Origin of the sequence: Bradyrhizobium paxllaeri, assembly GCF_001693515.2 — a bacterium.
Lineage (GTDB): Bacteria > Pseudomonadota > Alphaproteobacteria > Rhizobiales > Xanthobacteraceae > Bradyrhizobium > Bradyrhizobium paxllaeri.
The window spans coordinates 3,860,007-3,914,885 of record NZ_CP042968.1 but is presented as its reverse complement, the minus strand read 5'-3'; the positions used below and the strand labels follow the sequence as shown (position 1 = coordinate 3,914,885).

Annotated in this window: 59 protein-coding genes and 2 pseudogenes (2 of these 61 running past the window's edge); 28 read left to right on the top strand and 33 right to left on the bottom strand. The window is 63.4% G+C overall.

The genetic code is table 11. From position 1 onward, the window contains the following. From LMTR21_RS18665 to LMTR21_RS18655, 3 genes are all read right to left on the bottom strand, one after another. Nucleotides 1-460 carry the 5' portion of an efflux RND transporter periplasmic adaptor subunit gene (locus tag LMTR21_RS18665; RefSeq protein ID WP_065755034.1) on the bottom strand. Its footprint begins 938 nt before the window's first position, so 460 of the gene's 1,398 nt are visible here — the first part of the coding sequence; it begins with the start codon at nt 458-460; its stop codon lies beyond the left edge, outside the window. Beyond that, the gene (locus LMTR21_RS18660) at nt 457-864 is read right to left on the bottom strand and encodes a FixH family protein (RefSeq protein WP_065755296.1); all 408 of its coding nucleotides are present in this window, start codon (nt 862-864) and stop codon (nt 457-459) included. The genes LMTR21_RS18665 and LMTR21_RS18660 overlap by 4 nt, the downstream gene beginning before the upstream one ends. 79 nt (nt 865-943) lie before the next feature. After that, a complete protein-coding gene (locus LMTR21_RS18655; protein ID WP_084030837.1) occupies nt 944-1,315 on the bottom strand; it encodes a hypothetical protein in 372 nt (123 codons plus the stop codon). A gap of 219 nt (nt 1,316-1,534) precedes the next feature. Here LMTR21_RS18655 and LMTR21_RS18650 point away from each other — a divergent pair, with 219 nt between their 5' ends. Beyond that, nucleotides 1,535-1,939, top strand: a complete 405-nt coding sequence (locus LMTR21_RS18650; RefSeq protein WP_065755035.1) for a four-helix bundle copper-binding protein — start codon at nt 1,535-1,537, stop codon at nt 1,937-1,939. Between the two features lie 8 nt (nt 1,940-1,947). On the opposite strand, the gene LMTR21_RS18645 is transcribed toward LMTR21_RS18650, so the two are convergent. After that, nucleotides 1,948-2,583 (bottom strand): class I SAM-dependent methyltransferase, encoded by a 636-nt coding sequence (locus LMTR21_RS18645; RefSeq protein WP_065755036.1) that lies wholly within the window; start codon nt 2,581-2,583, stop codon nt 1,948-1,950. Between the two features lie 243 nt (nt 2,584-2,826). Here LMTR21_RS18645 and LMTR21_RS18640 point away from each other — a divergent pair, with 243 nt between their 5' ends. The 5 genes from LMTR21_RS18640 to LMTR21_RS18620 are packed head-to-tail and all read left to right on the top strand — an operon-like array spanning nt 2,827 to nt 4,794. Next, nucleotides 2,827-3,150: an ArsR/SmtB family transcription factor gene (locus LMTR21_RS18640; RefSeq protein ID WP_065755037.1), complete on the top strand. Its 324-nt coding sequence runs from the start codon at nt 2,827-2,829 to the stop codon at nt 3,148-3,150. Beyond that, nucleotides 3,147-3,581, top strand: a complete 435-nt coding sequence (locus LMTR21_RS18635; RefSeq protein ID WP_065755038.1) for an SRPBCC family protein — start codon at nt 3,147-3,149, stop codon at nt 3,579-3,581. Before LMTR21_RS18640 ends, LMTR21_RS18635 begins: the two co-directional genes overlap by 4 nt. 42 nt (nt 3,582-3,623) lie before the next feature. Next, nucleotides 3,624-3,830 (top strand): hypothetical protein, encoded by a 207-nt coding sequence (locus LMTR21_RS18630; RefSeq protein WP_065755039.1) that lies wholly within the window; start codon nt 3,624-3,626, stop codon nt 3,828-3,830. A gap of 26 nt (nt 3,831-3,856) precedes the next feature. Continuing rightward, nucleotides 3,857-4,330 (top strand): DUF1801 domain-containing protein, encoded by a 474-nt coding sequence (locus tag LMTR21_RS18625; protein ID WP_065755298.1) that lies wholly within the window; start codon nt 3,857-3,859, stop codon nt 4,328-4,330. Between the two features lie 17 nt (nt 4,331-4,347). After that, on the top strand, nt 4,348-4,794 hold the full coding sequence (locus tag LMTR21_RS18620) for a DUF1801 domain-containing protein (protein WP_065755040.1): 447 nt from the start codon (nt 4,348-4,350) through the stop codon (nt 4,792-4,794). A gap of 20 nt (nt 4,795-4,814) precedes the next feature. Here LMTR21_RS18620 and LMTR21_RS18615 read toward each other — a convergent pair whose 3' ends face one another. The 4 genes from LMTR21_RS18615 to LMTR21_RS18600 form a co-directional block, all read right to left on the bottom strand. Continuing rightward, complete coding sequence (locus LMTR21_RS18615) at nt 4,815-6,773, bottom strand: aconitase family protein (RefSeq protein WP_065755041.1); 1,959 nt, start codon at nt 6,771-6,773, stop codon at nt 4,815-4,817. A 12-nt stretch (nt 6,774-6,785) separates the two neighbouring features. After that, nucleotides 6,786-7,781 (bottom strand): Bug family tripartite tricarboxylate transporter substrate binding protein, encoded by a 996-nt coding sequence (locus LMTR21_RS18610; RefSeq protein ID WP_065755042.1) that lies wholly within the window; start codon nt 7,779-7,781, stop codon nt 6,786-6,788. Between the two features lie 67 nt (nt 7,782-7,848). Next, nucleotides 7,849-9,066 (bottom strand): CaiB/BaiF CoA transferase family protein, encoded by a 1,218-nt coding sequence (locus LMTR21_RS18605; protein WP_065755043.1) that lies wholly within the window; start codon nt 9,064-9,066, stop codon nt 7,849-7,851. Next, entirely contained in the window at nt 9,063-10,019 is a 957-nt protein-coding gene (locus LMTR21_RS18600; RefSeq protein WP_065755299.1) for a hydroxymethylglutaryl-CoA lyase, read from the bottom strand. Before LMTR21_RS18600 ends, LMTR21_RS18605 begins: the two co-directional genes overlap by 4 nt. 123 nt (nt 10,020-10,142) lie before the next feature. Between LMTR21_RS18600 and LMTR21_RS18595 the strand changes: the two genes are divergently transcribed. Beyond that, nucleotides 10,143-10,535, top strand: a complete 393-nt coding sequence (locus LMTR21_RS18595; RefSeq protein ID WP_065755044.1) for a LysR family transcriptional regulator — start codon at nt 10,143-10,145, stop codon at nt 10,533-10,535. Nucleotides 10,536-10,603: 68 nt separating this feature from the next. Next, nucleotides 10,604-10,966, top strand: coding sequence for a LysR substrate-binding domain-containing protein (locus tag LMTR21_RS18590; RefSeq protein ID WP_065755045.1), 363 nt, complete (start codon nt 10,604-10,606; stop codon nt 10,964-10,966). Nucleotides 10,967-11,002: 36 nt separating this feature from the next. On the opposite strand, the gene LMTR21_RS18585 is transcribed toward LMTR21_RS18590, so the two are convergent. The 7 genes from LMTR21_RS18585 to ndk form a co-directional block, all read right to left on the bottom strand. Continuing rightward, on the bottom strand, nt 11,003-11,422 hold the full coding sequence (locus LMTR21_RS18585; RefSeq protein ID WP_065755300.1) for a GFA family protein: 420 nt from the start codon (nt 11,420-11,422) through the stop codon (nt 11,003-11,005). A 36-nt stretch (nt 11,423-11,458) separates the two neighbouring features. After that, the gene (locus tag LMTR21_RS18580) at nt 11,459-11,923 is read right to left on the bottom strand and encodes an SRPBCC family protein (RefSeq protein WP_065755046.1); all 465 of its coding nucleotides are present in this window, start codon (nt 11,921-11,923) and stop codon (nt 11,459-11,461) included. A 2-nt stretch (nt 11,924-11,925) separates the two neighbouring features. Next, on the bottom strand, nt 11,926-12,240 hold the full coding sequence (locus LMTR21_RS18575) for an ArsR/SmtB family transcription factor (RefSeq protein WP_028346460.1): 315 nt from the start codon (nt 12,238-12,240) through the stop codon (nt 11,926-11,928). A gap of 237 nt (nt 12,241-12,477) precedes the next feature. Then, nucleotides 12,478-12,732: a hypothetical protein gene (locus tag LMTR21_RS18570; protein WP_347339178.1), complete on the bottom strand. Its 255-nt coding sequence runs from the start codon at nt 12,730-12,732 to the stop codon at nt 12,478-12,480. Nucleotides 12,733-12,917: 185 nt separating this feature from the next. Beyond that, nucleotides 12,918-15,260, bottom strand: coding sequence for a xanthine dehydrogenase family protein molybdopterin-binding subunit (locus tag LMTR21_RS18565; RefSeq protein WP_065755047.1), 2,343 nt, complete (start codon nt 15,258-15,260; stop codon nt 12,918-12,920). 176 nt (nt 15,261-15,436) lie between these two features. Further along, complete coding sequence (locus LMTR21_RS18560; protein ID WP_065755048.1) at nt 15,437-16,276, bottom strand: TerC family protein; 840 nt, start codon at nt 16,274-16,276, stop codon at nt 15,437-15,439. Nucleotides 16,277-16,337: 61 nt separating this feature from the next. Continuing rightward, nucleotides 16,338-16,760, bottom strand: coding sequence for a nucleoside-diphosphate kinase (gene ndk / locus LMTR21_RS18555; RefSeq protein WP_065755049.1), 423 nt, complete (start codon nt 16,758-16,760; stop codon nt 16,338-16,340). A gap of 322 nt (nt 16,761-17,082) precedes the next feature. Here ndk and LMTR21_RS18550 point away from each other — a divergent pair, with 322 nt between their 5' ends. The 4 genes from LMTR21_RS18550 (at nt 17,083) to LMTR21_RS18540 (ending at nt 20,133) form a co-directional block, all read left to right on the top strand. Then, entirely contained in the window at nt 17,083-17,331 is a 249-nt protein-coding gene (locus LMTR21_RS18550) for a sulfur globule protein precursor (protein WP_065755302.1), read from the top strand. 207 nt (nt 17,332-17,538) lie between these two features. Next, nucleotides 17,539-17,709, top strand: coding sequence for a hypothetical protein (locus LMTR21_RS40070; protein ID WP_187399371.1), 171 nt, complete (start codon nt 17,539-17,541; stop codon nt 17,707-17,709). Between the two features lie 123 nt (nt 17,710-17,832). Next, entirely contained in the window at nt 17,833-19,692 is a 1,860-nt protein-coding gene (locus LMTR21_RS18545) for an ABC-F family ATP-binding cassette domain-containing protein (protein WP_065755050.1), read from the top strand. Between the two features lie 123 nt (nt 19,693-19,815). Next, nucleotides 19,816-20,133, top strand: coding sequence for a helix-turn-helix domain-containing protein (locus LMTR21_RS18540; protein WP_246175662.1), 318 nt, complete (start codon nt 19,816-19,818; stop codon nt 20,131-20,133). Between the two features lie 77 nt (nt 20,134-20,210). Here LMTR21_RS18540 and LMTR21_RS18535 read toward each other — a convergent pair whose 3' ends face one another. The 3 genes from LMTR21_RS18535 to LMTR21_RS18525 all read right to left on the bottom strand — a co-directional run bounded on the left by LMTR21_RS18535 (nt 20,211) and on the right by LMTR21_RS18525 (nt 22,836). Next, nucleotides 20,211-20,705 carry a hypothetical protein gene (locus tag LMTR21_RS18535; protein WP_065755052.1) on the bottom strand — a complete coding sequence of 165 codons (495 nt, stop codon included), beginning with the start codon at nt 20,703-20,705 and terminating at the stop codon, nt 20,211-20,213. Nucleotides 20,706-20,865: 160 nt separating this feature from the next. After that, the gene (locus LMTR21_RS18530) at nt 20,866-21,318 is read right to left on the bottom strand and encodes a DNA polymerase III subunit chi (RefSeq protein ID WP_065755053.1); all 453 of its coding nucleotides are present in this window, start codon (nt 21,316-21,318) and stop codon (nt 20,866-20,868) included. 15 nt (nt 21,319-21,333) lie between these two features. Beyond that, nucleotides 21,334-22,836, bottom strand: coding sequence for a leucyl aminopeptidase (locus tag LMTR21_RS18525; protein ID WP_065755054.1), 1,503 nt, complete (start codon nt 22,834-22,836; stop codon nt 21,334-21,336). A 347-nt stretch (nt 22,837-23,183) separates the two neighbouring features. Between LMTR21_RS18525 and lptF the strand changes: the two genes are divergently transcribed. The 7 genes from lptF to LMTR21_RS18490 all read left to right on the top strand — a co-directional run bounded on the left by lptF (nt 23,184) and on the right by LMTR21_RS18490 (nt 31,900). Then, entirely contained in the window at nt 23,184-24,353 is a 1,170-nt protein-coding gene (gene lptF, locus LMTR21_RS18520) for an LPS export ABC transporter permease LptF (protein WP_065755055.1), read from the top strand. Continuing rightward, the gene (gene lptG / locus LMTR21_RS18515; protein WP_065755056.1) at nt 24,350-25,447 is read left to right on the top strand and encodes an LPS export ABC transporter permease LptG; all 1,098 of its coding nucleotides are present in this window, start codon (nt 24,350-24,352) and stop codon (nt 25,445-25,447) included. Before lptF ends, lptG begins: the two co-directional genes overlap by 4 nt. Nucleotides 25,448-25,545: 98 nt before the next feature. Then, nucleotides 25,546-27,942: an LPS-assembly protein LptD gene (locus LMTR21_RS18510; RefSeq protein ID WP_187399400.1), complete on the top strand. Its 2,397-nt coding sequence runs from the start codon at nt 25,546-25,548 to the stop codon at nt 27,940-27,942. 74 nt (nt 27,943-28,016) lie between these two features. Next, nucleotides 28,017-28,958, top strand: coding sequence for a peptidylprolyl isomerase (locus LMTR21_RS18505; protein WP_430642567.1), 942 nt, complete (start codon nt 28,017-28,019; stop codon nt 28,956-28,958). A 3-nt stretch (nt 28,959-28,961) separates the two neighbouring features. After that, nucleotides 28,962-29,966, top strand: a complete 1,005-nt coding sequence (gene pdxA, locus LMTR21_RS18500) for a 4-hydroxythreonine-4-phosphate dehydrogenase PdxA (RefSeq protein ID WP_065755058.1) — start codon at nt 28,962-28,964, stop codon at nt 29,964-29,966. Next, nucleotides 29,963-30,829 (top strand): 16S rRNA (adenine(1518)-N(6)/adenine(1519)-N(6))-dimethyltransferase RsmA, encoded by an 867-nt coding sequence (rsmA, locus tag LMTR21_RS18495; RefSeq protein ID WP_065755059.1) that lies wholly within the window; start codon nt 29,963-29,965, stop codon nt 30,827-30,829. Before pdxA ends, rsmA begins: the two co-directional genes overlap by 4 nt. Nucleotides 30,830-30,841: 12 nt before the next feature. Next, nucleotides 30,842-31,900 (top strand): alcohol dehydrogenase, encoded by a 1,059-nt coding sequence (locus tag LMTR21_RS18490; RefSeq protein ID WP_065755060.1) that lies wholly within the window; start codon nt 30,842-30,844, stop codon nt 31,898-31,900. 284 nt (nt 31,901-32,184) lie between these two features. Here LMTR21_RS18490 and LMTR21_RS41835 read toward each other — a convergent pair. The 3 genes and pseudogenes from LMTR21_RS41835 to LMTR21_RS18480 form a co-directional block, all read right to left on the bottom strand. After that, a pseudogene (locus tag LMTR21_RS41835) lies at nt 32,185-32,304 on the bottom strand (PEPxxWA-CTERM sorting domain-containing protein); the annotation flags it as partial. Nucleotides 32,305-32,358: 54 nt separating this feature from the next. Next, a pseudogene (locus LMTR21_RS18485) lies at nt 32,359-33,186 on the bottom strand (SGNH/GDSL hydrolase family protein); the annotation flags it as partial. A 110-nt stretch (nt 33,187-33,296) separates the two neighbouring features. Further along, entirely contained in the window at nt 33,297-33,770 is a 474-nt protein-coding gene (locus LMTR21_RS18480) for an Lrp/AsnC family transcriptional regulator (protein WP_065755304.1), read from the bottom strand. 108 nt (nt 33,771-33,878) lie between these two features. Here LMTR21_RS18480 and LMTR21_RS18475 point away from each other — a divergent pair, with 108 nt between their 5' ends. Together LMTR21_RS18475 and LMTR21_RS18470 are read left to right on the top strand one after the other, a co-directional pair. After that, complete coding sequence (locus tag LMTR21_RS18475) at nt 33,879-34,418, top strand: RBBP9/YdeN family alpha/beta hydrolase (protein WP_065755062.1); 540 nt, start codon at nt 33,879-33,881, stop codon at nt 34,416-34,418. 385 nt (nt 34,419-34,803) lie between these two features. Continuing rightward, nucleotides 34,804-36,558 carry an extracellular catalytic domain type 1 short-chain-length polyhydroxyalkanoate depolymerase gene (locus tag LMTR21_RS18470; protein ID WP_084030839.1) on the top strand — a complete coding sequence of 585 codons (1,755 nt, stop codon included), beginning with the start codon at nt 34,804-34,806 and terminating at the stop codon, nt 36,556-36,558. Nucleotides 36,559-36,829: 271 nt separating this feature from the next. On the opposite strand, the gene LMTR21_RS18465 is transcribed toward LMTR21_RS18470, so the two are convergent. Beyond that, the gene (locus tag LMTR21_RS18465) at nt 36,830-38,212 is read right to left on the bottom strand and encodes a hypothetical protein (protein ID WP_065755064.1); all 1,383 of its coding nucleotides are present in this window, start codon (nt 38,210-38,212) and stop codon (nt 36,830-36,832) included. Between the two features lie 1,128 nt (nt 38,213-39,340). Between LMTR21_RS18465 and LMTR21_RS18460 the strand changes: the two genes are divergently transcribed. After that, nucleotides 39,341-40,690 carry a caspase family protein gene (locus LMTR21_RS18460; RefSeq protein ID WP_065755065.1) on the top strand — a complete coding sequence of 450 codons (1,350 nt, stop codon included), beginning with the start codon at nt 39,341-39,343 and terminating at the stop codon, nt 40,688-40,690. A 33-nt stretch (nt 40,691-40,723) separates the two neighbouring features. Beyond that, nucleotides 40,724-41,227, top strand: coding sequence for a hypothetical protein (locus LMTR21_RS18455; RefSeq protein WP_065755066.1), 504 nt, complete (start codon nt 40,724-40,726; stop codon nt 41,225-41,227). A 57-nt stretch (nt 41,228-41,284) separates the two neighbouring features. On the opposite strand, the gene LMTR21_RS40065 is transcribed toward LMTR21_RS18455, so the two are convergent. After that, nucleotides 41,285-41,815, bottom strand: a complete 531-nt coding sequence (locus LMTR21_RS40065) for a hypothetical protein (RefSeq protein ID WP_187399370.1) — start codon at nt 41,813-41,815, stop codon at nt 41,285-41,287. 144 nt (nt 41,816-41,959) lie between these two features. Here LMTR21_RS40065 and LMTR21_RS18445 point away from each other — a divergent pair, with 144 nt between their 5' ends. After that, nucleotides 41,960-43,060 carry a hypothetical protein gene (locus LMTR21_RS18445; protein WP_065755068.1) on the top strand — a complete coding sequence of 367 codons (1,101 nt, stop codon included), beginning with the start codon at nt 41,960-41,962 and terminating at the stop codon, nt 43,058-43,060. A gap of 18 nt (nt 43,061-43,078) precedes the next feature. On the opposite strand, the gene gmk is transcribed toward LMTR21_RS18445, so the two are convergent. The 10 genes from gmk to LMTR21_RS18395 all read right to left on the bottom strand — a co-directional run bounded on the left by gmk (nt 43,079) and on the right by LMTR21_RS18395 (nt 52,334). Next, nucleotides 43,079-43,732: a guanylate kinase gene (gene gmk / locus LMTR21_RS18440; protein ID WP_065755069.1), complete on the bottom strand. Its 654-nt coding sequence runs from the start codon at nt 43,730-43,732 to the stop codon at nt 43,079-43,081. A 3-nt stretch (nt 43,733-43,735) separates the two neighbouring features. Further along, nucleotides 43,736-44,623, bottom strand: coding sequence for a YicC/YloC family endoribonuclease (locus LMTR21_RS18435; RefSeq protein WP_065755070.1), 888 nt, complete (start codon nt 44,621-44,623; stop codon nt 43,736-43,738). 120 nt (nt 44,624-44,743) lie between these two features. Beyond that, a complete protein-coding gene (mltG, locus tag LMTR21_RS18430) occupies nt 44,744-46,036 on the bottom strand; it encodes an endolytic transglycosylase MltG (RefSeq protein WP_065755071.1) in 1,293 nt (430 codons plus the stop codon). A 126-nt stretch (nt 46,037-46,162) separates the two neighbouring features. Further along, nucleotides 46,163-47,428: a beta-ketoacyl-ACP synthase II gene (fabF, locus tag LMTR21_RS18425; RefSeq protein WP_065755072.1), complete on the bottom strand. Its 1,266-nt coding sequence runs from the start codon at nt 47,426-47,428 to the stop codon at nt 46,163-46,165. 97 nt (nt 47,429-47,525) lie between these two features. Beyond that, on the bottom strand, nt 47,526-47,765 hold the full coding sequence (locus LMTR21_RS18420) for an acyl carrier protein (RefSeq protein WP_008969609.1): 240 nt from the start codon (nt 47,763-47,765) through the stop codon (nt 47,526-47,528). A gap of 302 nt (nt 47,766-48,067) precedes the next feature. Then, the gene (gene fabG, locus LMTR21_RS18415; RefSeq protein WP_057857780.1) at nt 48,068-48,805 is read right to left on the bottom strand and encodes a 3-oxoacyl-[acyl-carrier-protein] reductase; all 738 of its coding nucleotides are present in this window, start codon (nt 48,803-48,805) and stop codon (nt 48,068-48,070) included. A gap of 21 nt (nt 48,806-48,826) precedes the next feature. Further along, entirely contained in the window at nt 48,827-49,780 is a 954-nt protein-coding gene (gene fabD, locus LMTR21_RS18410; RefSeq protein ID WP_065755073.1) for an ACP S-malonyltransferase, read from the bottom strand. A gap of 111 nt (nt 49,781-49,891) precedes the next feature. Continuing rightward, a complete protein-coding gene (locus tag LMTR21_RS18405; RefSeq protein ID WP_065755074.1) occupies nt 49,892-50,518 on the bottom strand; it encodes a LysE family translocator in 627 nt (208 codons plus the stop codon). 65 nt (nt 50,519-50,583) lie between these two features. Then, a complete protein-coding gene (locus LMTR21_RS18400) occupies nt 50,584-51,612 on the bottom strand; it encodes a fatty acid desaturase family protein (protein WP_065755075.1) in 1,029 nt (342 codons plus the stop codon). Then, the gene (locus LMTR21_RS18395; protein WP_065755076.1) at nt 51,609-52,334 is read right to left on the bottom strand and encodes a TetR/AcrR family transcriptional regulator C-terminal domain-containing protein; all 726 of its coding nucleotides are present in this window, start codon (nt 52,332-52,334) and stop codon (nt 51,609-51,611) included. The genes LMTR21_RS18400 and LMTR21_RS18395 overlap by 4 nt, the downstream gene beginning before the upstream one ends. Before the next feature lie 335 nt (nt 52,335-52,669). Between LMTR21_RS18395 and rpsF the strand changes: the two genes are divergently transcribed. The 4 genes from rpsF to LMTR21_RS18375 form a co-directional block, all read left to right on the top strand. Continuing rightward, entirely contained in the window at nt 52,670-53,146 is a 477-nt protein-coding gene (gene rpsF, locus LMTR21_RS18390; protein WP_065755077.1) for a 30S ribosomal protein S6, read from the top strand. Between the two features lie 5 nt (nt 53,147-53,151). Next, on the top strand, nt 53,152-53,391 hold the full coding sequence (rpsR, locus tag LMTR21_RS18385) for a 30S ribosomal protein S18 (RefSeq protein WP_002711478.1): 240 nt from the start codon (nt 53,152-53,154) through the stop codon (nt 53,389-53,391). 395 nt (nt 53,392-53,786) lie between these two features. After that, nucleotides 53,787-54,776, top strand: a complete 990-nt coding sequence (locus LMTR21_RS18380) for a TAXI family TRAP transporter solute-binding subunit (protein WP_084030840.1) — start codon at nt 53,787-53,789, stop codon at nt 54,774-54,776. A gap of 10 nt (nt 54,777-54,786) precedes the next feature. Beyond that, nucleotides 54,787-54,879 carry the start of a TRAP transporter permease gene (locus LMTR21_RS18375; protein ID WP_065755079.1) on the top strand. 1,794 nt of this gene lie beyond the right edge of the window, so only the first 93 of its 1,887 coding nucleotides appear in the window; its start codon is at nt 54,787-54,789; its stop codon lies off the right edge, out of view.

Here is a 54,879-nt window from a genome sequence, read left to right as displayed (position 1 = left end):
CCGACTTGACGCCGGTGCGCTGGATCTTCCCCGGCGAAACCTTGACCGATCCGTCGTCGCTGTCGTCGCCCTCATAGACCGGGATGTAGTCCATCCCCATCGAATCCTTCTTCGGCGTCGGCGAGACATCCGGCAGGCCCATCGGGTTGCGGTAGTACTTGATCTTTCGGCCGGTCGGCGCTGCCGCTGCGCTCTCCTCCGGCGGATCATCAAAGTTGATGTCGGCGCCGCGCGGAACGGCGCGGTAGTCGCGGCCATCGGGCGTCTTCTTCGGCGTCAGCGAATAGAACGGCTTGCCGTCCGGATCCTGATAGTAGATCGCTGGGCCGGCGGGCTCGCGCGCCTGGCCGATGACATGCGCATGCTCTCCGCTCGGCCAGAGATAGGGGCGCGCGAAAACGCCGGCGATCACGGCCGCCGTCACGGCAGCAGCAATCGCAATCTGAACTGACGGTTTCATTTGTCGGCCTGAATGACGAGCTTGTTGTCGACCGTGCCGGTTTCGCCCTGCACCTTGGCGCCGAGCGACAATTGCCACCGGCCTTCCATGGTGAAATCGGCCTTGAAGCGGTAGGTGCCCGGCTCCGATCCCGACAGCGGCGTCAGCTCGCTGACCATCTCCTGCATGGCATCCGGCGCCATATCCAGACGCGTCACAAAGATCACCGCGTCGGGCACGGCCTTTCCGGTCCGCCTGTCTTCCAGCTTGACCGCGATGGTCTGGCCGGGACCGACCTTGACGGTCGGCTCGACCAGTTTGAATTCGTAGTCCTTGATGTCGGCGAACGCGACGGTAGCGGCGCAACTCAAGGCAGCGCCGGTCAGCGCGACCCGCAGGCCGCGCGAAAACGGAATAGCTTTCATCATTGTATCCTCGATCTCTCAGGTCAGCCGCATGGCGGCATGGGCGCGCACGCCGCAAGGCGCCGCGCACGATTCGGCGTTACGCCGAAAGGACCAGGGATCGGGGAGGTTTTGGTGGAGGTGAGTATCCGACGCCTTCCACTTCGGGATCGCTGCCGGGGAGCAGCGTGCGAAGCGTCACGGGCCGGATTTCGGTGACAGCCGCCGGCAGCGGCGCCTGCAACGTCGTCGACACGCACAGCGCCATCAGCGGGCACTGGTCGCAATCGGCAGGCGCCGATTTGTCCGGACAGCACGGCATGTCGTCGGCCATGGCCGCGTCATTCGCCATCGACGTCATCGCCATCGATGCCATACCGTCCGTATTCGCCCGCGCCGTGAGCGGGGCAATGACGAGCCCGACGATCACGAGGACCGCCAGCAGCCGGCAAAGGTGGATCGAACGTTTCACAAGCGCCAGTTTCGCACATCAGGGCCCACGATGGGAAGCGAAGTTCCATCACGAAGTCGCGGGTTTCCTTAACATAAGCAGGCGGAGCAAGGTCGCATTTGCGATCAATCAACCATCCGTGGCCCCGAATTCGGGCCAGCCAGAACATTTTCGATTGCCGCGACTTGAAGGGATGGCCGCCCCCGGTAGCGGTCCGCATTCAGCCAAGGAGCTTAAGCCATGCATGCCCGCGAAATGATCGGCACCCACCCGGCCGTCCAGGGCAAGGTCAACGACGCCCTGATCCGCTGCATCGAGGAATGCTACTCCTGCGCCCAGATTTGCACGTCATGCGCCGACGCCTGCCTGTCCGAGAAAATGGTTCAGGAGCTGACCCAGTGCATCCGGCTGGATCTCGATTGCGCCGACATCTGCAACATCACCGGCCGCATCATGACCCGCCGGACCGGCTCCGACGACGAAGTGATGCGCCGCATGCTCAGCGTCTGCGCCGCCGCCTGCCGGCTGTGCGCGGAGGAGTGCCAAAAGCACGCCGCCATGCATGAGCATTGCCGCATCTGCGCGGAAAGCTGCCGCCGCTGCATGGAGGCCTGCCAGGAGGTCGCCCGCGGCATGGCGCATTAGGACGGCGATCAGAACTCGCGCCTGAAGATGCTGAACTGGAAGGCCTGCCGCGCGCCCCATGGCGTGGAATGCTCGTGCCGCTGCGTATCGACCAGCTCGAACCCAGCGCCGAGCGTCTGGCCGAGGCTCGCGCTGTCGTAGCGCGCGACCGGCAGGCCGCTGCATTTGTCCGGGCCGTCGGGCGCGAAGGTCGCGATAATGGCGTGACCGCCGATCCTCAGGCCAGACCCGAGGCAGGCGATGTAGGCTTCGCGATCGCTGGCGTCGGTGAGAAAGTGGAACGCCGCCCGGTCATGCCAGATATCGTAGGCCCTCGCCGGCTTCCAGGTCGTCACATCAGCGACGATCCACCTGACCTTCTCCGCGCTGGCGCCGAGATGACTCTCAAGGCGGCTGCGTGCGACGGTCAAAGCCGCGGCGGACAGATCGAGCACCGTGACATCCTCAAAGCCCTGCTCGACGAGACTGTCGACCAGCCGCGACGCGCCGCCGCCGATATCGATGATGGCGGACTCGTCAGTTGCGCCCGCCTGCACGATCAGGTCGAGCGAAGGTGCCGCGCTTTGCTGAAACCAGCTGACCTCGTTCTCGCCCTTCGTCGTGTAGACGTTCTCCCAATGGGCCTTGCGGCTGGCCGTTTCCATCGAAACTCTCCCGATCGCGGAGGTTCAATATATGAGCGTCCCGGTCCTCCACAACGGAGCATCAGATTCCGCAAATGATGCATAACCAGCGGGATATGGTCACTTGCTACAAACGGGGAACCTGCCCAATTCGCATTTTTCGCGGCACGTGGGAGTTCCGTACGCAAGTGCGTTTCCGGGCTTGACCGATCCATAGCTTGGCGGCTATGGATATATCCATAACTCACGAGCTATCGATCTCCGATGCCCAACACCCACGACGTGCTCTTCAAAACTCTCGCCGATCCGACCCGCCGGTCAATCTTCGAGCGCCTGTGCCGCGAAGGCGAACAGACCGTCGGGGCGCTGACGGCGCGGGCCGGCATCTCGCAGCCGGCCGTCTCAAAACATCTCGGCGTGCTGAAACAGGCCGGGCTGGTGCGCGACCGCCACGAAGGCCGGCAGACGCATTACAGCGCGCAACTCGGCGCCCTTGCCCCGCTGATCGACTGGACCAGCGAGATGGCCGGGTTCTGGCAACGAAGATTCGACGATCTCGAAGACCTGCTCAAACGGATGGACCAATGACCAACAGTGCTGCGACCGAAACGCGTTCCGTCGTCATCGAACGCGAGATGCCTCATCCGCCGGAAAAGCTCTGGCGCGCGCTGACCCAGCCGCATTTGATCGAGGAGTGGCTGATGAAGAACGACTTCAAGCCGGTCGTCGGCCACCAGTTCAATCTGCGTGGCGAATGGGGTGGCGTGCTCGATTGCGAGGTGCTCGCCATCGAGCCGAACAAGGCGCTGTCCTACACCTGGAATTTCAACCATGACGATGCAGCCTTCGCTCTGCAGAGCGTGGTGACCTTCACGCTCACCCCGACACGCACCGGTACCCTTCTGCGCATGGAGCAGACCGGGTTCCGGCCGGACCAGAAGCAGGCCTATGGCGGCGCCCACGCCGGATGGAAGCAGTTCTTCGAGAAGCTGGAAGAACTCGTCGCGCGGGCGGACTGAACCCGCCGCATCGCGCTTCGTCTCATCTTCAAAGGAGGTTCTATGAACTGGAACAAGTCGATCCGGCAGATCCACCGTTGGCTATCCATTGCCTTCACGGCGGCCGTCATCGTCAACATCGTCGCCATGATGCAGGGGCAACCAGCCGTCTGGGTGGGCCTGCTCGCGCTGCTTCCGCTGATCTTGCTTCTGCTCACCGGCCTGTACATGTTTGCGCTGCCCTACGCCGCCAAATGGCGCAGCGGCTGAAGCTGCGCCGGACAGGAATGAACGCCATGGCACAAACGACGTCGAAGGCCGCAAAAAAGACCACCGCAAAGAAAACCGCCGCAAAGCAGCCCGCTGCAAAGCCTGTGCTGCTCTCGGGCGGCAATCCTCAGATCGCCAAGGGCTACGGCAACGCGCCGGTGCAGGCCTACATCGCGGCCATACCGGGCTGGAAACGCGACCTCGGGCGCCAACTCGACGAGTTGATCGTGCGCACCGTTCCCGGCGTGCACAAGGCAGTCAAATGGAATTCGCCGTTTTATGGTGTCGAGGAACAGGGCCCCTGGTTCCTCAGCTTCCATTGCTTCACCAAGTACGTCAAGGTGACGTTCTTCCGCGGCACCTCGCTGCGCCCTGTCCCCTCGGGCGAGTCGAAGCACAATGAAGTTCGCTATCTCGATATCCATGAGGGCGAGCTTGATGAAGCGCAGTTCGTTGCCTGGGTGAAGCAGGCGAGCCAATTGCCCGGCGAACGATTGTGAGCCAAATGACAACAGCCATGAAGAAAGCGACAAGCATGAAGAGGAGCGGCGCGAGCGAAGGAAACTCTCCCGCCCGGCACATCGATGCGCGGATCAAGGAGCTCAGCGACTGGCGGGGCGAGACGCTGGCGCGCATCCGAAGCATCATCAAGCAGGCCGTCCCCGACGTGGTCGAGGAATGGAAATGGCGCGGCGTGCCGGTGTGGGAGCACGAGGGCATCATCTGCACCGGCGAGACCTACAAGGCGGTCGTGAAGATGACCTTCGCCAGGGGCGCCGCGCTGGATGATCCTTCAGGCCTCTTCAATTCCAGCCTTGAAGGCAACACAAGACGCGCCATCGATATCCACGAAGGCGACAAGATCAATGAAAAGGCGCTGAAGGCACTCATTCGCGAGGCCGCGGCGCTGAATGCGTCGGCGCGGACGGCCACACGTGCGCGGAAGAAAGCAAAGAGCGCCTGAGGCGACAACGCCTCTCGCTTTCACGACGATAACTGCGCCCGCAATTGCTCAAAGCTCACGATGCGGCCGGCGATCGCGCTGGCCGCTACCGTGGACGGGCTTGCCAGCCACACCTGTCCCGGCCCGGAACGTCCCGGAAAATTGCGGTTGATCGCGCTCACCGTCACCTGATCGGCGCGCTCGGAGACGCCAGGGCCGGCATTCACGCAGGCGCCGCAGCCTGGTTCGATCAGCTCAACACCGGCGCGCTCGAACACGTCGATCATGCCGCGCTGCAGGCAATAGTCGCGAACATCCTGACTGCCGAACTGAAGGAAGAAGCGTGTTCCCGAGGCAACGCGCATGCCATGCTTCGCAGCCCATTCGAGCACGGCATGGTAATGCAGGAGATCCTCGCGCTTGCCGCCGGTGCATGAGCCGCCATAGGCGATATCGATCCCCACCGTCTCGGCCAGTTCCGATATGGCGACGCCGTGTCCGGGATCGCCGGGCCGCGCCAGCATCGGCTCAAGCCTGTCGCATTCGACCTCGATGATGTGCGCGAACTCGGCGCCTTCGTCGCTGCACATCCATGGCTCGAGCTGCAGGTCGACGCCGCGCCGTTCCCTGACAAACCGGCACGTCTCTTCGTCGGGAATCACAATCCCGCTGAAGCCGCCGATCTCCGCGACCATGTTGGTCAGGGTCGCGCGTTCGTCCGTGGAAAGACCCGATAGCGCTTCACCGCAATACTCCATCACCTGGCCGATCGCCCTGCCCTCGCGAACATACGACAAGCGCAGCAGATGCAGGACGATATCCTTTGCCTCGACGCCTGCCGGTATCAGGCCGTTGAGCCGCACGCGGCAGGTCCGGGGCACTTCGACACGCACCTCTCCCGTCATCCAGGCATTCGCCATCTCGGTCGTGCCGATGCCGAACGCCAATGCGCCCAAAGCGCCGCAATGGGGCGTATGGGAGTCGGTGCCGACGACCAACTGGCCCGGCTCCACGTAGCGCTCGGCCATGATCGAGTGGCTGATTCCTTCCGAACCATCACGGTCCGCAAGGTAACCGTGCAGGCGCAGCCCGTGCCTCTCGCAGAATTGCTGCTGGATCTTGGCCAAGGCCTGCGCCGCTTCAAGCAACCCCCGCGCACGCCGTTCCGCCGACATGCTCCGATGAATGAACGGCAAGTGATCGCCGAAGCAGACAATGCTTGCGCGATCGTGCAACGTAATCTGATCGCCCATTTCCCGGCTCAGGAAGCTGGCGCACATCGGCGTCACGTATTCGTGGGCATAGCGCCAGTCTGCCGTTGCAAAGATGGCCTGGCCGGGACGGACCGCATCGCAATTGCCGGCGGAAGCGCTCGCGATGACCTTTTCGGCATAGGTCATCGGCCGCGATGCGATGGCGTGCGCCGTCGGCGACCATCCGTCTCTTCGCGCCCGTGTCAGCTTGAAGAGCCCTCCCCGGCGAATGAGCTCCGCAGTGAGTTCATCCTCGCCCTGCGTAAACTCGCTGACGGGAATGCTCTCGCCGCGGCGGATGCGTTCGACCAGCCCGAAGTCGGTCGAGGTGTAGATGCCGAGGTTGCGGCAGTTCTGCCGATAGATGCGCTCAAAACTTTCCGCAATCACCAGCCGGATGCCGGCACACCACTCGGCATAAGGGCTGGCCTCGCGCGAAGAGCCCTTGCCATAGCGGCGTCCAGCCACCGTCACGCCGAACCCGCCAGCCTTGACACTGCCGACTGACACCGGCAGGCGCTGACCGCATTTCAGGCCGTGATAGGGATAATCCCCGAGTTTTTCGTCGTAATAGTAGCAGATCGCGGCCGGCGTGATCTCGTCGGTCGACACGTCGCTGCGCAACGGCAACGCGTCGGCCAGCGAAATGTCCGCGCCATGTAACTGACGCTCGACCATATCGGCATCTTCGGAAAGAAACAGGATGCGGCCGTCAAACCTGACCTGCTCGTTCGATGCGGTCGCCATGACGCCCCCTTCTCACTCGGCGGTGATGCCGAGAGCGCGGACGAGTTCGCCGCGCGCCTGATAGTCGACCGCGATCTGGCGCTTGAAATCATCCGGCGTGCCGCCGACCGCGACCATGCCCTGCTTGTCCAGCCAGGCCCGCATCGTGTCGGTGCCAAGGATCTGGTTCACTTCCTTGTTCAACGCCGCGACCACGGACGCCGGCGTCTTCTTCGGCAGCATGAAGCCGATATAGCTGATGATCTTGAACCCTGGGAAAGTCTCGCTGATGGCGGGCACGTTGGACAGCAACGGATAGCGCTTCTCCGAGGTGACGCCGAGCACCTTGATTTTCCCCGCGGTCGCCAGCGGCTCCACCGCTGTCGGCGCGCCGAACAATAGCGGTATCTGTCCGCCCAGCAGGTCGTTTACCGAGGCGGCCGTTCCCTTGTAGGGAATATGGGTCATGGTGAAGCCGCCATACTTCTGCAGCATCTCGCCGGCGAGGCGGTGCGGCGTCGAACTGCCCGAACTGCCGAAACTCAGGTTTTGCGCCTTCTGCTTGCCGAGCGCGACCAGCTCGGCGACCGAATTCGCCGGCACATTGTTGGCGGCGGCCAGTAGCAGCGGCGACCATGAGACGTTGACGACCGGCTCCATCGCCGTCGACAGGTCGAAATGGTTGCTGGTGGCAAGGTGCGGATCGATCGTGACCATCGCATCCGTCACCATCAGAACGGTATAGCCGTCGGGCTCGGACCGTGCCGCCGCCTGCGCCGCGATCATGCCGTTGGCGCCCGTCTTGTTCTCGATGACGACTGATATCTTGAGGTTCTCGCCGAGTTGCTTGCCGATGATCCGGGCCAGCGCATCGGCCTGCCCGCCCGCGGAATAGCCGACCAGGATGGTGATCGACCGCGACGGGTACGGCTGTGCGCCAGCATTCGACGTCACGCCAGCCGGCACCATCGCGATGATGGCGACGCCGAGAACCAGCACCTTCCCTCGAAACAGCCTGTCGAAGATCATGTTCCGCTTCCTCCCTGACTATTTTTCTTTTGCGCAGGCGGTTGAGACCGCTCTTTTTACTCGCTTGCTATGCGGGCACGCTCACCACCGCCGCCAGCACGCCGGCCGAACGCAAGTCCGCAATTTCACGCTCCGAATATCCGGCCGCTTGCAGGATTTCGTCGGCGTGCTCGCCGACCCGCGGCGGTTGCCGCGCGAGGCCCGGGCGCTCGCGTGCCTCGCCGAACTCCACCGGCAGCGCCGGAATTCCAACCAGCGGCCCACCGCCGAACGCCGATACGGCGGTCGCAAGAAGGCCGCCATTGGCTAGCAGATGGGGGTCGATCGAGAGTTCGTCGGGCCGTCCAACCCGCGAATAGGCGACGCGGGCCGTTTCGCACTTTGCGAGGATTACGTTCAGCGGCAATTTGGCGATCCGCCGCTCCAGTTCGGGCAGCACCCATTCGCGCGCCTCGCAGCGATTGGCGTTGCCGGTAAGCCTTGGATCGTCGCGCCATTCGTCGAAGCTGAACGCATCGCAAAAGCGCTGCCAGTGGCCATCAGAGGTGCAGCCGATGAAGACCTGACCGCCGTCGGAAGCGGTGAACACGTCATACACGCCCCAGGCATTTTTCCGTGCCGGCATCGGCGGCATCGGACCGCCCGTCACCGCGCTGCCGACGACGACCGCGCCGAGCATGAAGGTCGCGCTCTCGAACAGCGAACTCGCAACCTTCTGCCCCACGCCGGTAACGTCGCGCTCGCGCAGCGCCGACAACGCGGCCACGACGCCGAACACGCCGCCGAGAATGTCGATGACAGGCGCGCCGGCGCGCAACGGCCGGCCCGGCGGGCCGGTCATGTAAGCGAGCCCGGACTGCATCTGCACGACTTCGTCGAGCGCGCCGCGGTTCTCGTACGGTCCCTTCAGGAACCCTTTCATCGAGAGATAGACGAGAAGCGGATTGATCTGGCGCAGATCTTCCCAACTGCATTTGAGGCGCTCGATGGTGCCCGGACCGAAATTCTCCAGCACGACATCGGCATCCCTGACCAGCCGATGCACGACCGCCTGTCCCTCCGGCCGCTTCAGGTCGATCGCGATCGAGCGCTTGTTCCGGTTGTAGGTCGCGAAGAAGCCGGCGGCAAAGCCCGGTAGCCGCCGCGTCGGATCGCCGTCCGCGGGTTCTATCTTCACAACATCGGCGCCGAGATCGGCAAACAGCACGCCGGCGCACGGCCCCATGATGGTGTGGCCGAAATCGAGCACTTTCAGCCCCGCAAGCGGTTTGGAGGACGTCGTCATGCAGCGCGTCTCCTGAATGTGGCGAGCGTTCCCGATCGCAACGCGGCGCTCGGCAGCCGGTGTCCGACGATCCGCTCGGCAAGCCGCCCGGCCTCGATCAACGCCTCGATGTCTAGGCCCGTCGAGATGCCCATCTCCTCGCACAGCAGAGCGAGTTCTTCGGTGGCGATGTTGCCCGGCGCGCCCGGCTGGCCGGCAAACGGACAGCCGCCGAGCCCCGCCACCGCCGCGTCGAATGCGGTGACGCCGAGCCGCAGCCCTTCGTAGGCGCAGGCGATGCCCTGCCCGCGGGTGTCGTGGAGGTGCAGCGCGATCCGTAAATCGTCCCAGCGCTCGCGAACGGCACCGACGGCGGCCGCCACACGCCTCGGCGTGGCCCACCCCATGGAATCCGCGAGCGAAACGTCTCGTACATCCACACCGGCTTCGCGGGCAATGGCGAGCCCGTCCACCACCGTCTCGACGACCTTCGCCGGCGGGACGTCGCCCGCAAAATTGCAGCCGAACGCGGCCATGACGATGATCTTGGCAATCGGCACACCGGCTTGTCGGTGCACGCGCACATAGTTGCTCAAGGCTTCGATCTGTCCGGCACGGTCGCGATTGAGGTTCCGGATCGCGAATGGCTCGGACGCGCTCAGCGAGATGAAGCCGGCGAGCGCGAGTTTGCCCTCGAACGCGAGCGCGCGCTTTAGCCCGCCCTCATTGAACCACAGCGCGGAGTATTCGACGCCTTCACGCGGGGAGAATCCTTGCATCACGGCTTCCGCGTCGGCCCAACCCGGAACGTGCTTCGGATTGACGAAGGAGCCGACCTGGATCCGGCGCAGGCCGCAGGCGGAGAGCGCGTCGATCAACGCGATCTTGTCGGCGGTCGCGATCGGCCCCGGCTCGATTTGAAAGCCTTCGCGAGGCCCCTCCTCGGTGATGACGACGCTGTCGGGCAGGTCCATGCGCCGGCGCTCCCTGGGATAATCCTTGTTGATTGCAGGCCAGCTTGCCGCGCGCCCAGACATCTGACAAATATAATATGAAGATCAAATTGTTCTGATATTTCGATAGCAGAGAGCTATTCAATGGCACTCGGATTGCGGCAGCTTCGCTATTTCATCGCCATCGCCGATGCCGGCGTATTGTCGCGTGCCGCAGAGGCGCTCAACGTCGCGCAGTCGGCGCTGAGCCATCACGTCGCCGCGCTCGAAACCGAGCTCGGCGTCAAGCTGCTGGAGCGACGGCCGCGCGGCATCGCGCTGACCGCGGCCGGCCGGCGGCTTTACGAGCACGCCAGCGCGGTGCTGTCGGCGCTCGGCAAGGCCGAAGAGGATGTGCGGACCTACAACGAAGCCGCGACGGGTCCGGTCTGCATCGGCCTCAGCCACACCGCGATCTCCATCGTCGCGCTCGATGTCATGAAGGCGGTGCGAACGAAATCCCCGGGCGTGCACCTGACGGTGGTCGAGGCGCTGTGATCGGGCGATCATCGTCTCCGGTTGCCTTCTCCAACATTCCGCAACGAAGCGTGCTCGGACTAACGCCAATGCCGGCGTCGCGCGCCATCATCCAGACCCAGGTTCTGCGCAATCAGATCATCCCGAGCGACACGCTCGAAGTCGATTCCTTGTCGGCGCTGCGCATGGCGCTCGAAGCCGGATTGGGCTGTGCCATCCTCGCCCGCGCCAGCGTGCTCGCCGACCTCGCGGCGGGGAAATATCACGCGCGCCGCATCATCGATCCGCCGCTGACGCGCGCGCTCGCACTGGTTTCCCTCGTGGACCGGCCACTGACGAAAGCTTTCCTCGAGGTGCGCAAGACCATGATCGAGGTCGTCCGCTCGGCCGTCAGCACAGGGCGATGGCCGGCGAAAGGAAACGGCCGGCGGGGCAAACGCGCCGCGATCTAGGTTCGGGATTCCCGCAGCACGAGCCCTGCGCGCAATCTATCCGGGCGGCGGCATTCGCTCGAATTTCTGCAACGAGGAAGCCAGTGTGTCCCAGGCGTGGCCGCGGATACCGTAGGTGACCATCTGCGGATGGAATTGGCTGGGATCGTCAAGGCTGGTCGCGTGGACCGCTATCAGTTCCGGCATGGCGACGAATGTCAGGTAGACCGGCGTTCCACAGGTCGGGCAGAAGGCATGGAGCTTTTCGTTGCCGCTGTCGCCCGCTACCCTCCATTCCTTCGCTTCGCCCGTAATCGTCACATCGGCTCGGCGGGGAAAGACCAGATAGGATCCATGCCCCGTGCCGCTCCGTTTCTGGCAATCGCGGCATTGGCAGTGGCTTTCGACAATGGGTTCGCTGCTCGTCTCATAATGGATCGCGCCGCACCCACATCCGCCGGCATAAAGCTTTGTCACTGTCATTCTCCCGTTCCTGGTTGATGCAGCAAGAGATCAGGCCGATTTCGGCTTGGCGAAAACATCGAGGCCGTGGCCGGTTTCCAGCAAGGATTTCATGCTGGCGAGGACAACCGGCCAACCCTTCCTGATGCCGTTCGCCATCCCGCTGCCGGCTTCGAGTTCGTCATGGGTGACGGTCAGCCGGACCATCTCCTCGTATTCCTCGATCTCGAACGTCACCCGGCTGTAGGCGGAAGGATCGGAGGCCTGCGAGGCATTCGCCCAGGTGATGACGAGACGGGTCGGCGGCGAGGTCTCGACGACCTTGCCGACGAGTTCGACCGTTCGCGCGTCATTGGCGCGGACGTGCTCCCATTTCGATCCGGGATTCCAGTCAGAGACGTTCTCGTGGCCCCAGTAACGCCTTGCGATGTCCGGTTTCGTGATGGCCTCGAACACCTTTTCCGGCGTCGAGCGAATATAGGTCACGTAGACAAAGCTGGTCGTCTCTTTGCTCATCGTCACTCTCCTTCGAGTTCTTTCTTCAGATCGTGCAGCAGGCTGAGCCGCTGTCGTTCGAATTTCCGGACCCACCGTTCGTAGACCTCGTGCAGCGGCACTGGGTTGATGAAATGCAGCTTTTCCCGGCCCCGCCTCACCGTGCTCACCAGATTGGCCGCCTCGAGGATTTCGAGGTGCTGCGTGGCGGATTGCCGGGCCATGTCGAGGTTTTCGCAAAGCTGGCCGAGCGTCTGCCCATTCTTCTCGCAAAGAAGATCAAGCAGCTTTCTGCGTGTCGGGTCGCCCAGCGCCTTGAAAACCTTGTCGGCCTGCATCGGTCTCACTCGTATCGAGGAGACAATATGCAGGTAAATACCTGCATGTCAACGACAGCATCATCAGTCCATTCGTCACCTTGCTGTGCTTGGGGATGGACGATCAGGACCGGCGGGCTCGCTTATGCGCCCGTCAGCGAAAAGCGATGGCCGACAAAAGGCGACGGACGCGCGACCGAAGGCTTCGCCATTGATCTGGTTGCGCGACGGTACGCAGAGCCGTTTGCTTGAACGGCACTATCCTCGCGGCGGCTGCAAGCCCCGCGAGTTCAACCACTCGGTCATGTGCGAGGCCGTCTCGTCCTGACGGGCTCTCCGCAACAGGCCGTCCCGAACCGGGCCCGGCGGCAGCAGCCCGGCTTCTTCGCGTAGCTGCTTGGCTTCTTTGGCCAGGCGTTCTTCGAGGGTGGTTGTATGTTTGAAACGGCGCCGCTTTTGCATGATCTGCTCGATTCGTTTGGAGGACAGCGAGAGCGCATCGGGCGTTCTCATCACCGATAGTCCTCAGGGTCGCGCGGCGACAACAAACGGTATCAGCCATAATCGTACGGTCTGTCCGGTGGATGACTTAGCCTTACACCTTTAATTGCGCGTAATGGTGCACGTTCGGGGAACGGATAACGATTGGCTCAAATGCAGCAAATATAGCCATTGGTGCAAACAGCAGCCGCGGCGTGTCAGTCCGCCGCGGCCGCTCGTGCGGAGTCCGACGAGCGCGCCGCCGTCTGGATCGCCTGCCAGATGCGAGAGGGCGTGGCCGGCATGTCGAGATGCCGCACGCCGAGCGGCGCCAGCGCATTCATCACCGCATTCATGATGGTGGCTGGGGCCGCAATGGCGCCGGCCTGGCCACTGCCCTTCACCCCAAGCCGGTTGGCGCGGCTTGGAAAGTCAGGCGTGAGATCGCTCTCGAATGCCGGAAGATCGCCGGCGCGCGGCAGCGCATAGTCCATCAGCGAGCCCGACAGGATCTGCCCCGTCTCCGTATCGAACAGCGCCTGCTCGAACAACGCCTGGCCGATGCCCTGCACCACGCCGCCATGGACCTGCCCCAGCGTCTGGCGCGGATCGAGCAGACGGCCGTAATCATCAAAGATGACATAACGATCGAGCCTGACCTCGCCGGTCGCCGGGTCGATCTCGACTTCGGCGACATGGCAGCCGTTTGGAAAGGTGTAGCGGTCACACAAATGGGTCGCCTTGTGCGCCAGCCCGGGCGCGACGTCGTCGCCGGCCGACTGAAAGGAGGCACGCGCCACCTCGTCGAGGCTGATCTCCTGCCCGGTCGCGGCCACCCGCAGCACGCCAGCTTCATACTGGACCGCATCCACACTGGCCTGCAGCAGACGGGCGGCCAGCCGCCGCGCATTGTCGATCAGCCCTTCCGCCGCCATCACCAGCGCGGTGCCGCCCTGGTGCATGGAGCGCGCCCCGCCATGGCCACCGCCGGAATCGAGATCGTCGGTGTCGCCCTGCCGAAACCGGAAGCGCTCCAGCGGCAGGCCGAGCGCATCGGCCGCGATCGAGGCGTAGGTGGTCTCGTGGCCCTGCCCGCTGGAATGCGTGCCGACCTTCAAATCGATCAGGCCGTCCTCGCCAAAGCTCACCTCGGCCACTTCATTGGGCTGGCCGCGCGCGGTTTCGAGAAAGCAGGCTAGGCCAAGGCCGCGCAGCCGGCCCTGCTTACGCGAATTTTTCTGGCGCGCCTTGAAGCCCTCCACGGCGGTGGCCGCGTGATCGATCGCGTGGGCAAAGCTGCCCTGCTCGACCGTAAGCCCCATCGCGCTCGCGTAGGGAAAACGGCGCATGATGTTCTTGCGCCGCAGCTTCAGCGCATCCATCCCGAGTTGGTAAGCTGCGATATCGATGCAGCGCTCGATCAGATAGTTCGCCTCCGGCTTGCCGGCGCCGCGATAGGCATCGACCGGCGTCGTGTTGGTGAACACGCCTTTGGTCTCGAATGCGATCAGCGGAATGTCGTAGACGCCGCCCATCGCGCTGGCCATCGCCATGGTCGGCACGGCCGGCGCCACCGTGGAAACATAGGCGCCGAGATTGGCGAACACCTTTGTCTCGAGCGCGAGGAAGCGGCCGTCGCGATCAAGCCCAAGGCGGACGCGGATCAGGCTGTCGCGGCCATGCGCAGAGCCGGTGAAATCCTCGCTGCGGTCGCCGATCCACCTGACGGGGCGACCGAGCCGGCGCGCCGCCCACAGCACCAGCACCCATTCCGGATAGAGCACGTTCTTCATGCCGAAGCCGCCACCGACATCGGGAATGCTGACGCGAAGGTTTTCCTTGCCGATGCGAAACACACCGCCGGCCAGCAGGTCGCGGATCGCATGCGCGCCCGCGGCCGAAGCGGTCAGATGCAGACGGCCGCTCGCGGCGTCGAATTCCCCGATCGCGCCGCGCGTCTCCATCGGTGCGGCGACGACGCGGTTATTGACCAGTTCGCATTCAACGACGTGGGCAGCGTCGCGGATCGCCGCTGCCACCGGGCCGATATCGCCTCGGTTGAACTGGAACGCGATGTTGCTTTTGGCTTCGGGCCAGATCGACGGGGCGTCCGGCAAGATGGCATCTGCGATCGCGACGACCGGCGGCAGCGGGTCATAATCGACCACGACGGCCTCGGCGGCATCGCGCGCGGCCTCGGCACTTGCCGCGACCACGAACGCGACCGGCTCGCCGACGTAACGAACGACATCGTGCGCCAGCGCGTGATAGGGCGGCACCACCAGCGGCGTCGTCATCGGGATCGCGGTCACCGCGCACGGCATCGGGCCGATCCCGTCGGCTGCCAGTTCGGCCCCCGTCAGCACGGCGGCAACGCCAGGCATCTTGCGCGCCGCCTCGACATCGATCGCGGCGATGCGGGCGTGCGCATGCGGCGAGCGAACGACGACGCCATGAAGCGTATTTGACGCCACGAGATCGGCGACATAGCGCCCGCGCCCCTGCACGAAGCGTGCGTCTTCAAGGCGGTCGATGCTGCGCCCCAATAACGGTTCGGTCATGTGAAACTGTATGGAGCCGCGCGGCCGCAAAGGCAATCGCTAGCCCGGCGTCAGCGCGCCCGGCATTTCCCCACGCCCTCTATCGGACGAGACGGCCATGAAGGCCCAAGGCGCGCCATCCGGGCCGCGCGCGCGGGCTCCTGCCCGCGCCGCTATTTGCAATCGAAGCGGTTGCGTTATGCCGCAGCAGAATGCTCGGCCGCGCCCTGCAGCTTGCGCTTTCGCCAGATCGATCCCACCAGCAGCACCACGGCGATGCCGAGGAGTCCGAGGATCACCTCGCCGCCGTGTCCGCCATTGGCGAACTGTGGCCCGATGCCGATCGATTTGAGCACGCCATCGAGGCCGACACCGACCGGGCCGTTGAAGAACGCGTGCATCGACGGCTGGACGACAGGGTCGGTCGCCATCACCTCGCCGGCGATCCAGCCAAGCAAGGCGGCGCCGGCCCATACCAAAGCGGGCAGACGCGAGAGCAGCGCCATGATCAGCGCGGCACCCGCGACAATCAAGGGAACGCTGATGGCAAGCCCGATGACCAGCAGCGGTATGCTGCCATTGGCGGCCGCGGCGACCGCGATGACGTTATCGAGGCTCATGACGATATCGGCGATCGCCACGATCTGCACGGCCGCCCACAAATGCGAAGCCGCATCGACGTCGCCCTCGCCCTCGTGTTCAGGCACCAGCAGTTTCGCCGCGATGAAGAGCAGCGCGAGACCGCCGACCAGCTTGAGGAACGGCAGCCCCATCAGCGTCACGACGATGCCGGTGAAGATGATGCGCAAGAAAACGGCGACGCCGGCGCCGAGGATCATGCCCCAGAACTTCTGGCGCGGCGGCAGGCTGCGGCACGCCATCGCGATGACAAGCGCGTTGTCGCCCGACAGCAGGATGTTGATCCACATGATCTTGCCGAGCGCGACCCAGAAGGCCGGCGTCTGCATCTCGGCATGGAACTGGGTGAAGAATGCCGAGATAACAGCAGGATCGAAGAATTGCCACAGCCAGTTCACAGCGTTCCCCCCTCGGCCTTCAGCCGTTGCTCGCGGCTACTGCGGCCGCTGTCCGATAAAATTAGCCGACGATTTCGTTGCCGGAAAAGAACTGCGCGATTTCGATCGCGGCCGTCTCCGGCGCGTCCGAACCGTGCACCGAGTTCTCGCCGATCGACTTCGCGTGAACCTTGCGGATCGTGCCATCCGCCGCCTTCGACGGATCGGTGGCGCCCATCACGTCGCGGTATTTGGCGATGGCGCCCTCGCCTTCCAGCACCTGCACCACGACCGGGCCCGAGGTCATGAAGTCGACCAGTTCGCCGAAGAACGGACGCGCCTTGTGAACGGCGTAGAAGGTTTCCGCCTGGTCGCGGCTCATGCGAATGCGCTTCTGGGCCACGATCCGCAAGCCGGCCTTCTCGATCAGCGCGTTGACGGCGCCGGTCAGATTGCGCGCGGTCGCGTCCGGTTTGATGATCGAGAAAGTGCGTTCAATCGCCATTGCTTACGTCCTTACAAAACGCTGATGGGTGAGTTGCGGGGCTTATATCGGCGCGACCTCACGACGGCAAGCGACCGTTGACGCGCCCGCCACCCCTTTTGGGCGCCTTTTCGTGCGGCACTTCGCCCCGTTGGGGCGGAGATTACAGCAATTTCATCGAGGTGAACCCTGTCTGAAGCGGCCGTGGCGCCTCCATTCAGCTTCGCGGCCGTAGACTTACCGACGATCGAACGCAGGGCACGCGCATCCGCCGGCCCCGGGCGTCATGGGACCCGATCTCACTGATGGTGCCAAGTGGCGCCGAAACTTTGAGGAGACGATCATGTTACGCAAACTCTCGCTGGTTGCAGCGGCCGCGGCTTCGCTGGGTGCAGCCGCGCTGGCGCCGACAGCGGCCTCGGCCGGCGGCTGGCACCATGGCGGCTGGCATCATCATCACGGTTGGGGTGGCCCCCGCGTCTTCATCGGCGGCCCGGCCTATTACGCCGGCGGTTATGGTGGCTGCTACGCGCGGCGGCTGGTTCCAACCCCCTGGGGCCCGCGCTGGCGGCTGGTGAACCGCTGTTACTGACCTGATTTGAGCTCCCCCCAGACTGACGCCCCGGCCGCTGCGCCGGGGCTTTTTTGTGTGGAACCCAATGGCCGCGGGCGATTCGACTACTTGCACGCGAATACATTGGCTCTGCACGGGAAACCAATTTCACCGTTATGACTTGATCCATCAAATACAATTCAAGCCTTGCGAGCACTGCGAGGTGGAACTCGTCAGAGGCCGCCCATGGATACCCGAATCAATGATTTTGAGCAAATCGATCACAAGACCTGCGTGTCGATCTGCGACGCCATCGGCGAACGGCTGCAGCAAAACATGCGTACCGAAACCGAATTGCCGCCACGTTTGCGCGAACTCGTCGATGAGCTGCGCCGCCGCGATGACGAGCTGCACTGAGCCGTGCTGAACGTCTGATTTGTCGATAGACTTTTCAGATACGTCGATAGGCTTTGCCGATCCTCCGATAGATTTTGCCAATAATCAGGTTGCGTTTGGCGCCGGCTCCGGTGACAACGCCGCATGCTATCCATATCCGATATTTCGATCCGGATCGCCGGGCGTCTTTTGATTGACGACAGCACGGTACAGATCGTGCCCGGCGCCCGCGTCGGCTTCGTCGGCCGCAATGGCGTCGGCAAATCGACGCTGTTTCACGCGATCCGCGGCGACCTCCCAACCGAGTCCGGCAGCATTACCCTACCGCCGCGCTGGCGCATCGGCAGCCTGGCGCAGGAAGCGCCTGATGGTCCCGAAAGCCTCATCAATGTCGTGCTGAAGGCAGATCTGGAGCGCGACGCGCTGCTCCATGAAGCCGAAACCGCCGATGATCCGCACCGGATCGCCGAAATCCAGACCCGGCTGGTCGACATCGACGCGCACTCGGCGCCGGCGCGCGCCGCGGCGATTCTGAGCGGCCTCGGATTTTCCGCCGCCGACCAGGGCCGGCCGTGTTCGGAATTCTCCGGCGGCTGGCGCATGCGGGTGGCGCTGGCGGCAACGCTGTTTTCGGCGCCCGATTTGTTGTTGCTGGACGAACCGACCAACTATCTCGACCTCGAAGGCACGCTGTGGCTGGAGGACCATCTGGCCAACTATCCGCGCACCGTCATCGTCATCAGCCATGACCGTGACCTGCTCGACACGTCGGTCGACCAGATCCTGCACCTCGATCGCGGCAAGCTGATGCTCTACAAGGGAACCTATTCCTCGTTCGAGGAACAGCGCGCCATGCGCGAGATGCTGGACGCCAAGCATGCCAAGCGTCAGGCCGACGAGCGCAAGCGGCTGCAAGCCTTCGTCGACCGTTTCAAGGCGAAGGCCTCGAAGGCGCGTCAGGCACAGTCCCGCGTAAAAATGCTGGAACGGATGAAGCCGGTCACGGCGCTGGTGACCCAGGACGTACGCGAAATTACCTTCCCGACGCCGGAGAAAATGCTATCGCCGCCGATCATCGCGGTCGATGACGTCTCGGTCGGCTACGATCCGCAAAAGCCGGTGCTCAATCGCGTCACGCTGCGCGTCGATACCGACGACCGCATCGCCCTGCTTGGCTCCAACGGCAACGGCAAGTCGACGCTGGTCAAGCTGTTGGCGGGCAAGCTGCGGCCTTTCTCCGGTCGGGTCACACGGGCGGACAAACTCTCGGTCGGCTATTTCGCGCAGCATCAGGTCGACGAGCTCAACCTCGATGCATCGCCCTACGATCACGTCCGCAGGCTGATGGCGGACGCGCCGGAAACCAAGATCCGCGGCCGCACGGGCGCGATCGGATTTTCCGGCAAGGCCGGCGACACCCTGGTCAAGAGCCTGTCCGGCGGCGAGAAGGCGCGGCTGTTGCTCGGGCTTGCCACCTTCTTCGCCCCGAACATGATCATCCTCGATGAGCCGACCAACCATCTCGACATCGACAGCCGCGCGGCGCTGGCGGAGGCGATCAACGATTTCCCCGGCGCCGTCATCATGGTCTCGCACGACCGCTATCTGATCGAGGCCTGCGCCGATCAGTTGTGGGTGGTCGCCAATCAGACCGTGACGAGCTACGACGGAGACCTCGACGATTACAGGCGACTGGTGTTGTCGATCGGCGAGCCGCGCAACGGTTCGCGCGAACGCCCTAAAGAGACCGCAAAGCCCGAGCGCATCAGAAACGAGAGACGAACGCCGCTGAAGCAGCGCATCGCCGAAGCCGAGGCCGAAATCGAGCGCATCAACGGCATCATTGCCAAGATCGACACCGCCCTCGCCTTGCCGGATATCTTTACGCGCGATCCCAAGCAGGCCGCGCAACTCAGCAAGGCCCGCGCCGGCGCCGAAAGCGCGCTGCGGCGCGCTGAGGAAGATTGGCTGGAGGCCAGTTCGGAATTCGACGAAGCCAGCTAGACTGGAACTTCGTTATGACCGTATCGATCCGGAGACCGTTTCATGGCGAAAAAAATAAGCCGCCCGCTTCGCTCCGAAGCCGACTATGACGCGGCACTCGCAGAGATCGAGCGATACTTCGAAATGGAGCCGAAACGAGGAACGCCGGAGGCCGATCGTTTCGATCTTCTCGCATTGATCATCGAAGACTATGAGCGTAAGCGCTGGCCGATCGAGCCGCCCAGCGCGATAGATGCGATCCGTTACCGCATGGAAATGGGCGGCTATACCCAAGCTGATCTTGGCCGTCTGCTCGGCTCGCGCCAGCGCGCATCGGACATCCTCGCCAGAAAACGTCCCCTGACCATGGGAATGGCGTGGAGGCTGCATCGGGAGTGGGGTATCCCGGCAGAAGCGCTTATTGCGCCGCCGCCAACGCGCGGGCGACGATCGGCTGCATAGCTGTCCAAGGGGACGACGGTCCACCATCACGCCGATACTGCGGCTTGGAATCAGGCGACCTGGCCTGAGGCCAACGTTTACGTCGCCGCCGGCTTCCTCTTCGGCTTGGCACCCTTCGCCGGCGCCGCCGCTTCCGGTGCGCGCTCGATCGACGTCAGGCGTCCCGCGGTGAAGGTGTAGAGGCCGGCGCGCTGACCGCGCGAATAGGTGACGACCGCGACGCGATCGCCGCGCGGATTGTTGGAAAGGCTGACATTGTCGGGCGCGCCGATACCGCGCACGACGTCGCATTCGGTATGACCGAGCGCCACCGTTCCCGTCGTCGAGGGCGGCGGGCTGCCGGCGGCCAGCGCAGTGGCATCGGTCCCAGGCGCTGCCATGCCGGGACAGCCGCCATCGGCCGCGACGAGTTCATCCGGCCCGACTTGTTTGGTCGGGGTGAGCGGCGGCGTTTCGATCGACACGTTGCGAATGAACACGCGGCCGGAGCGCGAAAACCAGTCCGCATCCTTCGAAAGCAGATCTGTTCCACCCGCACAACCCGCCAGCGCGGGCCCGAGCAGCAACAACATCAACAATGGCTTTCGATTGATCGTTCCGCGTCGCACGCTAAACCCACGCTCCCGCTCTTGATTGTAACGGCTTGTCCGACCATCACTTTGCGGCACGACCATGGCTGCCCGCAAGGTCCGGCGCAGAAACCGCAGATTATCATTAATTCCTATGGATTCGCTATTGTCGCCGTTGCCAGCGGCCCCGTTCATCGGCCTGCCAATACGTCACCTCGAAACCCTTCGCCTTGCAATCGGCCCAGGCGCCGCGCGCCGCGGTCAGCGCGTCGGCGTCGTCGCCGTTGAACACCAGCACCACCCGTTCGTAGCTGTCGCAATCGGGCGGCAACGCCGCATTGTCGATCAGGAACCTGACATTGGCCCGGTTGGGATTGCCGTCCTCGATCGAGAGGATGATCGGCTGGTCCTGCGCATCGCCGGCACGCCATGTGGCATGCGGCAGGAACGAATCGTCGCTGTAGGTCCATAAGTGAGCGTCGAGCGCCTCGGTGCGTTCGGGCGAAGTCGACTGCACGACCACGCGCCAGCCGCGCTCGAGCGATTTCTCCAGCAGCGGCGGCAATACGCTTTCGAGCGACATGCCCTGCAAATGATAGAACAGGACTTCCGTCATGCGGCTGCGACCGAACTACTTCGTGGCTTCGTAATATTCCGCGACCAGCCGATCCAGCAGGCGAACGCCGTAGCCGGATCCCCAACTGTGGTTGATGTCGGTTTTCGGCGCGCCCATCGCGGTTCCCGCGACGTCGAGATGCGCCCACGGCGTGTTGTCGACGAACCGCTGCAGGAATTGCGCGGCGGTGATCGAACCGCCGTGGCGGCCGCCGGTGTTCTTCATGTCGGCAAATTGCGAATCGATCTGCTTGTCGTATTCGGGACCGAGCGGCATGCGCCAGACACGTTCGCCGGTTTCGGTTCCGATCTTGCTCAGCCTGTCAGCCAGCTCGTCGTTGTTGGAAAACATGCCGGCATATTCGGTTCCGAGCGCGACCATGATCGCGCCGGTGAGCGTTGCCAGATCGACCATGAATTTGGGCTTGAACTTCTTCGTCACGTACCAGAGCACGTCGGCGAGCACGAGCCGGCCTTCGGCGTCGGTGTTGATGATCTCGATGGTCTGTCCCGACATCGAGGTGACGATATCGCCGGGGCGCTGCGCGTTGCCGTCCGGCATGTTCTCGACCAGGCCGATCGCGCCGACCGCGTTGACCTTCGCCTTGCGCGCCGCAAGCGCGTGCATCAGCCCGACCACGCAGGCCGCGCCTCCCATATCGCCCTTCATGTCCTCCATGCTGGCGGCGCCCTTGATGGAGATGCCGCCGGTATCGAAGCAGACGCCCTTGCCGACGAAGGCAACCGGCTGATCGCCCTTCTTGCCGCCGTTCCAGCGCATGATCACGGTGCGGCCCGGCTGGGTCGAGCCTTGCGCCACGCCGAGCAAGGCGCCCATGCCGAGCTTCTTCATCTCCTTGACGTCGAGCACCTCGACATCGACGCCAAGCTTCTTGAGCTGGCTGGCACGGCGCGCGAATTCCACCGGGTACAACACGTTCGGCGGCTCGTTGACGAGTTCGCGGGCAATGATCACGCCGTCCACGACATGGGACGCCGGGCTGAACGCTTTCCGCGCAGCTGCGACATCCTCGACGGCAATCGAAACGTCGGCGCGCAGCTCGCCGTTCTCGCCGTCCTTCTTCTTGGTCTTGTAGCGGTCGAACTTGTATGCGCGCAGCCGAAGGCCCGACGCGATCGCGGCGGCAGAATCGGGCTGCATCGCCCCCTCAGGGAGTTCGGCGATCACGGTGACCGCTTCGCTGGCGGCGTTGAGCTTGCCCGCCGTCACCCCGCCGCACCTGAGAAAATCCTTCTCCTTGACATCGGCCGCCTTGCCGACGCCGACGACGATCAGGCGCTCTGCCTTGATCCCCTCCGGCGCCGGAATATCGAGCGTCGAGCCGCTCTTGCCCTTGAACTGGTTGGCCGCCGCCGCCCGTTTGACGATATCGGATGCCTTCCCCAGCGCCTTCCGCGTCGCCTCGCCGAACTTCAACGCGTCGTCGCAAAACACCACGAGAACGCCGCGGGGGGCTGTGGAAAAGGCGACAAAGCCGACCTTGACGGCGTCGGACATAGGTAATCCTCCAGAATTCAGGGCTGTCTTGCGGGTCGGAATCGGTCCCGCGTTATGGAATGTTCTCTTCGGTAACGGCCCAAATCGCTCCGGACCTGATGTTTTCGCCACTATGGCCTGTCAGCCGCCGCGCTGCCAAGCGCTGCCGTGACCGGAACGCCACAAGAAATGAATTATTATCCATATCGAGGGGGTGCCACGGCACGGCCATTTTGTTGACGGATCAAAGGGATGGTAATGAGAATGAGACGGTTGAGTAAAGGCGGCCCGACCAAAGGGGAACCCTCAACAAAGGGATTGGTCGGAAGCTGCCCTCTGGGCGCACAAGGTGGGATCGTGCGGTAACGATGGGGTCGATCGACAGGTACATTTTTCGCACGACGCTCGCGTCGTTTGCGCTGGTCCTAGTCAGCCTCACCGGCGTGATCTGGATTACGCAGGCGTTGCGCGGCATCGACCTGATGACGAGCCAGGGTCAGACCATCATCACCTTCCTCGGCATCACCAGCCTGGTGATTCCGGCGCTGGTTCTGATCATCGCCCCGATCGCGCTGATGATTGCGATCTCGCATACACTGAACAAGCTCGCCACCGATTCCGAAATCATCGTGATGAATGCCGCCGGCTTTTCGCCGTACCGGCTGTTCCGCCCATTTTTCTTCGCCACGTGTGTGGTGGCGCTGCTGGTCACCTTCATCGGCGCCTATCTCGCTCCCGACGGCCTGCGCCGGATCAAGCAATGGGACGCCGAAATCACGGCCGACGTGCTGACCAACATCCTGCAGCCCGGACGTTTCGCCCAGCTCGACCAGAACCTGACGATTCGCATCCGGGAACGGCAGCCCGGCGGTGTGCTCGCCGGCATCTTCGTTGACGACCGCCGCGATCCCAAGGAGCGCGTCACCATCATAGCCGACCACGGCACGGTGCTGAAAAACGAAAACGGCTCCTATCTGGTGCTGGAGGACGGCAACCTCGAACGTTTCGAGGCGGGTAAGCGCGATCCGGCGCTGGTGGCCTTCGGCCGCTACGCTTTCGACATGTCGAAATTCTCCAACCGCGGCCGCGACATCACGCTCGGAATTCGCGAACGCTATCTCTGGGAGCTGATTTCGCCGTCGGAGGACGACCCGGTTTTCAAGCAACTGTCCGGGCAGTTTCGCGCCGAACTGCATGACCGCATACTTGCCCCGGTCTACCCCTTCGCCTTCGCCGTCCTGACTTTTGCCTTCCTCGGCACCCCGCGCACGACACGGCAGAGCCGCAATTTTTCGATCGGTGGATCCATCCTGGCGGTGTTCGGCCTGCGCATGGCGGGATTTGCCTGCTCGGTCATGGCAGTGAAGACGCCGATCATGGCGCTCGTCCAGTATTCGATGCTGTTCGCCGCCATCGCGATCGGGATGTGGATGATCGTCGGCGGCGTCGTGGTGGAGCCGCCGGCCGCCCTGATGGAGGCCATCAACAGGTCGAACGCACGCCTCGCGCGGCTCTTTGGGCGGCCGGCCACCGCATGAGCATGATGACCAACACGCTGGGGCGATATTTTGCCGGCCGCTTCCTGGTCTCGGCGGTGGGCGTGTTTGCGAGCATTTTCGTGCTGCTGGTGCTGGTCGACTACATCGAAATGGTCCGGAAGACCTCCGGGCTGGCGTCGGCATCTGCGATCACGGTGGCGCAGACCTCGCTGTACCGCGTGCCGCAACTGCTCGAAAAGCTGATGCCGTTCTGCGTCCTGATCGGCGCCATGACCTGCTATCTGGCGCTGTCGCGGCGGCTCGAGCTGGTGGTCGCCCGCGCGGCCGGCGTATCCGCCTGGCAGTTCATCTCGCCGGCGCTGGCAAGCTCGATCATCCTCGGCACCCTCGCCACCGTCGCCTACAACCCGATGTCGGCGAACCTGCGCGAATTGTCCAAGCGGATGGAGGCCGAACTGTTCGGCTCGGCGCCCGGCGGCGGCATCCAGGATGCATCCGGCTTCTGGCTGAACCAGATCAACAGCGACGGCCAGTCGATCATCAACGCCGCGCGCAGCGAGCAGCAGGGTGTCCGGCTGACCGGACTGACCGTGTTCCGATTCGATACCGACCTCCAGTTCAAGGAGCGAATCGAAGCGCGCGAAGCGGCCCTCGAGGAAGGCCGCTGGGCCTTCAAATCGGTACGCAGATACTCCCTTGATAAACCTCCGGTTGATCAGGAGAGCTTTTACCTCACGACCACCCTAACCCCGGCCCAGGTCCGCAACAGTTTCTCCACCCCCGAAACCGTGTCCTTTTGGCAACTGCCCGGCTATATCCGCTCTTCCGAAAGCTCGGGCTTCGCGACCGCAGGCTACCGTCTGCAGTACCATAAGCTCATCGCACAGCCATTTTTGCTGGCTGCAATGGTGATGTTGGCCGCTTCTGTGAGCCTTCGCTTCTTCCGGATGGGCGGCGTGCAAAAGATGGTTTTGAGTGGCGTGGGCGCAGGCTTTCTGCTCTATGTTCTATCGAAAGTTACTGAGGATTTGAGCAAGGCTGAGTTGATGCATCCCATCGCTGCGGCGTGGTTACCCGTCTGTGTGGGTGGCCTCACCGGTTTCTTAGCCTTGCTGTACCAGGAGGACGGGTAGTGGCCGTTGTCGCCGCCCGCCAGTTGAGGTCGCCTGCGTTCAGGCGGAGCACAATCGTGCGCCGCTATCGAGCCCGTTTGGCTGCCGTTGGCGTACCAATGATTGCCCTGCTCGCCGGATTGGCGTTTGCGGGTTCGCTTGAGCTTGCCCTGACGGTGCCGGCTCACGCGCAAAGCTTCACCTACAATCCGCGTCCGCCCAAGCCGCCGCCGCGGCCGGTCAACAATGACGGCCGGATGCTCGTGCAAGCGGTCGAGGTGGATTACGACTACAACAATCAGCGCGTGTCGGCGGTCGGCAACGTGCAGATGTTCTACAACGGCACCAGCGTGGAAGCCGACAAGGTCATCTACGACCAGAAGACCAAGCGGCTGCACGCGGAAGGCAACATCCGCCTGACGGATGCGGAAGGCAAAGTCACCTACGCCAACATCATGGACCTGAGCGACGACTACCGTGATGGGTTCGTCGATTCGCTGCGCGTCGATACGCCCGATGACACGCGCATGGCGGCGACGCGCGCCGACCGCTCCGCGGGCAATTACACCGTGTTCGAAAACGGCGTCTATACCGCCTGCGCGCCGTGCAAGGACAATCCGAAGAAGCCGCCGCTGTGGCAGGTCAAGGGTGCACGCATCATCCACGACCAGACCGACAAGATGCTGTACTTCGAAAACGCGCAGCTCGAGTTCTTCGGCGTGCCGATGGCGTACCTGCCGTATTTCTCGACGCCCGACCCGACGGTGAAGCGCAAGACCGGCTTCCTGATGCCGGCCTACAGCACCAACTCGACCTACGGCTACGCGGTCGAAACCCCGTTCTACTGGGCGATCGCGCCGGATTACGACGCGACCTTCAATCCGCGTTTCACGACGCGGCAGGGCGTGCTGTTCCAGGGCGAATTCCGCCAGCGCCTGATCAACGGCTCGTATCAGATCCGCGCCTACGGCATCGACCAGCTCGACCAGAGTGCGTTCACCGGCCAGCCCGGCGACCGCCAGTTCCGCGGCGGCGTCGACACCAAGGGCCAGTTCGCGCTCAACGACAAATGGGTGTGGGGTTGGGACGGCGTCCTGCTGTCCGACTACTACTTCTTCTCGGACTACCGGCTGGCGCAGTACAAGGATCCGCTGGGCTCGTTCCTGAGCCTGCCGACGGAAGCCATCTCGCAGCTCTATCTGACCGGCGTCGGCAATCGCAGCTTCTTCGATGCGCGCACGATCTATTACCTCTCCTACTCCGGCAACCAGGACAAGGTGCCGGTGATCCATCCGGTGATCGACTATTCCAACGTCATCAACCACCCGATCCTCGGCGGTGAGGTCAGCTACCAGACGAACTTCACGAGCCTGTCGCGCACGACCGCGGCCTTCGACCCGATCACGACGCTGGCCAACACCAACGGCCTGTGCCTGAACGCATCGGCCGATCCGCTGGCCCGGATTCCCTCGCAGTGCCTGCTGCGCGGTATGCCCGGCACCTATACGCGGTTGACGGCTCAAGCGCAGTGGCGGCGCTCGTACACCGATCCCATCGGCCAGATCTGGACGCCGTTTGCGATCATGCGCGCCGACGCCGTCAGCGCCTCGATCTCGAACCAGCCCGGCGTTTCGAACTTCCTGCCTGTGGGCGACACCGAGGCGTTACGCCTGATGCCAGCGGTCGGCCTCGAATATCGCTACCCCTTCATCAACGTTCAGCCGTGGGGCACGACCACGATCGAGCCGATCGCGCAGGTCATCGCTCGTCCGAACGAGACCTACGCCGGCCGCCTGCCGAACGAAGACGCGCAGAGCATGGTGTTCGACGCCTCCAACCTGTTCGCCGTCGACAAGTTTTCCGGCTACGACCGCGTCGAAGGCGGCGGCCGCGCCAATGTCGGCGTTCAGTCGACGACGCAGTTCGACCGCGGCGGCAGCGTCAATGTGCTGTTCGGCCAGTCCTACCAGTTGTTCGGCCTGAATTCGTATGCGGTGCGGGATGCGACTAACACCGGCCTCGATTCCGGCCTGCAAAACACCCGGTCCGACTACGTCGCCCGCGTCAATTACTCGCCGAACCGGACCTACACATTCAGCGTGCGCTCGCGCATGGATGAGGCGACCTGGAACGTCAATCGCTTCGAGGCCGAAGGACGCGCTTCGTTCGACCGCTGGTCGGTCAGCATGCTGTACGGCAACTATGCCGCCCAGCCGGAACTCGGCTATCTGACCCGGCGCGAAGGCCTGCTCGGCACCGCGTCGATCAAGCTGGCGTCGAACTGGGTGGTATCAGGCGGCGCGCGATGGGATCTGGAAGCCAACAAGCTGAACCAGTACATCATCGGCGCCGGTTATGTGGACGATTGCTTCGTGCTGGCCGCCAACTACGTCACGTCCTATACCTACCAGGCCGGGACAACGCCGCCGGTGCTCAATCACGCTTTCATGCTGCAGATTGGCCTGCGGACCATTGCGAATTCGTCCACGACGTCCGGCAGCAACGGCATCCAGTAGCGTGAGGCCTTAACCTTGCCGGACAGTACCCCGCGCAACGCGGTACGATTGGTTGATACGGCTGACATGATCACATGACGACCATGACGCTTTTCCATCTCAGGCTTCGCTCCCTGACCGCCGGCTGCGCCATCACGCTCGCCATGCTGGCGGGCGGTATTTCGCCATTGCCCGCGCAGCAGGTGGCCTGCATGGTCAACGGCGAACCCATCACCAGCCTCGATATCGAGCAGCGCACCAAGCTCAACTTCCTGACCACGCGCAAGCAGATGCCGCGGCAGGAAGTGATCGACGAGCTGATCAGCGACAAGGTCAAGATCAAGGAAGCCAAGCGGTTCGGCGTCGATCCTACCGGGAGCGACCTCGATCAGGCCTATTCGGGAATGAGCCAGCGGATGCGTTTGACGCCCGATCAGCTCACCAAATCGCTGGAGAGCCAGGGTGTCCGGCCGGAAACGCTCAAGGCCCGCCTCAAGGCCGAAATGGTCTGGGGCAGCCTGGTGCGCGGCCGCTTCAAGGAGAGCCTGCAAGTCGGCGAGAAGGACGTGAACGCCGCCGCCGAGCAAGGCGGCGAGTCGACGCAGGTGGATGCATTCGAGTACAAGCTGCAGCCGATCGTGCTGATCGTGCCGCGCGGCTCGGCGCAAGGCGCGATCGATCAGCGGCGCAAGGAGGCGGAATCGCTGCGCGAGCGCGTGCAGTCCTGCGAGCAGGCCAACTCCTACTTCAAGTCGATGCAGAACGCCGCGATCCGCGACATCGTCACCAAGACCTCGGCCGACATTCCGGGCCCCTTGCGCGAATTGCTGGACAAGACGCCGGTCGGCCGCCTGACCCCGCCCGAAATCACCAAGCAGGGCGTGGAAATGGTGGCGTTGTGCGAACGGAAGCCGACCAAGATCGATACGCCGAAGAAGCGGGAGATCCGGGAAAAGATGTACGCCCAGAAATACGAGGCGAAGTCGAAATCCTATCTGAACGACCTCCGCAAGGCCGCAATGATCGAATGTCGTTGATTCATGGCAAAGCCTCTCGCGCTGACATCCGGCGAGCCCGCGGGCATCGGCCCCGACATCGCCCTTGAAGCGTGGCGGCGGCGCGGCGAATTAGACCTGCCGCCGTTCTATCTGCTCGGCGACCGCACCTTCTTCGCGGAGCGTGCGAAGATCCTGGGATTGCCGGTCGAACTCGCCGATGCCGCCCCTGAGGAAGCGGGCGCCGCCTTTGCGAACGCCCTCCCCGTGGTCGCGACCGGCGAAACCGCAACCGCGCGCCCCGGACAGCCCGACGACAGCAGTGCAGGCGCGGTGCTCGCCTCCATCCGCATGGCGGTCGACCATGTCCGGCAAGGCCGCGCCGGCGCCGTCGTCACCAACCCGATCGCCAAGAGCGTGCTGTACCGCGCCGGCTTCCGCCATCCCGGCCACACCGAGTTTCTCGCCGAGCTGGCCGCCGATGGCGGGAAGCTGCCGCAGCCGGTGATGATGTTGTGGTCGCCGGCGCTCGCCGTCGTTCCCGTCACCATCCATCTGTCGCTGCGCGAGGCGCTGGCCCAGCTTTCGACCGAGCTGATCGTGAGCACGGCGCGGATTGCGGCCACCGATCTGAAAGCGCATTTCGGCCTTGGCTCTCCGCGCCTGGCGCTATCGGGCCTCAATCCGCATGCCGGCGAGGACGGCTCGCTCGGCCGCGAGGACATCGAGATCGTCGCCCCCGCCGTCGACATCCTGCGCAAGGACGGCATCGACGCGCGCGGCCCGCTGCCCGCGGACACCATGTTCCACGCCGCGGCGCGCAAGAACTACGACTGCGCCATCTGCATGTATCACGACCAGGCGCTGATCCCGATCAAGACCATTGCGTTCGAGGACGCCGTCAACGTGACGCTCGGACTGCCGTTCATCCGGACATCGCCGGACCACGGCACCGCCTTCGACATTGCCGGCAGCGGCAAGGCCAATCCGTCTAGTCTTGCCGCAGCATTGCGGCTCGCCGCGCGCATGGCGGCGACCAAGCCTCAATGAGCGCGATCGACGATCTGCCGCCGCTGCGCGAGGTCATCCGCGAACATTCCCTCTCGGCCCGCAAATCGCTCGGCCAGAATTTTCTGCTCGACCTCAACCTCACCGCGCGGATTGCGCGCGCCGCAGGTCCCCTCGAAGGCGCTGTTGTCATCGAGGTCGGCCCCGGCCCCGGCGGACTGACGCGCGCGCTACTCGCGCTCGGCGCCAAGCGCGTCATCGCGGTCGAGCGCGACGAGCGCGCGCTGGCGCCGCTCGACTACATCGCCAAACGCTATCCCGGCCGGCTCGAGATCGTGCACGCCGACGCACAAACTTTCGATCCCCGTCCGATGCTCGGCGGCGAGCGTGCAAAAATCGTCGCCAACCTGCCCTACAACATCGCGACCGCGCTTTTGGTGGACTGGCTCTCGATCGAGCCATGGCCGCCCTGGTACGACATGATGGTCTTGATGTTTCAGCGCGAGGTCGCCGAGCGCATCGTCGCCAAGGAAAACGAAGAGGCCTATGGCAGGCTCGCAGTGCTCGCCAACTGGCGTAGCGAGACCAAGATCCTGTTTGACATTTCGCCGGCCGCGTTCGTGCCGCAACCGAAAGTCACCTCCTCGGTCGTGCGCCTGGTGCCGCGCGCGGCGCCGGAGCCCTGCGACCGCCGCACGCTCGAACAGGTCGCGGCCGCTGCCTTCGGCCAGCGCCGGAAAATGCTGCGGCAGAGCCTCAAATCGCTGTCGGTCGATCCGACGCGGCTCGCCGCCGCCGCGCAGATCGATCCGACACGGCGCGCCGAAACCATTCCGGTTTCCGGCTTTGTTGCCATGGCCCGTGAATTGGCCGATATACGAAAGACAAAAGCAAACGCCGTATAAGGAGTGAACGCCATGGCGCGAATGGTCCGTCAATCCCTCGTCAAGTTCGATGCGCCATTGTGCGAAACCATCATCGACACGCCGAAGCCGCAAGGACGCGAAGTCCTCGTCCGCATCGAGCGCTGCGGGCTCTGCCATTCGGATCTGCACATCCAGGACGGCTATGCCGATCTCGGCGGCGGCAAACGGCTCGACACCACGCGCGGCATGACGCTGCCGTTCACGCTCGGGCATGAGATTGCCGGCGTCGTCGATGAAGTCGGCCCCGATGCGCCGAAGGAGCTGATCGGCAAGAAGCAGGCGGTGTTTCCCTGGATCGGCTGCGGCCAGTGCCGCGACTGCGCCAGCGGCGATGAAAACCTCTGCGTCAAGCAGCGCTTCCTCGGCGTCTCCATCGACGGCGGCTTTGCCACCCACGTGCTGGTACCCGACGCCAAGTACCTGCTCGACTACGATCCCCTGCCCGTCAACCAGGCGGCGACGCTGATGTGCTCAGGCGTGACAGCCTATGGCGCGCTGAAGCGGCTGGTCGACCGCCCGCGCCAGCGCAATTTGCTGCTGATCGGGCTCGGCGGCGTCGGCATGATGGGGCTGTCATTCGCGCAAGCCATGTTCAAGCAGAACATCACCGTCGCCGATCTCTCGCCGGCCGCACGCGAGACCGCGCTCAAGAACGGCGCGGCGGTCGCCTACGATCCGGCCGAGCCGGAAATCGTCAGGCGCATCCTGAAAGAAACCGAAGGCGGCTTTGACGGCGTCGTCGATTTCGCCGGCAACGAGAAATCGATGGCGTTTGCGGTTGCGACCGTCGCCCGCGGCGGCAAGGTCGTGGTCTCCGGCCTGATGGGCGGCAATTTCAGCCTGCCGATGGTGCAATGGGTCTACAAGCGCATGACCGTCGAAGGCTTCATGGTCGGCACGCTCGCCGAGGCCAAGGAGCTGATGGCGCTCGCCCGCGCCGGCAAGATCAAGCCGACACCGATGAAGGAAGAGCCGATGGCCGACGTCCAGAAATGGATCGACGAACTCCGCGCCGGCAAGGTCGTCGGGCGCATCGTGCTGAAGAACTGAGGCGGCGCGCAGCCGCCGAGTAAATAGCCTTTCGTCATGCCCGGCCTTGCCGCCTCCGCTGAAGCTCCGGCGCGCCAGGATAGGAACGCCACGGCGAAGCCTTAGCGTAGCCGGGTGCCGGGCATCCACGTCTTTGCTTGCTTCGACATAGCACGAAAGACGTGGATGGCCGGGACAAGCCCGGCCATGACGCAAGCCTCCAACCGCAGGCCGCGCCGCCGTGATCGCAGCGTGCTTATAGAAAGCGCGGCGTGCCAGCAATCCGCACGCGCTCCAATCGGCGTTCAGCAGGCCGAGACAGCGCTGTTCCGGCGGCGATAGGCGACAAAGCCAATCCCGGCGAACCCGGCGATCAGCATGGCCCAGGTGGAAGGCTCCGGAACGGCCGCAACCGAAACGAAGGCGTCGGCGATCACCATGTGAGCGGCGGCTGTCGGATGAATTCCGTCCCAATAGGCGTAGGTGTTGCAGTTCAGCGTAATCGCCCCACAGGCATCGGTGACGTTGGTGAAGCCAAACGCTGCCGGATCAAGTGCGATCGTCGTGCCCAGGCCGAAGATGTCGAAGATCTTTACGCCGGCTTCACCAGCCAGTTCCGCGGTGAGCGCGACATTCATGCTGCTGGCGAGGAAGGTTCCGAGCACGGAGGCGCCCGCAGCGGTAACGGCCGGCGCAAGGCCGAGATTTGGCGTATTCCAGACGATGATGTTCTTCGCGCCGCCAGCTTGAAGCGTGTCCACCATGGCACCGACATTGGCTGCGTATGCAGCTGCGGTGCTCGCCACCGTTGGTCCGAGACACACCCCTTGGCAGGCTGCGATCGTGTTCAACGCAGCGCGGGCATCGTTGCCGCCACCGGCAATGACGTAGAGCGCGCTCGCCGAGACAGTGTTGGTGGCCAGATACTGGTTGGCCTGGGTGAGCAGACTGAACGGAAAGCCGTTGCCGGCTGGCCCCGTGGTCGCTCCACCAAATGCATAGTTCGTTCCGCCGGCGAGCGAAGGTTGAAGCTGGATGCCGAGCTTCGCCGCGACGTCCGATGCCCAAACGGGCCCGTTGCTATAGACCCCGGAGGCATAGGGCAGGCTCGGAACGTAGGTGTTGCCGGTAATGACCTGGCTGCCATTGGTGCCAATCACGAGGGCGTTGTTGCCGCTGTCGGAAAGGCTGTCACCAAACACGACCAGCGAAGTATAGGGGCTGGCCGAGGCTGGCAGGATCGCCAGGGCAAAGGCTGCGGCGCTAACGATCGGCAATAATTTGCGGGAGAGGAACGCGGATTTCATGACGCTACCTGCTATTCACTATACTGGGAATAGCATTGCATCTGGCCGCGAGCAGCGTGTCAATCGCTCAATCATATGTTGCAGTGCACTTGGCCCGGACGCGGAGACAGCTACGCTCGCTGGATCAACGCTCGCCCGATCGGCTTCGGCTCCTCGCTGCGTAACACCAGCGACGTCGTCACCGCGCCGTGCCGCGCGACCGTATCGACGATCGTTTCAAGCTCCTGCGGTGACGGTACGAACACCTTGAGAATGAAGCAATCCTCGCCGGTCAGCCGCAGCACCTCCATCACGTGAGGCATTTTGGCAAACTGCTTCAGGCAGGACTGGATATGTTCGTGGGTCGTGCGCAGGCGGATGACGGCCATCATCCGCAAGCCGAGCGCGGCCGGATCGATCTTCGCGGTATAGCCGGTGATGATTCCGCGCTCCTCCAGCCGCTTGACCCGCTCCGAAGTCGCGGGCTGCGAAAGCCCTATTCTGCGGCCAAGCTCTGAAATCGCGATGCGCCCGTCCTCCTGCATTGCTTCGATGATCGCGATATCGGTCGGATCAAGCGCGGGGGCAAAACTTTCTCGGGACATGAAGACCTTGAATCCATCGGCAGGAGGACGTCTTTTCCGATGATTGCCCATTCCAGAGGATAGCGGAAGCCGTCAGTTTCGCCCGTTGCAAACAACAACGGAGCCGACATGACCGACATCATCATCCTGCCCGGAATTGGCGGATCGGGCGAGAAGCACTGGCAAAGCCGCTGGGAAACGAGCGACCCGCGCTGCCGCCGCTTCCAGCCCGCCGACTGGGACCGGCCGGAGCTGAAGGACTGGATCGAAGCGCTCAATCGCGCCGTCGGTGCGGCGTCAAAGCCGCCGCTGCTCGTCGCTCACAGCCTGGCGTGTCTTCTGGTTGCGCACTGGCAGCAGGTTTCGACGGCGCGGGTCGCGGGCGCGTTTCTCGTTGCAGTTCCTGATCCAGTAGGGCCGGCCTTCCCGATCGAGGCCGCAAGTTTCGTCAATCCGCCATCGAGCAAATTCCGCTTTCCCTCGCTCATCGTCGCGAGCACGAACGATCCATATGGCACGGTCGAATATTCGCGTGAGAGAGCGCGCCAGTGGGGCAGCGGCATCGTGGAGGTGGGAGAAGTTGGCCACATCAATGAGGCAAGCGGGCTTGAGGCCTGGCCGCAGGGAAAAGCATTGCTTACGGCATTTGCAGCGGGAGCCGCTAATTGATGGCCAGCGCATTTCGCGGCGAAGCCTGACGCTGGCGATTCCGGCGACGGCAAGTAGCCCGCATGAGCGCATGCGATATGCGGGGCCGCCGCACGTAAGGGCCCCGGATATCGCGGAGCCTGTCATCACTGCGCAAGCGCAATTGCGCTTGTCGCGGGCGCGCATTCGCGCGACCCGTTGGCTCATCCGGGCTGCCGCCTTTGTTCCACCGTCTCTTCGCAAGAAAAAGATGCATTGGACCTGTGTTTTGGATCACACGACCGCCGTCGCCGCAATGCAACTGTTGTCGCTGCCAACGGCTTATCGATCTGGCGGCGCTAAAACCTTGATCTGATGTCAAACGTCGGCGTCGCATCACTGGTGTCGTTGAAGACCGGAGGGTCCAATGTCTCCCATCCTGTGCCGATTGCTGACGCTTGTTCTTTGCGGGCTGCTCAGCGGAGCTGCCTCTGCCGGCGAATTTCGGCAGAAGGTGTTCACGGCAAAATCCTACGCAGGTTCGCGCGACCGCCACTATCAGGTCTTCGTGCCATCCGGCTACACGGGACAGGACGCGGTGCCGCTCGTGATGATCCTGCACGGCTGCCGCCAGACCGAGGCCAACATGATCAACGAGACGCGCTTCAAGGATCTCGCGGAGCGCGATAACTTCATCGCGGTTTATCCCTTCATCACCTCCTATGACGGTATGCGGGAGATGAATTGCTGGGGCTTCTTTCTCGACCAGCACATTCACAAGGGCGCCGGCGAGGTCGAGGACCTGCACCAGATCGCGCTCGAGATCGAGGCCGAGCTGAAGATCGATCCTATCAGGCGCTATGTGACCGGCCTGTCCTCCGGCGCCGGCATGGCGGTGGCGCTCGCCGTCGCGCACAGCGACTATTTTGCCGCCGCCGGCTCTGTCGAGGGCTTGCCCTACGCGGAGACTTCCTCTGCAGTGGGTTTCGTCTGCGTCAATCCGGGGAGTTTCAAGCCGGTCTCCGCCAATGTGGCCGCGATGAAAACGGAGCAGCAGCAACCCGACGAGCAGCGTCCGGTTCCGATCATGGCCATTCATTCGCGCAACGATTGCGTCGTCAATAAACTGGCCTCCGAGAACATACGGGATTCCTGGATCCGCCGTTACGAACTTGGCCCCTCCCCGACTGCGACACTGGATTGTACGGCCGAAGGCGTGCCCTGCACCCAGACGAGATATGGCAGCCCGCAGCGCTCCGTGGTCGAGACCGTCTTTTACGAAGGCAAGCGTGGCGATTTCATCGGCACCGGTACTCATTATTGGGTCGGCGACAACAGCGGACAATTCGCCGATCCGACCGGGCCGAGCGCCACCGAGTTGCAATGGGCCTTCTTCAAGGCGCATCCGTTCCGCGAGGCCCCGCCCCCTTCGATCTCGATCAGTGCGGCGCAGGCCACCGGAAATTCGGTCAGCGTGAACGGGACGGCGTCCGCCTCCGCGGGCTCGGTTGCGAGCGTGACGGTGCGGCTCGACGGCCGCTTTCCCCAACCAGCGAAAACTGCGTCCGGCACCAGCAACTGGGCCGTGACGTTCGACAATCTACCGATGGATGCCATCTACGTTCCGGTCGCGACCGCGAAAGACAATGATGGCGCCACCTCGAACATAACAGGCAACCCGATCACGCTTGGATCGCCCCCGCCGAATGCCCCGCCCAGCGTCACGATCAGCAGCGCCTCGGTCAGCGGCGACTGCATCACGGTGGCGGGCTCGGCCTCCGATCCCGAGGGACAACTCGCCAATGTCGGCGTCGAGCTGGGAACGCGGCCACGAAAGCCCGCAGGCGTGAGCCAGGACAAGTTCAAGTACGGGGAATGCGGGCTGCCGGGAGGAACCTACGCGACCCGAGCCCAGGCGACGGACCGCGCCGGCGCAACAAGCCCAGTAAGTTCAGGCCCCGACGTGACCGTGAGCAATTTGCAGGCCGTGACCGCCAATTGGCAGGCCCACATGGGTGCCGGCCGGTTACGGGTCTACTCAGCGCCGTGCGCGAGTATTGGCTTTGGCTCGTGCGATCAGGGATTTTCCGAAATCTTCCTCGCCAACCAGTTCAATCCCTTCCCACTGCACAGGAAAGCGACCTCCAAAGACTGGTATGTACGGCCGGAGAGCATACCCTGAGGGCTTGATGGAGCCAAGCTTATCGCAGCGACGTCTCACTTAAGGGGTGCAGTCCAGCACTGTCACCGTAATTCCGCGGCTACGCTCGCTGAACTTTGTTCGCATTGCCGGCAGAACGTGGCGACGAAGCACAGCATAGCAGTCGTGGCTTGAACAGCCGTGAGCCTAAGCCACGGGCTTTCAAGCCGCGTGACATTTTCATGTCCGACCTCCACATCGATGCAAGCCGTGTAAAGTCGCCGAAATTTTGGTCGGTGGTGCGCCTAACCAGCTACGTGGGAGCCAAGACTTCCAAGTCTTCTCCACAAATGCGGTTCCGTCGCCCGTTAAGGGCTTTCTCAAGCAAATCTACATCGTAGTCAATTTGCAGCCGTGAAATGCGCTGTTTTTCGTTGAACCAGACGCGCATGACCGCAGTGTCCGTCGGCTTAAACTGCTTTTGGGTTGCATCGGAAGATCGAAACAATACGATAGCTGCGAGCGCATCCGTATCTGAGGTGAGACACCCTGCGCGCCTGAATTTCTTTTCAACTAATGTAGCGAGCACCTCGCCGAGCGGCGGATCGGATTCTCCGAACGCCGTAGAATAGTAACTCGTTGTATTGGTGAGATGTACCGGATCCGTGTAATAATCGGACCAGACTACAGGCAGCGTGCCGCCGGATTGCAGGTACCCACCCACTATCTGGACCAGTACTCGAAGTTGAACTGCCCATCTGTCAAATCTTGGTTGAGCAACGACGTTTCCTCCAGTGGCAGCAAAATAGCTGGTCGCATCGGCGGCCGTGTAGTTTGTACCGTTGTACCTATTCCAAGCCGGCAAAATGCGACTGTCCAGCGCCTGAAGAGCATAGCGCGAGGACATGCATTCGAGCGTATTGGTACGCGTCAAGTTTGCGGCCTGTGACGCAAGCACAAGAGCATATGCAATATCAGACGGCGAGAAATTGCGCCCCTTCAATCCGGTTGAAAATTCCCCACATTTCTGGCCCGGAGCCGCGGCAGCGCTCAGAGCCAGCGATGCTTGCGCCGCATCGGTGGCGTCTTCGAATATCTTCAAGAAGTCAGCATTGGGAGGGTCGAGCAACGATTTGATCTTTGAGACACGAACGTTCACCCGACTATATGGTGTCCGGATAATGTTATCGCCGACGAAAAGATCGTCTGACTTTGTGTATGTACGCCCCTTGTCCAACTCGGCAATCACCTTCTTCAACGGGTCTTCTGTCTTCGCGACATCACCCACAATCGTGCTGGCGAGTGAGGTACCCTTGATCAAGGGAAGAATAGGTATGGCAACCTGGATTGCTTCATAGATTATTCGCGTGAGAGGCCCAGGCGTATTGGTTGTCGTTTGGTTTGCCGTGGCGGCAAGAAATAAGGCTTCCCTTCCGGAAACCAGGAAGTGGGATCTGCAGTTCTTATTCAAAAAGACCTTTCGCGACCGATCGTCACCAGCCACCGAAAAGACGGTGATCGTAGCGCGAGATTTGTCGACGGTCGGTAGGTCGGCTTGCGCGAGCTTGCTTGTGGTCAATGCCACGACGTGACTTGTAACGAGATTCTCGGCAACGAAGGGATTCCAACCAACGTTGTTGGTAACGTCGCTGACACTGCACTGAATAGTCACGCCGTACATGTCACTCTTATTCATCGGTGTCCGCGATGAATGACTGATAGACATCAATCTGCGATCTTCCGGCATTCCCTGGCCGGCGCTTGGACCGCTGATTACACAGTTTCCGAAAGCCTCCCAACTATCGGTGCATCCTGCGCTTGCGGGTGACAAACCGAAAATGAAGGAAACGACGATCAAACAGGCAAATAGCCTCACACCAAATCTCCAAATAAAATGCCTTGGCAGCAAATTAATCCGCAGACAATCTGTAGCAGAGGGACTTCGTCAGACGCAACTACACAATGCAGGAATTATGGCTAGTTCACTCAATACATTTTCCGTGCGCTCGCGCGATTTTCGCTGGTGCCGCCCCAATCACTGATTTGCCCCTCCTGGCAAGAAACTTATTCCACCCCCACTCAAAATTTTTCGCTTAACGCGGCACCCAAATCAATCCTACAACTCCCGCTATCCCGTCCTCGATACAGAGGGGCGTTGGCCAGCGTCACGAACGTTGGGGCGGGTGGCGGTGGACGCGGCAGCGTTCGGGCGCGCGATGGGTTCGCAGGGCGGTTCTTCCGTGAGCGGACGTCGCGCGCAGACGACCGGCGCTTAAACGCCTCGGCGAAAACTTCTTCCGGCAGCATGCGGGCCGGTTGGAGCGCTTCGGTCCGGGGAAGCCGTGGACGGCAAAACCGCGCAGTCCTGGCACCCGTTGCTGGTGTCAAGCCGATGGAGATTGTCGGGCCCGACCGGGCTTTCGATCAATCGTCAATCCGTCGGCGACGGAGGCCAGAGGAATTCGGCTCCGGGGAGAACGCGGCATAAGCCGTTAAAACCATCGCGCAGGGAAAGCTGGGTGTTCCGGCGCACCTGCGGTCTGCCGTGTGCATTGTTGTGCGCACGACTGCGGGTGTCATGGGCACCCGGCTTTCCCTGCGCCCTCTGTTTTCGAGGGTATCGTCGAGGCATAACTTCGGGCGCGACGCGCCGCGAGATCGCGATGTCGTATCCGATGCCGGCCACACCTGTCGAAAACAGCACGACGCGCAGCAGAGCACCGGCATACCCCTTCCGGGCATCCGGTTTGCAACGCCGCGCTGCTTTTCGGGCAGCGCGCCGCCTGATAACCTGTCGGCATTTCATTATGAGGTTTTATTAGAGATGTGCGGGGCCATTGGGGGTAGCTGGAGGTATTGGGCGCTGGCGCTGTTGGCCGCCCTGCTCTTCGCTACGCCCGCCGCCGCCGAAAAGCGCGTCGCGCTCGTCATCGGCAACTCCGCCTATCAAAACGTGACGCGGCTCGATAACCCGCGCAACGATGCGGCGCTGATGGCGGAGACGCTGGCAGGTCTCGGCTTCACGCTGATCGGCGGTCGCGCCCAGCTCGATCTCGACAAGCCCGCGATGGATTTGGCCGTGCAGAATTTCGGCCGCCAGGTACAGGGCGCCGACGTCGCGCTGTTCTATTACGCCGGCCACGGCGTGCAGGTCTCCGGCTCGAACTATCTGGTCCCGGTCAGCGCCAACCCTGTGCGCGAGGCCGATGTCGATTTCCAAATGGTCGACGTCAATCTCGTGCTGCGGCAGATGCAGGGCTCGGGCACGCGGCTCAACATGGTGATCCTCGATGCCTGCCGGAACAATCCGTTCGGCGCGCGCGGCTTGCGCGCCTCCGACGGCGGTCTGGCGCAGATGCGCGCGCCCGAGGGCACGCTGATCTCCTATGCGACACAGCCCGGCAATGTCGCGCTCGACGGCACCGACGGTCACAGCCCCTATACGAAGGCACTTGCCTCGACGATCAAGCAGGCCGGGCTCGACATTTTTCAAACCTTCAACCAGGTCGGCCTTGCCGTGAAACGCCAGACCGGCGGATCGCAGCAGCCCTGGGTCTCCTCCTCGCCGATCGACGGCAATTTCTATTTCGTGCCCCCTGCTCCGGCACCGCAGCAGGTCGCCGTCGCGCCGCAGCCCCAACCGCTGACCTCAACGTTGCGACCAGATCCCGATCGCACGCCGATCAAGGATCCCATTCTGCTGCGTGAATTGAGCGATCGCCTGTTCGAGCTCAATTACGATCCGGAACCGCTCGACAGCAAGAACGGCATGCGCGTTGCGATCTCCAGGTTTCAGGAGAAGGTGAAGATGACGCCGACCGGCGACGCCACCGAAGGCGTGCTGACGCGGCTGCGCAAGATGGAAGACCTGAAACCGTGGGGCTCGATCGTCTACGGGCCCGACAGCGACAAATGGGGCATGTCCTGGAATCATTCGTCGCGGCGGGCTGCGATCGACGACGCGCTGAAGAATTGCGGCACCAGCAAATGTCCGATGGAGTTGAGCTTTTACGGGGCGCGGTGCGGCGCATTCGCGATCTCGGACAAATCATGGTCGCTGGTCCAGCGCGACAGCGTGCAGCGTGCGAAGGACGCCGCGCTTGACGAGTGCGGCAAGGCCGGCAAATCCTGCCGTATTATTGGCGCGGTCTGTGCGGATGGATCGGGCCGCTAGGATTTACACTCAAGTTGTTGGAAACATCTGCTTATGCGAATTGCCGTCCACCGCTCGATCCGGATTGTCTTCTTCGCCATGTTGGCCTCGGCTGCATTCGGCGCCGGCCCCGCGCAATCCGGCAGCGCCGGCGGCAGTATCGGCAACGACGAAAAATCGCTGTCCGGTTCGCGCGAACCGCCTCGCGCAACTGAATCGGAAAAGCCCGCACGACGCAGCAAGCCCGAGGCAGACGAGCCGCGCCGCGCTTCGCAGGGCAGCGGTAGAGGTGTTGGCAGTTTCGACGGCGCGTGGGTCGTCAACAGCGTAGGCACCACCTGCTCCGGCAGCAGCCGCAACGCGGTCGTGGTCAGCAGCGGCAGAATCATCGGCCAAGGTGTGAGCGGACGGGTCAGCCCGAACGGCGCAGTCAGCGCGATCAACACTTCCAGCGGCGTCACCGCTACCAGCGTCGGTCGACTTTCCGGCCGAAGCGGCTCCGGGACTTTCAGGCAATCCGATGGATGCAGCGGCCGATGGACAGCGTCCAAGCAATAGCGCGGCTGCTCACCGCAGCCGGGAAATATTGGAACAGTTCATGATGAAATACCCGGCTCACCATTCGCTCCGAACAGGCCTCCTCTCCTTCGCGATTCTCGTCGCTATCGGTGGCGCGGCGGTAGCGCAATCCGGCAGCGCCGGCGGCAGCATCGGCAATGACGAGAAATCGCTGTCCGGCTCGCGCGAGGCCCCGCGCACCGTCGAACCCTCCAAGCCGGCGCGCCGCGCCAAGTCCGAATCCGACGAGCCGCGCCGGGCATCGGGAAAAAGCGGCGGTGGAGGTGGAAGCGGTGGCGGCGGTAATTTCGACGGCTCCTGGGTTTCCGTGGCCGTGGGCACGCCGTGCGGCAGCGCGACCGAGCGATTCGTCATCTCCGGGGGCAGAATTTCCGGCGAATTGAGCTCCGGATCGGTCAGCGCCAATGGCGCGACGCGGAGCGGCGGATCGGTCCAGGGCTTGAGCTGGACCAGCACCGGGCGCTTCTCCGGCCGCAGTGGCTCCGGCTCGTTCACGCGGTCGGACGGATGTACCGGTCGTTGGACGGCTTCTAAACAATAGAAGCCAGTTTTCCACCGGTTTTTCATGACCTTAGCTCGCCTCGATTGAGGCAGCGCGCAAGCCGCAATTAAACCCCAACCGCTCCGAAATTGCGGCTCATTGCGACCCAAGTCTGTGACCAGATTGGGTGCATCAAGCGTCGCGTTGCGTAAGCGTTGCCGGGGTTATCGATGTCGTACCGTTCCGTGAAATCCGTCCCGGTATTCGTTGCCGGCATTGTGGCAGCAACCAATCTGGCCACTGTGACGGATCTCCGGGCCCAATCGGCGGAACAGGCGGCGGAAACCTCAACGCAAGTCGCGCAAGCCGCGGCCGATAACTGCCTGTCGTCGCCGAAGGGCGCAACGCCCGCCGGCAGCCATTGGTACTATCGCATCGATCGCACGACCAAGCGCCAGTGCTGGTATCTGCGCGAGGAGAGCGACAAGGCCGACGACAAGTTCGCCCGCGCCGCGCCGCCTGCGTCGGCACCTGCGCCGTCTTCGGCCGCCGCAGAGGCACCGCAGCCGGCTGCACGCAAATCGGTCTCCGACGCCCGCGCCGAATGGGTGTCCCAGCCGCCCCGCGCCGAGCCCGCCAAGGCCGATCCGCGATCGACCGGCACGGTGCTCGCCGAGAACAGCCAACGCGCTAGCATGCCGAACGTGCTGGCGCCGTCGCCGCTGTCGTCGATGCGCTGGAACGATGCGCCGACCGCCGCGAGCGTTTCGACCACGCCGGCCGCGCTCCAGGTGGCCGCCGCCGCGACGCCCGCAACAACCCAGCCGCCGCCGGCTCCGGCTGCGGAAGTGCAGCAGCCCGCCGTGGATCAGATCACGCCCGCCCCGGCAGAACCGGTGACGACGGCAAAGCCGACGGCGTCGCTGCAGATGCTGCTTCTCGTCATCGCCGCCGCGCTCGCGCTCGCCGGCATCATCGTCAGCGCGATGGTGAGGATCGGCCGCATGCGCGCTCGCCGCGCCATGCGCAAGAAGCGGCGCAAGATGTGGGATTCCGCCCGCACCAGGCGCGCGCCCCAGCCCTCAGCCCAGCCGATGTTCCAAGACGAAGACGCCCGGCTGCGCCGCCCCGTCGCCGCTGTGCACAATACGCACGTTCCGCAGGAACGAGCAGCGCGCGTGCCCCGCGAACGGCCGCGCGCGCCCCAATCATACGCGCCACAGGAGCGCGTGCGCGCCCCTCAGGAGCGGCGACCGGCGCCGCAGGATCGCGATCGCGAACAGCAGATGACGGAAATGCTGGCCCGCCTCGCCCGCAGCGCGCAGACCTGACCGAAACGGAAGCGGCGGCTATTTTTCCAGCTGCCCCTGCAGCTTGCGAACGAACTCGGTGAGACCGGTGCGGCGCTCACGCTTGAGCCGCTCCGCCTTGAGGATCGATTGCACCTCGGCAAAGGCGTCATCGACGTTCTGGTTGACGACGATATAGTCGTATTCCGCCCAATGGCTGAGTTCGTGCGTGGCCCGGCTCATGCGCCCGCGAATCACCTCGTCCGAATCCTGCGCCCGCGTGTGCAGCCGCTTCTCCAGATCAGCGGCGGACGGCGGCAGGATGAAGACGCGGACGACATCGACGCTCGCCTTCTGATGCAGTTGCTGGGTGCCTTGCCAGTCTATGTCGAACAAAACGTCCTGCCCCGCCGACAATGCCGCTTCGACCGGTTCACGCGGCGTGCCGTAGAGATTGTCGAATACGGTCGCCCATTCGAGCAGTTCGCCCTGCTCCACCATTTTCTCGAATTTCGGCTTATCGACGAAGAAATAGTCGCGTCCCTCGACCTCGCCCGGCCGCATCGCGCGCGTCGTCGCCGAGACCGACATCTTCAGCCCCGGCTCGCGCTCAAGCAGCATACGCGACAGCGTCGTCTTGCCCGCGCCAGACGGCGACGACAGCACGAACATCAGCCCGCGCCGCTCAACCCCGTCGAAACCACCAGCCGTCATCGGTCACTCCAGATTCTGGACCTGCTCGCGGAATTGCTCGACCACGTTCTTCATCTCGAGCCCGGTCTGGGTCAATTCCAGGTCGTTCGACTTGGAGCAGCAGGTGTTGACCTCGCGGTTGAATTCCTGGGCCAGGAAGTCGAGCCGCCGCCCGACCGGTCCGCCCTTGCCGATCATCTCGCGCGCCTGCGCGACATGCGAGGCGATGCGGTCGAGTTCCTCGCGAATGTCGGCCTTGGTCGCGATCAGGATCGCTTCCTGATTGAGCCGGTCAGCGTCGAAGCGTTCGGAAGTCTCCAATAGCGCCGCCACCTGCTCGGCCAGACGCGCCCTGATCGCCTCCGGCTTGCGGCCGGGCGCGGCCTCGGCTTTTTTCGCCAGCCTCTCGATCTCATCCATGCGCTGGTTGAGGATTTGGCCGAGCGTCGCGCCTTCGCGGCAGCGCATCTCGACGAGGTTGCCGAGCGCCTGCTCGAAGGCCATGGCTGCCGCCTCCCTCGCCGCCTTGTCTTCCGCCTCGTCGCTTTCGGGCTCGACGACCTCGATGACGCCCTTGATGCCGAGCAGCCCGTCGATGCTGGGCGCCACCGCGTCAATCCGGGCGGCGAGTTCGCCTGCGACCTTCACGACGGAAGCGAGCACATCCTCATTGATGCGCACGGTCGAGACCGCGTTGGCGCGCTTGACGTTGAGATTGGCGTAGACCGTGCCCCGCGACAGCACCTCGCCGGCGCGCTTCTTGGCCAGCGCTTCCAGTTCGTCCCAGCCGGGCGGCAGGCGCAACCGCAGGTCAAAGCCCTTGGCATTGACCGACTTCAATTCCCACTCGAACGTATAGGGGCCGCTGGCGCCGTGGCTCCGGGCAAAACCGGTCATGCTCGATAGCGCCATCGCGTAACATTCTCCAGGGATTTCGAGACTCGATAGGGACGGCGCGACCTTAAGCCGATTTCCGCCAAAGTGGAATTGCGTTCCGACGGTCGCCGGAACACCTGCACAACCTGCCGGGCCTCAGCGCTGAACCACCGGTGGCGTCGTGGTCGACTGCGCGGCGCCTTGGCGGCCCGGTGCGGGCGCCGTCGCAGGCGCCGGGGGTGTTGCCGGACGCGGCGGCTTTTTCTGCCCTCCCGGCCGCGGCGTGGTCGCGGTCGGGTTGGTATCGGCCGGCGTGCCGGCCGCGGTCGGCGGCGGCGCGTCCTCCGATGGTTCGACGGTGTCGTTCTGGATCTGCTTCTCCATCGCCCGGAGCTTGGCGACGTTTTTCTGGTGCGCGTCGTAGGTTTCGGTGAAGGCGTGCCCGCCCGTTCCGTCGGCCACGAAGAACAGGTCGCGCGTGCGCGCCGGATTGGCTGCGGCCTCAAGCGACGCGCGGCCCGGATTCGCGATCGGTCCCGGCGGCAGGCCTTCGATGACGTAGGTGTTGTAGGGCGACGGCTGCGTGATCTCGCTGCGCCTGATCGGCCGGCCCAGCGTTCCCTTGCCGCCGACTAGGCCATAGATGATGGTCGGATCCGACTGCAGCTTGATCCGCTGCCGCAGGCGATTGGTGAATACCGCCGCCACGCGGCTGCGCTCGTCGGCCCGGCCGGTTTCCTTCTCGATGATCGAAGCCAGCGTGATGAGTTGCTCCGGCGACCTGACCAGAACGTCCGGATTGCGGCGCTCCCAGATTTCCGCAAGCACCCGTTTCTGGGTCTGCTGCATGCGCTGAATCACCTGCTCGCGCGTGGTGCCGCGCGGGAATTTGTAGGTCTCGGGCAACAGCGTGCCTTCGCGCGGTATTTCCCGCACCGAGCCGGCGAAGATGTCGTTGTCGAGCAGGCGTGTCACAATCTGTTCGGAGGTCAGGCCTTCGGGAATCGTAACGGCGTGCTGCACCACCTTGCCCTCGACGATGGTGGCGATGACATCGCGCAGGCTGGCATTCTTCTGGAAGGAGTATTCGCCGGGCTTGAGGTCGGAGCTCGCCTTCAGCGCAAACACGCCGCCGATGAATGCCCAGGGATTGACGTTGATCACCCCTTCGCGCAGCAGCACATCAGCGATGTCTCGCTTGCCGGCCCGCGAAGGGATGTTGACGATCTTGTCTTCCTTCAGCGGGCCCGGCGTTTCCAGCATCTGCCTGCCGTAATAATAGACCGTCCCCGCCCCGATCATGAGAATGATCAGGATGGTGAAGATGGCATTGCCCACTACCACGAAGGGATTGCGGGCGCGTTCCGATCGCCTCGGCGGCGGCGGCACCTGTTCCGGCTCCAGCGCAGCGCGCGGACTTCGTGGCGAAATGGGCGGCCTCTCACTCATCGATGCAACCTGAATCCCGTCGGTTCAATCGCAGCCGGGCAATCCTCTGCCCGGACGATAGCATACGCCCACATGTAGAAGTCATCGCCGAATACGGCAAAACGGTGGAGTAGTTCGAAACACTTGCTAGTCAGCCACACGCCGAACGATCACGGAGGCATTGGTACCCCCGAAACCAAAGGAATTCGACAGCGCGACGTTAATCTCGCGCTTGCGCGCTGTCTGCGGCACCAGATCGATCGCCGTTTCCACCGACGGATTTTCCAAATTGATAGTGGGCGGGGCAATGTTATCGCGAATCGCAAGAATACTGAAAATAGCCTCGATCGCACCGGCAGCACCGAGCAGGTGTCCGGTCGATGATTTCGTCGACGACATCGACACCTTGGAGGCGGCGTTGCCGAGCAGCCGCTCGACCGCGCCGAGTTCGATCTCGTCGCCGATCTGCGTCGAAGTGCCATGGGCGTTGATATAGTCGATATCGGAGACCGCGATGCCGGCGCGCTTGATCGCCGCGCTCATGCTGCGGAAGCCGCCATCGCCATCCGGCGACGGCGAGGTGATGTGATAGGCGTCGCCCGACAGGCCGTAGCCCACCACTTCGCAATAGATTCGCGCGCCGCGCTTTTTCGCGTGCTCATATTCTTCGAGCACGACGACGCCGGCGCCCTCGCCCATCACGAAGCCGTCGCGATCCTTGTCGTAGGGACGCGAAGCCTTTTGCGGCGCCTCGTTGTAGCCGGTCGAGAGCGCGCGTGCGGCGCAAAAGCCCGCCATTGCCAGCCGGCAGATCGGCGATTCCGTTCCGCCCGCGACCATCACATCGGCATCGCCGAGCGCAATGAGGCGGGCACCGTCGCCGATCGCATGCGCGCCGGTCGAACAGGCGGTCACGACAGAATGGTTGGGACCCTTGAGGCCGTGCTCGATCGAGACGTAGCCGGAAGCGAGATTGATCAAACGCCCCGGAATAAAGAACGGCGATACCCGGCGCGGACCACGCTCTTTCAGCAGCAGCGACGTTTCGGCGATGCCGGACAGGCCGCCGATCCCGGAGCCGATCAGGGTACCGGTCGCGCATTTGTCTTCTTCGGTCGAAGGATGCCAGTTGGCGTCGTCGAGCGCCTGGCGTGCCGCGGCCATCGCAAAGATGATGAAGTCGTCGACCTTGCGCTGCTCCTTCGGCTCCATCCACTGGTCGGGATTGTACGTGCCGTCCGAGCCGTCGCCGCGCGGAATCACGCAAGCTATCTGGCTGGCGAGATCGGCGACCTCGAACGTGTCGATTTTCTTGGCGCCGCTCTGGCCGTTGAGGATGCGCGCCCACGTTGTGTCAACGCCGCAGCCGAGCGGCGTAACCATGCCCAGCCCCGTGACAACAACACGCCTCATGTCACAAACTCCAGCCCGATACTGGCGGCCCAAAACAAGAAACCGGGGGACCGTTCAACAACGGCCCGTCCGGCTCTGTCTCTGCCCGCCCGGGACGTCAGCTTTTCGCGTTCTTCTCGAGAAACTTCGTCGCGTCGCCAACGGTCAAAATCGTCTCGGCGGCGTCGTCGGGAATCTCGCAACCGAACTCTTCTTCAAATGCCATCACAAGCTCGACGGTGTCGAGACTGTCGGCGCCGAGGTCATCGATGAAACTTGCGTTGTCGACAACCTTATCGGGTTCAACACCGAGGTGTTCGACCACAATCTTCTTAACCCGCTCGCCAATCTCACTCATCGTTCAACCTCGTGCTTGTTCCAATGGACCCGACCCCAAGACGCTTCAGAAACGCTACGAGCTATCGTGGTCGTTAAACTTCCTTCGCTATCGCATAGTCTTGATTCGGCACGTTGGTAGCCGACAAAGCCCCGGCGAACGGCAGGCGTCGCCACGCCAATATACAGGGTTTCAAATTCCTGCAATGGCCTTGTTTGCCCATCCGTCGAGGGTTCGGTTACCATACTTCCCAAGCCCTGACTACAACCTCCACCACCCCGGCGAAACGGCCTTTGGCCGTATCGATCGGGGCGATAACTCGCTCAAATCATGGCCATTCCGCCGTTGACGTGAATCGTCTGGCCGGTGACGTAGCCCGCCTCGTTCGAGGCGAGATAGACGGCCGCTGCGGCGATGTCCTCGGGCGTCCCCAGCCGCGCCGCAGGAACCTTTGCCAGAATGGTCTCGCGCTGCTTGTCGTTGAGCGCATCCGTCATCGGCGTCTTGATGAAGCCCGGCGCGATGCAATTGGCGGTCACGTTGCGCTTGGCGTATTCCGCGCCCAGCGTCTTGATCAGGCCGATGATTCCCGCCTTCGACGCGGTGTAGTTGGCCTGGCCGGGATTGCCGGTCACCCCGACGATCGACGTGATCGCAATGATCCGGCCGAAGCGCTTGCGCATCATCAGCTTGGTTGCGGCGCGGGCGAGACGGAAAGTCGCAGTCAGATTGACCTGGATGACGTCATCCCAATCCTCGTCACGCAACTGCACAAAAAGATTGTCGCGTGTGATGCCCGCATTGGCGATCAGAATATCGACCTGCCCCATCGCGGCTTCAGCCGCCGGCACCAGCCCCTCGACTTGCGCACTGTCGGAGAGATTGCAGGGCAGCACGTGAACGCGATCGCCAAGCTTGCCGGCAAACGACTCCAGCACTTCGCGGCGCGTGCCGGAAATTGCGACCGTCGCCCCCTGCGCGTGCAACGCCTGCGCGATCGCCCCGCCAATGCCGCCGGTTGCGCCGGTCACCAGCGCTGTCCTACCAGTCAAATCGAACATCAATCTCTCCTTCCGGGAGCTCTAGGCCGAGGCCGCCAATGCATCCTTGGCGGCGGCAATGTCGTTGGGTCCCCCGACCGACACGCCGACGGCGCCATCGGCGATACGCTTCACCAGTCCGCTCAGCACCTTGCCGGCGCCGATTTCGAAGAACCGCGTGACGCCATGCGCTGCCATGTAGGCCACCGACTCACGCCAGCGCACGGTGCCGGTAACCTGCTCGATCAGGCGGCGGCGAATTTCGTCGGGATCGGTAATCGGCGCAGCCAGCACGTTCGACACCAGCGGCGAGGCCGGCGCCTTGATCGTCACACCGGCCAGCGCCTGCGCCATCGCGTCGGCGGCGGGTTGCATCAACTTGCAATGGAAAGGCGCGGATACCGGCAGCAACATCGCGCGCTTGGCGCCCTTGGTCTTGGCGATCTCCACGGCGCGGTCGACGGCCGCCTTGTCGCCGGACACCACCACCTGCCCGCCACCATTATCATTGGCCGCCTGGCAGACCTGTCCTCGCGCGGCTTCGCCAGCGACGGCCATCGCGGCTTCGTAATCCAATCCGAGCAGTGCCGCCATCGCGCCGGCGCCGACCGGCACTGCCTTTTGCATCGCAAGACCGCGGGTGCGCAACAGACGCGCGGTATCGCTGACGCTGAGGCTACCGGCTGCGGCCAGCGCGGAATATTCGCCGAGCGAATGGCCGGCGACAAAGGCCGCATCCCGCCCGACGGAAAAGCCCGCCTCGGTCTCCAACACCCGCAGCGTGGCGATCGATACCGCCATCAGTGCCGGCTGGGCATTTTCGGTCAGTTGAAGGGTCTCGGCCGGGCCGTCCCAGATGATGGCGGTCAGCTTCTCGCCGAGCGCCGAATCAACCTCATCGAACACCGCCCGCGCGGCCGGAAAGGCCTCTGCCAGGGCCTTGCCCATGCCGACCGCCTGGGAACCCTGCCCCGGAAACGTAAATGCAGCCGTCATCGGCGCTCCCTCATTAGAATGGGGCCGTAAGACACTGACCGAGGCCGGGATGTCAAGCCGCGCTGCGGGAATGACGCATTCTCTGCAAGGCCGGGAATTGGGTCGGCAGGCTCAGCGTTCCTGCAGCGCCAACCGGGCACCCAAAGCGCAATAGATGCCGCCAACGACCTTGCCCTGCCATTTCAGCACGGTGGGGTTTCGACGGAGAAAGTTGCCCAGCCGTCCCGCACACACAGCAAAGACCACGGTGCTGACGAGCCCCAACAGGACGAAGAGGATCCCGAGGATCGTCAGTTGGAGCGCAACCGATCCGTTTTCGGGCACCACGAATTGGGGGAGGAACGCAAGGAAGAAGAGCGCGGTTTTTGGGTTCAGCACCTCGGCCAAAATAGCCTGCCTGAACGCCTTGCTGGCCGAGATTGGAAGTGCGCCTGCCGTTGGATTTGCCGGCGCTCTCTCAAGAATTGCCCGAATGCCGAGGTAAACGAGATACGCTGCGCCAATATATTTGATGATGCTGAACAGCACTGCCGACGTGGCGATAATCGCCGAGATACCGATGATCGCCGTAAAGGTATGAATCATGTCGCCGGCCGCGATCCCGAAGCCGGTCGCTATTCCTGCCCTTGTGCCCGAACTCGTTGCCCGTGCAACAGTGAGGAGCGTTGCAGGACCCGGAATGAAAACAAAGCCGAGCACAACCGCCACATAGGCAACCAAGGTGGTCAGATCGATCATTGGCGCAGGTCCCTCCACGGCCGACGGCACTCAAGGCCATCACCCATGGATAAGCAAGGTGTCATCTAGAACCCGCCGGTGGCCTGGTCGCCTCCAACCTCCGCCGCCCCGGCCCGCGCCCGGCGCGCGATGCTTGCCAGTTTCCCGGGACGGTCCTCATGGTTGGGCTTGGCGGTCGCGAGCCGCAGCACGGCGGTGTAGCTCGGTTGCACCTCCATCCGCTCCGCATACCGGCTGTCACTGAGAATGCGGTGGACCCTCGGCAGGTTGTAGCAGGGCACGTAGAATAGCAGATGATGCTCGAGGTGGTAGTTCACGTAGTAAGGCGCGATGAACAGCCGCTCGAGGAAGTTGGCGTGCGTGGTGCGGGTATTGCGCAAGGGATCGTTTGAGTCGGGAACGACGGCATGCTCCGCAATATTGCGGATGCGCGTGATCACCATCTGCCAGGTGAGCAGCGGCAATAGCCACAACAGCGGATAGGCCCACCACACGCCGGCGGCGGCAAGGCCTGCAAACATCACGGCATTGACCGCACATTGCGGGCCAAGCTTTTGCCAGAAATGCGCGGCGCGCTGTGACAGCGGCCATTCCTTCGGTCCCAGCGCGTTCAAGAACTGCGCCTTGCGCTGCTGGTAGCCGGTCTGGCCGGTGATATCGCGGAAGAACTTGCGCCGATAGCTCGTCGACGTGATCGGAAACGGCGCCGACAAGATCAGATCGGGGTCGTCTTCCTGCTGCGTGCGGGCATGATGCTGCAGGTGATAGCGGCGATAGGCACGGGTCTCGGCAAAGACCGGATAGGCGCAGAACCACTGGCTGAGCGTCAGATTGACCTTCTCGTCCGCCGACAGGCAACCATGCGCGCCGTCATGCATCAGGATCGCGAGCCCGAGCTGGCGCGAACCGATGATGCCGATTGCCAGCAGAAAGGTCAGCGGGTTGGGCCACCACGCAACCAGCGCGATCGAGCCCAAAATCAGCGCCCAGGCATGGACGATCAGGGCGACGCCTTTCCACGTCACGCGCTCGCGGACGGCGATCAATTGATCCTCGCTCAGAAAGTCGCGGGCACGCATGCGGAGCGCGGTCATGGCGATTTCTCCCCGTCGGGTGATTCTGAATCGGAAACTTCGCGGCCGTTGACGAGATGCAGTCGGGCCGCGTCGGCGACCGACCTTGTCGCCGCCTGGTCGCCCAATACGCGCAGCATCTCTTCGCAGAGATCTTCGGCCGAACGGCCCATGGCATAGCCCTCGACCATGACGCCGACCGCGAGCGCCCAGAACCGCCGCGAACTGGCGTCGGGGTCGCGCAGGCTCTTCCAGCCGTGTCGCTCGATCTGGCTGGCATAGGCGCGCATGCCTTCGCCGTGCAGCCGCTCGATAGTGCGCTCGACCAGCGGAGCAAGATCCTGGCGACGGCGGGTGAGCGTCAGCGCTTCGGTAAAGAAAGCCACCGAGTCCGTTGCCGTGACGGTCTCGACCAGCACGCGCGTATAATCCCGCGGCGTGTGGGCCTGCAGCGCCGCCTCTTCGGCCGCGCGCGCCACATAGAGCATCTCGCGGCAGGCGGCCTCGACGAACAGGGCCTCCTTGGTGCGGAAGTAATAGGTGATCTGGCTCGGAAAGGCGTCGGCTGCCGCCGCAATGTCCGAGATCGAGGTGCCGGCAAGTCCCCGCTCCCTGAACAGCCGGCTGGCGGCATCAAGGAGGCGCGAACGCATCTGGCGGCCCGCACTCCGCGTCGCGCGGGCGGCGTGCCGGGGATCATCGGTCGGCGCTTCGGCAGGCGTAGAGGCGGATTTGGGGGCCATTTTACCTCCAGTTCGTTACTTGTATGATATACAAACAAAGATGTCAATGGACCGGCTAGGAATCCGGCCAGGATGCAGGGCGAGCCCTTCTCAAGGTCCCCTTTCAACGCAAGAAGCCTTGCCAGCCCGCGCAAAATCCTTATAACCCGCGCCATCCGTGGATCCCGGCCGGGAGCTGAACGGACGGTCTCAGCAATTCATCGTTCGGATTGATGTGGTAGGGCCAGTCGGCCCGTCGTCCCGTGCTTCCGCCTTCTGAGCTTATCCCGAGTCCTTTCCGAAGGTCTCGAAGGGCTTGCCGCTGGGAACCGCGCCAACACCAGGAAAGGACACCCATGCCTCTTTATGAGCATGTTTTTCTCGCGCGTCAGGATGCGAGCACCCAGCAGGTCGAAGAGCTGACCACCCAGATGACGGGCATCGTCGAAGGGCTCGGCGGCAAGGTCACCAAGACCGAGAACTGGGGCGTGCGCTCCCTCACCTACCGCATGAACAAGAACCGCAAGGCACACTTCGTGCTGATGAACATCGATGCGCCCTCCGCTGCGGTCACCGAGATCGAGCGCCAGGAGCGGATCTCCGAAGACGTCATCCGCTACCTCACCGTCCGCGTCGAAGAGCACGAGGAAGGTCCGTCAGCGATGATGCGCAAGGCCGATCGTGATCGCGAGCGCGATGATCGCGGCGGCGGCTTCCGCGGCGACCGCGAAGGCGGTGGCTTCCGTGGCGATCGTGAAGGCGGTGGATTCCGCGGCGACCGTGGTCCGCGCCGTCCGCGCGAAGACGCTGTTGAAGCGACGGGAGAGGAGTAAGAATCATGGCTGAAGCTGGTGCACGCCGTCCGTTTTTCCGTCGCCGCAAGACCTGCCCGTTCACGGGTCCGAACGCGCCGAAGATCGACTACAAGGATTCCAAGCTGTTGATGCGTTACGTCTCCGAGCGCGGCAAGATCGTGCCGAGCCGCATCACCGCCGTCTCCGCCAAGAAGCAGCGTGAACTCGCGCGCGCCATCAAGCGCTCGCGTTTCCTCGGTCTCTTGCCGTACGTCATCCGCTAAGACATATTCGACCGGCGGCGTCCGCGCCGCCGGTCGCTATTCTTCATTTCCGGGCGTTCCGGATGGTTGGCCGAAGCGATCTCTGACCGCTCGCTGGACCCGCAAGTCTCCCCCGCCTTTCGACGCATCCGGTGCCGCCTGTTGGCATCCTGTCGCGGCCCGACCTCTGCCAATGATGGTTAGCTGCAATCGCCATGACCGATTGGGTGATGCCTGTGCTGCGGTAGCCGGCGACACTCGTTGACAATCGTTACGGCAAGCACATACGCTGGCGGCAGCAGGACGGATGCTCAATTCCCGGATGCTACGGGTGTCGAAGTCGTCGCCGATCACGTGCGGGCACGAACCCCAATAAGCGGCGCCAACGAGCGCAACCGCCAAAGGGAGTGCAAACGATGTCCGTCCACATCCGTGGTCTGCGGCCAGTCGTACGCTTGGCTGCTATTCTCACACTGACTGTGGCTGCAGCAGGCGCAGCCCATGCCCAACAGAAAACCGATGTCATCTTCAGCGCCGGTCCGACCGGAGGCAGTTGGACGCCGATGGCGGCAGCGGCGTCGCAGGTCGTGAACAAGCGATATCCCGAGTTGAACGTGCAGGTCGAGCCGGGCGCGGCCCTCGTCAACATGGAGAAGATCCGCAACGACAAGGCCGATATCGGCTGGTCCATGACGACCGTCATGGCCGATGCACAGAAGGGCGAGGGTCAGTTCGCCGGCAAGGCGACCGATAAGGGACTTTTCGTGGCGAATTTCTATCCCAATGTCTGGCAGTTGGTGGTGCCCGCGAACAGCGACATCAAGAGTGTCAAGGATCTGAAGGGGCAGCCGGTGGCGCTGCCGGCACGCGGCAACACCAGCCTGGCAGCCGGCTGGGAGTACCTGCTCAAGGTCAACGGAATGACGCTGAACGACCTGGGTGCGAAGAGCTACGGGCCGGTGTCGTCGAACGCAGAGGCTGTGAAGAACCGGCAGGCGATGGCAGCCGGATGGTTCACCGTGGTGCCGGCATCCTTCGTCCTGGACCTTGGCTCGGCGATGTCGCTGCGGGTGCTTCCCGTCACGGACGAGGAATTCGCCGCACTGCGCAAGCTCAATTCGGGCTTTGTCCGCTACACCATCAAGGCCGGCACCTACAAAGACCAGGGCGTGACCGAAGCCGTTCAAACCTTCCAGTCGCCCACCGTGCTGATTGCGTCCTCCAAGACCTCTCCCGAGGTGATCTACAAGATCACCAAGGCCATTGTCGAAGGACGGGACGAGTTCGGTAACGTCACCAGCGACATGAAGGGCGTGAAGGCGTCCGACATGGCTGAGAGCCTGGGTATGCCGTATCACCCCGGCGCAGAGAAATACTATCGCGAAGCTGGATTGCTCAAGAAGTAGAGGATCTACCGTGCGCAAACTCTCCGGCTACGCGGGCCTGGTCGTCGGAGTGGTTGCGGTCACAATGTCCGTGTACCACATCTACGCGCGGCTGACGGTATAC

Coding starts and splice junctions, on each gene's coding strand:
- LMTR21_RS18570 (WP_347339178.1), bottom strand. CDS start 12,732: ATGAGAACGCCCGATGCGCTCTCGCTGTCCTCCAAACGAATCGAGCAG.
- LMTR21_RS18615 (WP_065755041.1), bottom strand. CDS start 6,773: ATGGCGACCGCATCGAACGAGCAGGTCAGGTTTGACGGCCGCATCCTG.
- LMTR21_RS18505 (WP_430642567.1), top strand. CDS start 28,017: ATGACGACCATGACGCTTTTCCATCTCAGGCTTCGCTCCCTGACCGCC.
- fabG (WP_057857780.1), bottom strand. CDS start 48,805: ATGTTCGATTTGACTGGTAGGACAGCGCTGGTGACCGGCGCAACCGGC.
- rsmA (WP_065755059.1), top strand. CDS start 29,963: ATGAGCGCGATCGACGATCTGCCGCCGCTGCGCGAGGTCATCCGCGAA.
- LMTR21_RS18620 (WP_065755040.1), top strand. CDS start 4,348: ATGAAGAAAGCGACAAGCATGAAGAGGAGCGGCGCGAGCGAAGGAAAC.
- lptG (WP_065755056.1), top strand. CDS start 24,350: ATGAGCATGATGACCAACACGCTGGGGCGATATTTTGCCGGCCGCTTC.
- LMTR21_RS18550 (WP_065755302.1), top strand. CDS start 17,083: ATGTTACGCAAACTCTCGCTGGTTGCAGCGGCCGCGGCTTCGCTGGGT.
- LMTR21_RS18525 (WP_065755054.1), bottom strand. CDS start 22,836: ATGTCCGACGCCGTCAAGGTCGGCTTTGTCGCCTTTTCCACAGCCCCC.
- LMTR21_RS18380 (WP_084030840.1), top strand. CDS start 53,787: ATGTCCGTCCACATCCGTGGTCTGCGGCCAGTCGTACGCTTGGCTGCT.
- pdxA (WP_065755058.1), top strand. CDS start 28,962: ATGGCAAAGCCTCTCGCGCTGACATCCGGCGAGCCCGCGGGCATCGGC.
- LMTR21_RS18455 (WP_065755066.1), top strand. CDS start 40,724: ATGCGAATTGCCGTCCACCGCTCGATCCGGATTGTCTTCTTCGCCATG.
- LMTR21_RS18610 (WP_065755042.1), bottom strand. CDS start 7,781: ATGATCTTCGACAGGCTGTTTCGAGGGAAGGTGCTGGTTCTCGGCGTC.
- LMTR21_RS18650 (WP_065755035.1), top strand. CDS start 1,535: ATGCATGCCCGCGAAATGATCGGCACCCACCCGGCCGTCCAGGGCAAG.
- LMTR21_RS18470 (WP_084030839.1), top strand. CDS start 34,804: ATGTCTCCCATCCTGTGCCGATTGCTGACGCTTGTTCTTTGCGGGCTG.
- LMTR21_RS18480 (WP_065755304.1), bottom strand. CDS start 33,770: ATGTCCCGAGAAAGTTTTGCCCCCGCGCTTGATCCGACCGATATCGCG.
- LMTR21_RS18465 (WP_065755064.1), bottom strand. CDS start 38,212: ATGAATAAGAGTGACATGTACGGCGTGACTATTCAGTGCAGTGTCAGC.
- LMTR21_RS18625 (WP_065755298.1), top strand. CDS start 3,857: ATGGCACAAACGACGTCGAAGGCCGCAAAAAAGACCACCGCAAAGAAA.
- LMTR21_RS18445 (WP_065755068.1), top strand. CDS start 41,960: ATGTCGTACCGTTCCGTGAAATCCGTCCCGGTATTCGTTGCCGGCATT.
- LMTR21_RS18565 (WP_065755047.1), bottom strand. CDS start 15,260: ATGACCGAACCGTTATTGGGGCGCAGCATCGACCGCCTTGAAGACGCA.
- LMTR21_RS18405 (WP_065755074.1), bottom strand. CDS start 50,518: ATGATCGATCTGACCACCTTGGTTGCCTATGTGGCGGTTGTGCTCGGC.
- LMTR21_RS18435 (WP_065755070.1), bottom strand. CDS start 44,623: ATGGCGCTATCGAGCATGACCGGTTTTGCCCGGAGCCACGGCGCCAGC.
- LMTR21_RS40070 (WP_187399371.1), top strand. CDS start 17,539: ATGGATACCCGAATCAATGATTTTGAGCAAATCGATCACAAGACCTGC.
- LMTR21_RS18535 (WP_065755052.1), bottom strand. CDS start 20,705: ATGTTGTTGCTGCTCGGGCCCGCGCTGGCGGGTTGTGCGGGTGGAACA.
- LMTR21_RS18395 (WP_065755076.1), bottom strand. CDS start 52,334: ATGGCCCCCAAATCCGCCTCTACGCCTGCCGAAGCGCCGACCGATGAT.
- LMTR21_RS18510 (WP_187399400.1), top strand. CDS start 25,546: ATGATTGCCCTGCTCGCCGGATTGGCGTTTGCGGGTTCGCTTGAGCTT.
- LMTR21_RS18575 (WP_028346460.1), bottom strand. CDS start 12,240: ATGCAGGCCGACAAGGTTTTCAAGGCGCTGGGCGACCCGACACGCAGA.
- rpsR (WP_002711478.1), top strand. CDS start 53,152: ATGGCTGAAGCTGGTGCACGCCGTCCGTTTTTCCGTCGCCGCAAGACC.
- rpsF (WP_065755077.1), top strand. CDS start 52,670: ATGCCTCTTTATGAGCATGTTTTTCTCGCGCGTCAGGATGCGAGCACC.
- LMTR21_RS18420 (WP_008969609.1), bottom strand. CDS start 47,765: ATGAGTGAGATTGGCGAGCGGGTTAAGAAGATTGTGGTCGAACACCTC.
- LMTR21_RS18545 (WP_065755050.1), top strand. CDS start 17,833: ATGCTATCCATATCCGATATTTCGATCCGGATCGCCGGGCGTCTTTTG.
- lptF (WP_065755055.1), top strand. CDS start 23,184: ATGGGGTCGATCGACAGGTACATTTTTCGCACGACGCTCGCGTCGTTT.
- LMTR21_RS18630 (WP_065755039.1), top strand. CDS start 3,624: ATGAACTGGAACAAGTCGATCCGGCAGATCCACCGTTGGCTATCCATT.
- LMTR21_RS18660 (WP_065755296.1), bottom strand. CDS start 864: ATGAAAGCTATTCCGTTTTCGCGCGGCCTGCGGGTCGCGCTGACCGGC.
- LMTR21_RS18580 (WP_065755046.1), bottom strand. CDS start 11,923: ATGAGCAAAGAGACGACCAGCTTTGTCTACGTGACCTATATTCGCTCG.
- LMTR21_RS18400 (WP_065755075.1), bottom strand. CDS start 51,612: ATGACCGCGCTCCGCATGCGTGCCCGCGACTTTCTGAGCGAGGATCAA.
- LMTR21_RS18530 (WP_065755053.1), bottom strand. CDS start 21,318: ATGACGGAAGTCCTGTTCTATCATTTGCAGGGCATGTCGCTCGAAAGC.
- LMTR21_RS18460 (WP_065755065.1), top strand. CDS start 39,341: ATGTGCGGGGCCATTGGGGGTAGCTGGAGGTATTGGGCGCTGGCGCTG.
- LMTR21_RS18540 (WP_246175662.1), top strand. CDS start 19,816: ATGGAGCCGAAACGAGGAACGCCGGAGGCCGATCGTTTCGATCTTCTC.
- LMTR21_RS40065 (WP_187399370.1), bottom strand. CDS start 41,815: ATGAAAAACCGGTGGAAAACTGGCTTCTATTGTTTAGAAGCCGTCCAA.
- LMTR21_RS18590 (WP_065755045.1), top strand. CDS start 10,604: ATGCCGGCGTCGCGCGCCATCATCCAGACCCAGGTTCTGCGCAATCAG.
- ndk (WP_065755049.1), bottom strand. CDS start 16,760: ATGGCGATTGAACGCACTTTCTCGATCATCAAACCGGACGCGACCGCG.
- fabD (WP_065755073.1), bottom strand. CDS start 49,780: ATGACGGCTGCATTTACGTTTCCGGGGCAGGGTTCCCAGGCGGTCGGC.
- LMTR21_RS18645 (WP_065755036.1), bottom strand. CDS start 2,583: ATGGAAACGGCCAGCCGCAAGGCCCATTGGGAGAACGTCTACACGACG.
- LMTR21_RS18605 (WP_065755043.1), bottom strand. CDS start 9,066: ATGACGACGTCCTCCAAACCGCTTGCGGGGCTGAAAGTGCTCGATTTC.
- LMTR21_RS18635 (WP_065755038.1), top strand. CDS start 3,147: ATGACCAACAGTGCTGCGACCGAAACGCGTTCCGTCGTCATCGAACGC.
- gmk (WP_065755069.1), bottom strand. CDS start 43,732: ATGACGGCTGGTGGTTTCGACGGGGTTGAGCGGCGCGGGCTGATGTTC.
- LMTR21_RS18600 (WP_065755299.1), bottom strand. CDS start 10,019: ATGGACCTGCCCGACAGCGTCGTCATCACCGAGGAGGGGCCTCGCGAA.
- mltG (WP_065755071.1), bottom strand. CDS start 46,036: ATGAGTGAGAGGCCGCCCATTTCGCCACGAAGTCCGCGCGCTGCGCTG.
- LMTR21_RS18475 (WP_065755062.1), top strand. CDS start 33,879: ATGACCGACATCATCATCCTGCCCGGAATTGGCGGATCGGGCGAGAAG.
- LMTR21_RS18640 (WP_065755037.1), top strand. CDS start 2,827: ATGCCCAACACCCACGACGTGCTCTTCAAAACTCTCGCCGATCCGACC.
- fabF (WP_065755072.1), bottom strand. CDS start 47,428: ATGAGGCGTGTTGTTGTCACGGGGCTGGGCATGGTTACGCCGCTCGGC.
- LMTR21_RS18490 (WP_065755060.1), top strand. CDS start 30,842: ATGGCGCGAATGGTCCGTCAATCCCTCGTCAAGTTCGATGCGCCATTG.
- LMTR21_RS18595 (WP_065755044.1), top strand. CDS start 10,143: ATGGCACTCGGATTGCGGCAGCTTCGCTATTTCATCGCCATCGCCGAT.